The 51,347-nt window shown below is 47.5% G+C and carries 49 protein-coding genes and 1 riboswitch (1 of these 50 cut by a window edge); of the genes, 34 read left to right on the forward strand and 15 right to left on the reverse strand.

What is annotated here, in order from left to right:
- Nucleotides 1-1,226, forward strand: the 3' portion of a protein-coding gene (locus NLX74_RS14000) for a PTS transporter subunit EIIC (protein WP_069291096.1). The gene continues 208 nt to the left of window position 1, outside the view; only the last 1,226 of its 1,434 coding nucleotides appear in the window; its start codon lies off the left edge, out of view; it ends in the stop codon at nucleotides 1,224-1,226.
- Between the two features lie 194 nt (nucleotides 1,227-1,420).
- Here the strand turns inward: NLX74_RS14000 and NLX74_RS14005 are convergent, their stop codons facing one another.
- Together NLX74_RS14005 and NLX74_RS14010 are read right to left on the reverse strand one after the other, a co-directional pair.
- Entirely contained in the window at nucleotides 1,421-1,912 is a 492-nt protein-coding gene (locus NLX74_RS14005; protein ID WP_254329091.1) for a DinB family protein, read from the reverse strand.
- A gap of 134 nt (nucleotides 1,913-2,046) precedes the next feature.
- Entirely contained in the window at nucleotides 2,047-2,661 is a 615-nt protein-coding gene (locus NLX74_RS14010; RefSeq protein ID WP_023986992.1) for a superoxide dismutase, read from the reverse strand.
- A gap of 521 nt (nucleotides 2,662-3,182) precedes the next feature.
- On the opposite strand from NLX74_RS14010, the gene NLX74_RS14015 reads away from it, so the two are divergent.
- The 7 genes from NLX74_RS14015 to NLX74_RS14045 all read left to right on the forward strand — a co-directional run bounded on the left by NLX74_RS14015 (nucleotide 3,183) and on the right by NLX74_RS14045 (nucleotide 8,717).
- On the forward strand, nucleotides 3,183-3,608 hold the full coding sequence (locus NLX74_RS14015) for a GNAT family N-acetyltransferase (RefSeq protein WP_069291098.1): 426 nt from the start codon (nucleotides 3,183-3,185) through the stop codon (nucleotides 3,606-3,608).
- A gap of 131 nt (nucleotides 3,609-3,739) precedes the next feature.
- Nucleotides 3,740-4,324, forward strand: coding sequence for a signal peptidase I (gene lepB, locus NLX74_RS14020; protein WP_235307236.1), 585 nt, complete (start codon nucleotides 3,740-3,742; stop codon nucleotides 4,322-4,324).
- 93 nt (nucleotides 4,325-4,417) lie between these two features.
- The gene (gene rnhA, locus NLX74_RS14025) at nucleotides 4,418-4,855 is read left to right on the forward strand and encodes a ribonuclease HI (RefSeq protein WP_023986996.1); all 438 of its coding nucleotides are present in this window, start codon (nucleotides 4,418-4,420) and stop codon (nucleotides 4,853-4,855) included.
- Nucleotides 4,856-4,950: 95 nt separating this feature from the next.
- Nucleotides 4,951-6,699, forward strand: coding sequence for a tRNA epoxyqueuosine(34) reductase QueG (gene queG, locus NLX74_RS14030; RefSeq protein ID WP_254329092.1), 1,749 nt, complete (start codon nucleotides 4,951-4,953; stop codon nucleotides 6,697-6,699).
- Between the two features lie 105 nt (nucleotides 6,700-6,804).
- The gene (locus tag NLX74_RS14035; protein ID WP_013308742.1) at nucleotides 6,805-7,059 is read left to right on the forward strand and encodes a YneF family protein; all 255 of its coding nucleotides are present in this window, start codon (nucleotides 6,805-6,807) and stop codon (nucleotides 7,057-7,059) included.
- Between the two features lie 54 nt (nucleotides 7,060-7,113).
- On the forward strand, nucleotides 7,114-7,707 hold the full coding sequence (gene folE, locus NLX74_RS14040; protein ID WP_013308743.1) for a GTP cyclohydrolase I FolE: 594 nt from the start codon (nucleotides 7,114-7,116) through the stop codon (nucleotides 7,705-7,707).
- A 164-nt stretch (nucleotides 7,708-7,871) separates the two neighbouring features.
- A complete protein-coding gene (locus tag NLX74_RS14045) occupies nucleotides 7,872-8,717 on the forward strand; it encodes a lipoate--protein ligase family protein (protein ID WP_254329093.1) in 846 nt (281 codons plus the stop codon).
- 12 nt (nucleotides 8,718-8,729) lie between these two features.
- On the opposite strand, the gene NLX74_RS14050 is transcribed toward NLX74_RS14045, so the two are convergent.
- Both NLX74_RS14050 and NLX74_RS14055 read right to left on the reverse strand, forming a co-directional pair.
- Entirely contained in the window at nucleotides 8,730-10,109 is a 1,380-nt protein-coding gene (locus NLX74_RS14050; RefSeq protein ID WP_235307239.1) for a Fe-Mn family superoxide dismutase, read from the reverse strand.
- A 257-nt stretch (nucleotides 10,110-10,366) separates the two neighbouring features.
- Entirely contained in the window at nucleotides 10,367-11,404 is a 1,038-nt protein-coding gene (locus NLX74_RS14055; RefSeq protein WP_235307240.1) for an alpha/beta hydrolase, read from the reverse strand.
- A gap of 298 nt (nucleotides 11,405-11,702) precedes the next feature.
- Between NLX74_RS14055 and NLX74_RS14060 the strand changes: the two genes are divergently transcribed.
- Nucleotides 11,703-12,446, forward strand: coding sequence for an IclR family transcriptional regulator (locus NLX74_RS14060; protein WP_061831535.1), 744 nt, complete (start codon nucleotides 11,703-11,705; stop codon nucleotides 12,444-12,446).
- 155 nt (nucleotides 12,447-12,601) lie between these two features.
- Nucleotides 12,602-12,714: riboswitch (TPP riboswitch) on the forward strand.
- A 185-nt stretch (nucleotides 12,715-12,899) separates the two neighbouring features.
- On the forward strand, nucleotides 12,900-14,699 hold the full coding sequence (gene thiC, locus NLX74_RS14065) for a phosphomethylpyrimidine synthase ThiC (protein ID WP_254329094.1): 1,800 nt from the start codon (nucleotides 12,900-12,902) through the stop codon (nucleotides 14,697-14,699).
- A 124-nt stretch (nucleotides 14,700-14,823) separates the two neighbouring features.
- Here thiC and NLX74_RS14070 read toward each other — a convergent pair whose 3' ends face one another.
- Nucleotides 14,824-14,976 carry a hypothetical protein gene (locus tag NLX74_RS14070; protein ID WP_010348453.1) on the reverse strand — a complete coding sequence of 51 codons (153 nt, stop codon included), beginning with the start codon at nucleotides 14,974-14,976 and terminating at the stop codon, nucleotides 14,824-14,826.
- Nucleotides 14,977-15,484: 508 nt separating this feature from the next.
- On the opposite strand from NLX74_RS14070, the gene NLX74_RS14075 reads away from it, so the two are divergent.
- From NLX74_RS14075 to NLX74_RS14085, 3 genes are all read left to right on the forward strand, one after another.
- A complete protein-coding gene (locus NLX74_RS14075) occupies nucleotides 15,485-16,321 on the forward strand; it encodes a YitT family protein (RefSeq protein WP_023987004.1) in 837 nt (278 codons plus the stop codon).
- A 197-nt stretch (nucleotides 16,322-16,518) separates the two neighbouring features.
- Entirely contained in the window at nucleotides 16,519-16,719 is a 201-nt protein-coding gene (locus tag NLX74_RS14080; RefSeq protein ID WP_302058607.1) for an SdpI family protein, read from the forward strand.
- Nucleotides 16,720-16,763: 44 nt separating this feature from the next.
- Nucleotides 16,764-17,111, forward strand: coding sequence for a DUF1648 domain-containing protein (locus NLX74_RS14085; protein ID WP_302058588.1), 348 nt, complete (start codon nucleotides 16,764-16,766; stop codon nucleotides 17,109-17,111).
- A gap of 73 nt (nucleotides 17,112-17,184) precedes the next feature.
- Here the strand turns inward: NLX74_RS14085 and acnA are convergent, their stop codons facing one another.
- Nucleotides 17,185-19,896 (reverse strand): aconitate hydratase AcnA, encoded by a 2,712-nt coding sequence (acnA, locus tag NLX74_RS14090; protein WP_254329095.1) that lies wholly within the window; start codon nucleotides 19,894-19,896, stop codon nucleotides 17,185-17,187.
- A gap of 419 nt (nucleotides 19,897-20,315) precedes the next feature.
- On the opposite strand from acnA, the gene NLX74_RS14095 reads away from it, so the two are divergent.
- The 14 genes from NLX74_RS14095 (at nucleotide 20,316) to NLX74_RS14160 (ending at nucleotide 35,036) form a co-directional block, all read left to right on the forward strand.
- Nucleotides 20,316-21,311, forward strand: coding sequence for an amidase domain-containing protein (locus tag NLX74_RS14095; protein ID WP_023987006.1), 996 nt, complete (start codon nucleotides 20,316-20,318; stop codon nucleotides 21,309-21,311).
- Nucleotides 21,312-21,384: 73 nt separating this feature from the next.
- Entirely contained in the window at nucleotides 21,385-22,473 is a 1,089-nt protein-coding gene (locus NLX74_RS14100; RefSeq protein WP_039270664.1) for a D-alanine--D-alanine ligase, read from the forward strand.
- Nucleotides 22,474-22,574: 101 nt separating this feature from the next.
- Nucleotides 22,575-22,898, forward strand: a complete 324-nt coding sequence (locus NLX74_RS14105; protein WP_007428793.1) for a hypothetical protein — start codon at nucleotides 22,575-22,577, stop codon at nucleotides 22,896-22,898.
- Nucleotides 22,899-23,036: 138 nt separating this feature from the next.
- Complete coding sequence (gene uvsE / locus NLX74_RS14110) at nucleotides 23,037-24,038, forward strand: UV DNA damage repair endonuclease UvsE (protein ID WP_254329096.1); 1,002 nt, start codon at nucleotides 23,037-23,039, stop codon at nucleotides 24,036-24,038.
- Between the two features lie 174 nt (nucleotides 24,039-24,212).
- Entirely contained in the window at nucleotides 24,213-25,079 is an 867-nt protein-coding gene (locus NLX74_RS14115) for an inositol monophosphatase family protein (protein ID WP_250259425.1), read from the forward strand.
- A gap of 37 nt (nucleotides 25,080-25,116) precedes the next feature.
- Nucleotides 25,117-25,359, forward strand: coding sequence for a hypothetical protein (locus NLX74_RS14120; protein ID WP_029515768.1), 243 nt, complete (start codon nucleotides 25,117-25,119; stop codon nucleotides 25,357-25,359).
- Nucleotides 25,360-25,525: 166 nt separating this feature from the next.
- The gene (locus tag NLX74_RS14125) at nucleotides 25,526-27,256 is read left to right on the forward strand and encodes a sensor histidine kinase (protein WP_254329121.1); all 1,731 of its coding nucleotides are present in this window, start codon (nucleotides 25,526-25,528) and stop codon (nucleotides 27,254-27,256) included.
- Nucleotides 27,234-28,793, forward strand: coding sequence for a response regulator transcription factor (locus NLX74_RS14130; RefSeq protein WP_254329097.1), 1,560 nt, complete (start codon nucleotides 27,234-27,236; stop codon nucleotides 28,791-28,793). Before NLX74_RS14125 ends, NLX74_RS14130 begins: the two co-directional genes overlap by 23 nt.
- A gap of 174 nt (nucleotides 28,794-28,967) precedes the next feature.
- A complete protein-coding gene (locus NLX74_RS14135) occupies nucleotides 28,968-30,260 on the forward strand; it encodes an ABC transporter substrate-binding protein (RefSeq protein ID WP_254329098.1) in 1,293 nt (430 codons plus the stop codon).
- A 237-nt stretch (nucleotides 30,261-30,497) separates the two neighbouring features.
- Nucleotides 30,498-31,406, forward strand: a complete 909-nt coding sequence (locus tag NLX74_RS14140) for a carbohydrate ABC transporter permease (RefSeq protein ID WP_023987015.1) — start codon at nucleotides 30,498-30,500, stop codon at nucleotides 31,404-31,406.
- Between the two features lie 5 nt (nucleotides 31,407-31,411).
- Entirely contained in the window at nucleotides 31,412-32,251 is an 840-nt protein-coding gene (locus tag NLX74_RS14145) for a carbohydrate ABC transporter permease (RefSeq protein ID WP_023987016.1), read from the forward strand.
- A 113-nt stretch (nucleotides 32,252-32,364) separates the two neighbouring features.
- The gene (locus NLX74_RS14150; RefSeq protein WP_254329122.1) at nucleotides 32,365-33,477 is read left to right on the forward strand and encodes a rhamnogalacturonan acetylesterase; all 1,113 of its coding nucleotides are present in this window, start codon (nucleotides 32,365-32,367) and stop codon (nucleotides 33,475-33,477) included.
- Nucleotides 33,478-33,548: 71 nt separating this feature from the next.
- Entirely contained in the window at nucleotides 33,549-34,583 is a 1,035-nt protein-coding gene (locus NLX74_RS14155; protein ID WP_254329123.1) for a glycoside hydrolase family 88/105 protein, read from the forward strand.
- Between the two features lie 51 nt (nucleotides 34,584-34,634).
- Nucleotides 34,635-35,036 (forward strand): sensory rhodopsin transducer, encoded by a 402-nt coding sequence (locus tag NLX74_RS14160; RefSeq protein WP_029515761.1) that lies wholly within the window; start codon nucleotides 34,635-34,637, stop codon nucleotides 35,034-35,036.
- A 94-nt stretch (nucleotides 35,037-35,130) separates the two neighbouring features.
- Here NLX74_RS14160 and NLX74_RS14165 read toward each other — a convergent pair whose 3' ends face one another.
- The 3 genes from NLX74_RS14165 to NLX74_RS14175 all read right to left on the reverse strand — a co-directional run bounded on the left by NLX74_RS14165 (nucleotide 35,131) and on the right by NLX74_RS14175 (nucleotide 38,818).
- Nucleotides 35,131-36,090, reverse strand: a complete 960-nt coding sequence (locus tag NLX74_RS14165) for a DMT family transporter (protein ID WP_254329099.1) — start codon at nucleotides 36,088-36,090, stop codon at nucleotides 35,131-35,133.
- 206 nt (nucleotides 36,091-36,296) lie between these two features.
- Complete coding sequence (locus NLX74_RS14170; protein ID WP_269465967.1) at nucleotides 36,297-37,613, reverse strand: glutamate-1-semialdehyde 2,1-aminomutase; 1,317 nt, start codon at nucleotides 37,611-37,613, stop codon at nucleotides 36,297-36,299.
- A gap of 83 nt (nucleotides 37,614-37,696) precedes the next feature.
- A complete protein-coding gene (locus NLX74_RS14175) occupies nucleotides 37,697-38,818 on the reverse strand; it encodes an LCP family protein (protein ID WP_069291107.1) in 1,122 nt (373 codons plus the stop codon).
- Nucleotides 38,819-38,921: 103 nt separating this feature from the next.
- Between NLX74_RS14175 and NLX74_RS14180 the strand changes: the two genes are divergently transcribed.
- From NLX74_RS14180 to bcp, 4 genes are read left to right on the forward strand one after another with little or no spacing between them, the layout of a single operon-like run.
- Nucleotides 38,922-39,962 (forward strand): ABC transporter ATP-binding protein, encoded by a 1,041-nt coding sequence (locus NLX74_RS14180; protein ID WP_028540997.1) that lies wholly within the window; start codon nucleotides 38,922-38,924, stop codon nucleotides 39,960-39,962.
- Nucleotides 39,955-40,749: an ABC transporter permease gene (locus NLX74_RS14185; RefSeq protein ID WP_053324641.1), complete on the forward strand. Its 795-nt coding sequence runs from the start codon at nucleotides 39,955-39,957 to the stop codon at nucleotides 40,747-40,749. The genes NLX74_RS14180 and NLX74_RS14185 overlap by 8 nt, the downstream gene beginning before the upstream one ends.
- A gap of 4 nt (nucleotides 40,750-40,753) precedes the next feature.
- Nucleotides 40,754-41,542, forward strand: a complete 789-nt coding sequence (locus NLX74_RS14190; RefSeq protein WP_080710685.1) for an ABC transporter permease — start codon at nucleotides 40,754-40,756, stop codon at nucleotides 41,540-41,542.
- Between the two features lie 41 nt (nucleotides 41,543-41,583).
- On the forward strand, nucleotides 41,584-42,060 hold the full coding sequence (gene bcp / locus NLX74_RS14195) for a thioredoxin-dependent thiol peroxidase (RefSeq protein WP_254329100.1): 477 nt from the start codon (nucleotides 41,584-41,586) through the stop codon (nucleotides 42,058-42,060).
- A gap of 68 nt (nucleotides 42,061-42,128) precedes the next feature.
- Here bcp and NLX74_RS14200 read toward each other — a convergent pair whose 3' ends face one another.
- Genes NLX74_RS14200 through NLX74_RS14220 form a run of 5 tightly spaced genes read right to left on the reverse strand, consistent with a single transcriptional unit; the run spans nucleotide 42,129 to nucleotide 47,387 of the window.
- Entirely contained in the window at nucleotides 42,129-43,244 is a 1,116-nt protein-coding gene (locus tag NLX74_RS14200; RefSeq protein ID WP_235307249.1) for a GerAB/ArcD/ProY family transporter, read from the reverse strand.
- A 15-nt stretch (nucleotides 43,245-43,259) separates the two neighbouring features.
- The gene (locus NLX74_RS14205) at nucleotides 43,260-43,496 is read right to left on the reverse strand and encodes a hypothetical protein (RefSeq protein WP_254329101.1); all 237 of its coding nucleotides are present in this window, start codon (nucleotides 43,494-43,496) and stop codon (nucleotides 43,260-43,262) included.
- Between the two features lie 29 nt (nucleotides 43,497-43,525).
- Nucleotides 43,526-44,635: a GerAB/ArcD/ProY family transporter gene (locus NLX74_RS14210; protein ID WP_254329102.1), complete on the reverse strand. Its 1,110-nt coding sequence runs from the start codon at nucleotides 44,633-44,635 to the stop codon at nucleotides 43,526-43,528.
- Between the two features lie 5 nt (nucleotides 44,636-44,640).
- On the reverse strand, nucleotides 44,641-45,849 hold the full coding sequence (locus NLX74_RS14215) for a Ger(x)C family spore germination protein (protein ID WP_254329103.1): 1,209 nt from the start codon (nucleotides 45,847-45,849) through the stop codon (nucleotides 44,641-44,643).
- On the reverse strand, nucleotides 45,846-47,387 hold the full coding sequence (locus tag NLX74_RS14220) for a spore germination protein (protein ID WP_254329104.1): 1,542 nt from the start codon (nucleotides 47,385-47,387) through the stop codon (nucleotides 45,846-45,848). The genes NLX74_RS14215 and NLX74_RS14220 overlap by 4 nt, the downstream gene beginning before the upstream one ends.
- A gap of 129 nt (nucleotides 47,388-47,516) precedes the next feature.
- Here NLX74_RS14220 and NLX74_RS14225 point away from each other — a divergent pair, with 129 nt between their 5' ends.
- Nucleotides 47,517-47,867 (forward strand): MFS transporter, encoded by a 351-nt coding sequence (locus tag NLX74_RS14225; RefSeq protein ID WP_254329105.1) that lies wholly within the window; start codon nucleotides 47,517-47,519, stop codon nucleotides 47,865-47,867.
- Here the strand turns inward: NLX74_RS14225 and NLX74_RS14230 are convergent, their stop codons facing one another.
- Nucleotides 47,868-48,524, reverse strand: a complete 657-nt coding sequence (locus tag NLX74_RS14230) for a DedA family protein (protein ID WP_254329106.1) — start codon at nucleotides 48,522-48,524, stop codon at nucleotides 47,868-47,870. It lies immediately after the preceding gene.
- Between the two features lie 145 nt (nucleotides 48,525-48,669).
- Between NLX74_RS14230 and guaA the strand changes: the two genes are divergently transcribed.
- Both guaA and NLX74_RS14240 read left to right on the forward strand, forming a co-directional pair.
- Complete coding sequence (gene guaA, locus NLX74_RS14235) at nucleotides 48,670-50,208, forward strand: glutamine-hydrolyzing GMP synthase (RefSeq protein ID WP_254329107.1); 1,539 nt, start codon at nucleotides 48,670-48,672, stop codon at nucleotides 50,206-50,208.
- A gap of 400 nt (nucleotides 50,209-50,608) precedes the next feature.
- Nucleotides 50,609-51,226, forward strand: coding sequence for a peptidase E (locus NLX74_RS14240; RefSeq protein WP_254329108.1), 618 nt, complete (start codon nucleotides 50,609-50,611; stop codon nucleotides 51,224-51,226).
- Nucleotides 51,227-51,347 lie beyond the last annotated feature (121 nt).

The raw sequence follows: 51,347 nt of genomic DNA on the forward strand, positions 1-51,347 counted from the left end.
TTGGAGCAGGGCTGGTCAATAATATCTATGCCGTGTTTTCCAAACTGACCGGAACGGAAGATATGTCATTAAGTGATGTCAAAACGAAGTCCGCACAAAGGCAAAATCCTTTTCAAAAAGCCATTAAATCGCTATCAGATGTCTTCATTGAGATCATGCCAGGAATTCTTGCCGCCGCATTGTTAATGGGGATAACCGGGCTGTTAGGTCAGAAGGGATTATTTGGTCCTAAATCGATTGTGGAGATGTATCCAATTTTTCAAGGGATTAATCGCTTTGTTCAAATCGTTTCTACGGGTATTTTCACCATCCTGCCGCTGCTTGTTGTTTATTCTGCAACCAAGAGATATGGCGGTCGTCCTATTCTGGGGCTTGTGCTGGGTGCGATTATGCTTCATCCGGCCCTGGCGGATGCCTTTGAGGTAGCTAAAGGGAGTCAAAATCCGGAATCGATCAGTCTTTTCGGCCTTCCCGTACAGTTGGTTGGATTTCAGGGCGGTATTATTATTGCTCTAATGATGGGATATGTGGTAGCCAAGTTGGATCAGTTTTTTAACAAAAAGGTTCCAGACATGATTAAACTATTTTTGGCTCCTTTGCTGACGGTTTTTGTTTCTTCCCTGCTATTGTTTACGATTATCGGCCCTCTTGGGCGAGAGTTGGCCAGTCTGGTCACCGTTTCGCTGCTTTGGATGACGCAAAACCTAGGAATATTCGGTTTTATGTTTTTTGCAGGCATTCAGCAGATCATTGTTATTACAGGCTTACATCATGTTATGGGTGCGGTAGAAGCACAGCTGTTAACCGATACAGGCAGAAATTTTATCAACCCATTGGCATCAGTAGCTTTGATGGCTCAAGGGGGCGCCGTGTTGGGGTATATTCTTTTGAATCGCAAAGACACTAAGGTTAAAGAAATGGGTTACTCTGCATTCGGGTCGGTACTTTTTGGAATCTCGGAACCAGCGATCTTCGGGGTCACTTTAAAGTATAAGTTCCCCCTGGTTGCTGGATGCCTCGGAGGAATGATTGCGGGAGCATATGTATATTTAAGCAAGCTGACAGCCATAGGATTCGGAACCACGGCTCTTCCCGGCTTTGCAATTGCCGCGTCAGAGAACCATGGTCATATGAATTATCTTATCGCTCATCTTATTGCCCTGTTATGTGGAGCATTATTTACATTGGCTTACGGTGCTTTCAAGAGTAAGAGGTCAACAGTCTGAACCAAGAGAATATTGATAGGTTGAAAAAACTTAATCAGTTACAATCAAGCTTTTATGAAAACGGTTAAAGGAAGAGAATATTTATGGAATGGACAAGAGAACATAGATGAAAAAGTAAAAGGGCCATCCTCAGTCGTTATAAACGACCGAGGACGGCCTTAAGTTTACATGGGTATGCATGTACATTCGTTAAGCTAATTGATGCCACCATCGCTCTCAATCAGCCCTTTGCCGATTACATTGGCCGAAATCGGAGGCTTGCCCAGCTCCCGAGACCATATGGACAACTGCCCAATATGGTGGATTTGATGGGCAATGACATGACGCATCACCTCGCCCCACGCATCAATTACAATCCTGCCGTCCGGGAGGTGATCTTCAAACCTTTTCCGTTCCAGACCATCATGCCAAGCGAGCACGAACGGCTCGACATCGAGTCGAAACTTTGCATCCAGCTCACGGACTTTGTCGAGCGTATCATAGAGAGAGAAGTCCTCCTGAAAGTCGGGTTTGCCCTGAATCGTTTGAATCCAGCTCCACTCCACATCAACGATATGAAAGAGTGTCTTTAGAATGCCGCCGACTCCCCCGACGCGTTGTTTCAGTAATTCCTCCTGCGACACCTCTTCACACCAGCGGTACCATTGTTCCCGAATCATCCAGTTGTAACGAAAAAAAGTCTGCATCCATCAACCTCCAGAGCTGTATTTGAGAATCATCTCCACCAGTTTACCATGGAATGCCAAAAGGGCTGTCTCATTCGTAGAAAATCTACTTTTGAGACAGCCCTTTATTATAAGATAGAGATGTTGTTACTGGCTTATTTCTTTGCAGCCGCGTAACGTTTGTTTACTTCATCCCAGTTGATTACATTGTAGAATGCTGCAATGTAGTCTGGGCGTTTGTTTTGATATTTCAGGTAGTAAGCATGCTCCCAAACGTCCAGTCCAAGTACCGGAGTCAGACCTTCAGACAGCGGGCTATCCTGGTTTGGAGTGCTAGTGATCGCCAGTTTGCCGTCTTTGCCGACAACCAACCAAGCCCAGCCGCTACCAAAACGTGTTGTAGCTGCTTTAGTGAAGTCTTCTTTAAATTTGTCGTAGCCGCCCAGCTCGTTGCTGATTGCTTCAGCAATAGCACCTGTCGGTTGTCCGCCGCCGTTAGGACCGATAACTTCCCAGAACAGGCTGTGGTTGTGGTGTCCACCACCGTTGTTGCGAACCGCAGTGCGGATGCTTTCAGGAACGCTGTCCAGATTGGAGATCAGATCCTCCAGGCTTTTGCTTTGCAGTTCAGGAGCGCTCTCCAGAGCTGCGTTTAAGTTCGTTACATATGTGTTATGGTGACGATCATGGTGAATTTCTACTGTCAGTGCATCAATGTGCGGTTCCAGTGCGTCTTTTGCGTAAGGAAGTTCTGGTAATTGAAATGCCATAGTAAAATCCCTCCTGGTTATATGGTTGGGTAAGTGTTCCTATGTAATAATACCCTCGATAGTTATATTAAACCGCATTCAGCCTATTTTATCAACATTTTTGTTTGTAAAATAGCAAACTGGGCAATACGGCCTGGTAGATAGCATGTCCAAAAACCCGATTGGAATACACAATACATAGGTAATAAGAGGTAAATTGTGAACTTTAAAATGTAAACGCTTTATATACAGCGCTTACATGAGAAAAAGGGATGTATTCCGTCAAAAAGTATGGTTTAATGGTCAAGGAAGCAGAAATTTCGGCTTTTTTGTCGTCTGCTATAATCTGTCATGTCTATGACATGACGAACTTGAGGGCATATACCCTTTTCCTGTTCTTCATTTCATATATAGCAGATCGTATGCATTTTTATCATAATGCCTTGTGATTAACACCATGATAAGAAATTTAAGGATTTATGTAAAAATGACGGTGCTGTCTCAATTTTTTTATTATGCTTACGAAAAGGGAGATATTACTTATGCACGTTCGTTCCTTTCAATTAAGTGATGTGAACTCAGTAACGGAACTCATGCAAATTGCCTTGTCAGAGGAGTGCTACAAAGAGACGGTGAGTGCGTTTGCCCGTCAGCTTTCGTGGGATTCCGGTTTGATCATCGTTGCAGAAGAAGAGGGAGAGATCGTTGGTGCTTTGATCGGCACGATGGATCAGAATGATGGTTGTTACTATCGTATCGCTATTCACCCGGATCGTCGTCGGATGGGAATCGGCAAATCGCTTGTGGAGTCCATGGAGCAGCGTTTTCAGCAACGTAAGGTTAGCCGTATTTGGGTAGCAGGGGACAAGCATAACAGTGCGGCCATGCCTTTGTACGAAGCGATGGGCTATGGAGCAAGCCAGATTTTACAGGCTTTTCAGAAGCTGAGTATTTTGGCGCCTCATTAATCGGGAATCGAAATAAAGAGAATTGAATAACATTAAGTATAATATTTACATTTAGAGCATATCTGAGTAACCGTTGCAATCGGGTACGGGATATGCTTTTCTATTTATAACAGGGTTGAGGAGGTTTAATTATGGACGCTTTGGCTCCTTCGTCAGGCCCGCTTCCCTCGCCGGAAACGTCCAAACAAGCAGGCCGCTCTGGTTACATACGCGATTGGTTAGTCACTCTGCTGATCGCCATGGTCGTCTTGCTGCTTCTGAACCTGTTCGTATTTAACTTGTCCACGGTCAGAGGACATTCGATGCAGCCGACGCTAATGGAAAGCCAGCATTTGTTCGTTAACAAGCTGGTTTATAATTTTCATGATCCGGGCAGGGGGGACATTGTGATTTTAAAAGATCCCGATTCCAAGCTGTCGAGTCCAAGATTTTTAGTGAAGAGAGTTATAGGTATTCCCGGAGATGTCATCCGAGTTGAGCATAATCAATTGTATGTGAACGGTGAGCTACTAAATGAACCTTACACCAACTCTGACGTGGAGGATGGTGATTATGGTCCTTTTACAGTGGAGCCGGAGCACTTTTTTGTCATGGGGGATAATCGCCATATTGCAGCAAGCAAGGATAGCCGCTATTTTGGCAGCATTAAATCTCAAGATTTACTGGGTCGTGCAGAATTTATATTTTGGCCCATATCTGAGTGGAAATGGCTATAGAGCAACTATAGTCTGAAATCAATGCGGAACACGTCCAAACCGATCAGGACCATGACGGAGCAGGCGGTTACCGATGAGGAAAGGAAGAGGATGATGAAAGAAGTGATGGTGTATACCGACGGTGCTTGTTCGGGAAATCCGGGCCCTGGGGGCTGGGGGATCGTTTTGCTGTATGGGGAGCATCGTAAGGAGCTGTCAGGTGCCGAGAAAATGACGACAAACAACCGTATGGAGATCAAGTCCGTGATTGAAGCGCTAAAGCTGCTCAAGGAGCCTTGCCATGTGAAAGTACACAGTGACTCTGCCTATGTCGTCAATTGCTTTAAACAGGGCTGGATTAAGAATTGGCTTCGCAATGGCTGGCGCAACAGTAAAAATCAGCCAGTGGAGAACAAGGAACTATGGGAAGAACTGTGGGAATTGATGGGTAAGCATGAGGTTGAATATGTGAAGGTTAAGGGGCACAGTGACAACGAACTGAATAATCGCTGTGATTTTCTGGCGACCAGTGCTGTTAAAAATTTACGGTAGCATCTGCTGCTATTTTCTGTTGAAATTTGAGATATGGGTATTTTGCAAATCCTCATATCTGTAATGATAAAAAGTGGAAGAGAGGTGAGTATCGGATGCAACGCGGATTGACTCAGGCGGCTGCCGGAACCGCTTCGACTTGGGCTGCGCTCAAGCAGGAAATTATTGAGGCAGCTCCAGGGCTGGGTATCGACTCCATCGGGTTCGCATCCGCCGACCCCTTTCTGTCTCTGAAAGCTATATTGGAAGAGCATCGTGCGAAAGGCTATGAATCCGGCTTTGAGGAGCCAGATATTGATAAGCGGATCTACCCGGAGCTGTATGGCTCACAGCCTGCATCTCTGATTGCTATTGCGGTGGCGTACCCTTCTAAAATGAAGGACCCGCCGAAGTCGGACAAGGGGAAGTACCGTGGTATTTTGGCGCGTTCAGCCTGGGGGAAAGATTATCATCTGGTGCTACGCGAAGCGATGGAAAAGCTTGAGGCTTTTATAAGTGAGCGGGTGCCTGATGCCATATTGAAAAACATGGTGGATACCGGAGAACTGTCGGATCGAGCCGTTGCGGAACGCGCAGGGATTGGTTTTAGCGGCAAAAATACGATGATGATTTCACCGACGCTGGGATCATGGATTTATCTAGGTGAGCTGTTGACGAACATTCCTTTCCAGCCAGATGAACCGGTAACGGATGGTTGCGGCGAGTGTACCAAATGTTTGGATGCCTGTCCTACGGGTGCGCTTGTGGGTCCTGGACAGCTGAATGCCCAGCGGTGTGTATCCTTTTTGACGCAAACGAAGGGCTTTCTGGATGAGGAGTTTATGCGGAAGATAGGGAATCGGCTGTACGGATGTGATACCTGCCAAATGGTATGCCCCAAAAATCGGGGTCTCAACTGGGATCACCATCCCGAGCTTACACCCGATCCTGAAATTGTGAAGCCGTTGCTGCTGCCGTTATTAGATTTGAGCAACCGTGAATTTAAAGACCGATTCGGTCAAAGTGCGGCGGCTTGGCGGGGGAAGAAGCCCATTCAACGCAATGCGGTCATTGGACTGGGCAATTTCAAGGATATCAGTGCGGTGCCCAAATTAACGGAGGTTTTATTGGATGATCCACGTCCCGAGCTGCGAGGCACGGCGGCGTGGGCTTTGAGTCGAATAGGAGGGGAAAACGCTATGACAGCGATCAAGCAAGCATCAGAGAAGGAACAACATGAGCAAGTACGCGAAATGATCGCGCAAGCGCATTCCAAACTAGAGGAACAAGAGCAGGCAGAACAGCAAAAGGCGTCTGAATCATCAAAATCAGAAGTAATATCCGGGGATTCACAGGGCCCAACTACCATTTATTATGATGAGATGGAGACACCTGTGGGCACGTTGACGCTGTGCGCTACAGATCGGGGGCTGTGCCGAATAGACTATGGCGTTTTCCATGCGAAGGAAGCACTGCTTCAGCAATGGGCCCGAACATGGATTGGGGAATATGTCTATGTGCAGGAGTCGGAAAAGCTGCGCGAAGCCGCGGATCAACTGCGTGAATATTTTGCGGGAGAACGACGGGAATTCAGCATAGCCTATGATTTGAGAGGCACTCCTTTTCAAGAGCAGGTATGGCGTGCATTGCAAAATATTCCGTACGGACAAAGTGTGTCCTACAAAGATATTGCAGAATCGATCGGACGAGCCAAGGCGGTACGTGCTGTGGGTGGAGCCAATAACAAAAATCCGTTACCCATTCTGTTTCCATGTCACCGGGTATCGGGTGCTAACGGAAGTTTGGTCGGTTATGCTGGAGGCTTACCAGTCAAGACGAAGCTGCTGGATTTGGAGAAACAATAAGGACATATGTTTGCAAAAAGTGATTTGCTAGCTGTCCCATGTTTTGCTATGATAGGTTCGTGCAATTCAAGATGTTTCATATAAATATACAGAGGTGACGACTTCGTGGTGTGGAATATTGTCATTCCGATTATTACCCTGATTGCTGGTTTGGTTGGGGGATTTTTCATCGGTGCTTATTATCTTCGTAAACAGCTTGAAAAGATGCAAAACGACCCTGAAACGCTGCAAAAAATGGCCAAACAGATGGGTTACAACCTGAATGGGAAACAAATGCAAAAAGCCCAGCAGATGATGAAGAACCAACAGTTCTCCAAAAATCAGCCTGGTCCGCGTAAAAATCAGGGCCGTCGGAAATAATGAGCAACGTGAGCACGGATGCCGCATGAGGTTGCTGCATAGAGGAGGATTACTGTGGCTGGCGTAAAAGATTATATTAACCGCAAAGCTGCGGATAACCGGGATAAAATCGAGTACCATGTGGAGCAGATTTTACAACTGATCGGTGAGGACCCCAAGCGTGAAGGGTTGTTGGAAACACCGGCACGCGTTGCGCGCATGTATGAGGAAATATTTGCGGGTTATGAGGTTGATCCCCGGGATGCGCTGGGTGTGACATTTGACGAGAATCACGAGGAGCTTGTCATCGTGAAGGACATCGTTTATTACAGCCAGTGTGAGCACCATATGGCTCCTTTCTTCGGAAAAGTGCATATCGGCTATGTACCCAGCGGCAAAATTGTAGGACTGAGCAAGCTTGCACGCCTGGTAGAGGCAGTGACCCGCCGATTGCAGGTACAGGAGCGTATTACATCACAGATCGCTGATATTTTAAATGAAGCGGTCTCCGCTCACGGGGTTATGGTGGTCGTGGAAGGCGAGCACCTGTGCATGTGTGCAAGAGGTGTCAAAAAGCCTGGTAGCAAAACGGTAACATCTGCGGTACGCGGTACGTTTCGTGATGATGCAGCGCAGCGCGCAGAATTTCTGTCGCTGCTCAAGGATTGATCGAACATCGCAAGACGTTTATGTGATGAACAAAAAAGGGTGGTTTACGCATAGGCGTAGCCACCTTTTTTTGTTAACATCAGAAATAGAGACGACGGGATAGCCGCCTTAAAATTACGATTTGCCTATGGATAACAGTTATTTTTATAGATAGGGGATAACGTATGGAGAATGTACATAGATCAACAGAAAAAACAACAGCTTTGCCTGAGTTGCAGTGGTTTGAAGCGCCACTCGCGGCCACTCAGGAGGACGTTTTGTCTCCGCTGGCTTGGGAGGAGCTGGCCTGTCGGCAAGTAGGGAAAGGAGCTGCACCCATTTTGCATCTTTGGCGGCATCCGTCAGCGCTTGTGATCGGTCACCGGGACCGCAGGCTTCCCTACGCCCCGCAGGCGATGGAGCGAGTGCGCAGCGCGGGAACCTCGGTATGCGTACGCCCCTCGGGTGGAGCAGCCGTCATGCTGGACAGGGGGGTGCTGAACCTGTCCTTGATCCTGCCGAATCCACAGCGGGCCATCAGCCTGCATGAGGATTTCCGGCTCATGGCAGCGCTAATTGCCGATGCGCTGGTTCCGTGGTCTGGCGAGGCGCAGACCGGAGAAATCCCCGGGTCCTTCTGTCCCGGGGATTACGATGTCAGCGTCCGAGGCCGCAAGTTTTGCGGCATTGCACAGCGGCGCCAAGCCAAGGCGTATATCATCACAGCCTTCGTGATGATTGAGGGCAGTGGTGTAGAGCGTGCACAGGCGGTGCAGCAGTTCTACACAGAGGCAGCCGGGGACACGTCGGCAGGCGTGCAGCAGCAGGATTACCCCCGGGTGAATCCAGCAACGATGGGTAGCCTGGCAGAGCTGGCTGGAGTGCCGTCTGTTGAGGCGTACACGGCATCTCTGCGCCGTGTCGTTGAGAGCCGGACAGCCGTTTTACCTGTCGCTGGCTGGCTGGTACAACCGGAAGGATTGACCGAACAAATGGCAGCACTCAGAGAGCGATACGATTTGCAGGTGTAGTTTTTCTTTAGCTTAGAAGGGTTGCCATCTCAGTTTGGAGGCTTGGGTATAGCGCTCTGCAACCTCTGGCCAGTTAACGACATGCCACCAATCTTCAATGTATTTGTTGCGTTCGGCCTGATGCTTTAAGTAATATGCATGTTCCCATACATCTAGCGCCAGCAGCGGAATGGACTCCCATTGAGTCAGATTCTGGTGCTTTTCGGCCTGCAAAATTTCAAGTCGTCCCGCGCGTGGACTCCATACCAGGATAGCCCAGCCGCCACCCTCGACCTTTTCGGCTGCTGAACTGAATTGCTTTTTGAATGCCTCGTAGCTGCCAAAATCCTTTTTAATCTGTTCAGCCAGCGGGCCGCTTGGGTTTCCACCACCTTGAGGACTCATGATCGTCCAAAAAAGAGTATGCAGATAATGGCCTGCGCCGTTGAATGCCAGTTCCCGTTCCCAATGTTTTACGAGGTCAAAATCACCTGTTTTTCGGGCTTCTTCCAGTTTCTTTTCCGCTTTATTCAGGTCATTCACATAGCTCAAATGATGCTTGTTATGGTGAATACGCATTGTTTTCTCATCAATATACGGTTCAAGCGCATTATAGGGGTAAGGGAGCGGCGGTAGCCGATGTCCCCCAATAGGAACCGACCGGCCGATTGAGGTTTTTTCCGTTGCCGAAGGTTGCGCCTGGCTGGACTTGACGCCTTTAGTCGTCCATGCGCCTTCTCCCCTTATGCCTGCCTGCCGTTCTCGAAACGCTTCCTCTGGGTAATTCTCACCCTCTGTAGCTACATGATACAACCTAGCAGCCCTTGCGATGGAGCCAGGTTCCTGAAAGGGGGTTGTCGAGATCAGGAAATATTGGCTTTCATGTGCCGCGTGTAATACAACTCCGGCGGATTTTGGTTGCTGACGCAATGCATGACTGTGCTCGCTTAGCAGCCCGAGCTGTCGTACATACTCCTGTGACTGACGGTTTGCGGTTTGCAGCAAATCGTCTAATCGACGATTTAATTCTTGTGAGTCAAGCTGAGAGTTTGAGGCTGACTCTGACAATGGCATCTTTACAGATGATGATGCGTCTAATCCTCTTGACTGTTTTGAATGTTCAGTGAATTCGTGTGTATGTGCTTGTGGAGCAGCCGACATCTGTTTCCACTCCTGATGCCACGCCTGATCTGCCGGATCGAGTGCGCTCCGTTGCTCTTCAAGCAGCTCTATGGCGGTGCGTTCCGTCTGTTCGAATACAGTCCGCCAATCATCCAGCAGCCGTACATAAGTAGGCTCTAGTCCCTCGGTAGCGGATTTAATCACTTCCACATGCCAACTTTCCTGCTGCTTCCAATGCCGAATTTCCTCCAGCACACGTAAGGGCAGGAAAGACCCATAAGTACTCAGCATCGTTTTTTACCTCCCGTATCCCACTATGGCTATCCGGCCGATCTGGCAGATCTGCCCTGGACGCATACGTACCCAGTATATTCACTGTCTCATCGGAAATATGTCTATGAACTCCCTTAATCCGGTCACATCTGTTACTAAAACAATGAATACCCATGGAACACGAAAAAGAAGCCCAGCTACGGCACGGGTTAAGTGTCCATAGACAGGCTTCTTCAAGGGGAAGAATAGAATATAGTTCTTCGAAAAATAATTTTTTACTTCGTATTCGTTTGTTTGTGGGCATCAGCGGTGGTTTTCTTGTCCTCCAGCTCCTGTACACTGCTTAGAAACGTCGATACCCGTCGCAAATATTCACGAGGGTGCTCTCTGAAAATAAGCTCATGTATCCCGTTTTTAACAATCCATACACTGGAAAGCGGGTTGGTTTGATTGGCAGCGAGCTTTTCCGCAATAGGATAAGGAGCTTTTTCATCCTGTGTACCATGCACAAACATAATCGGGAACGGGTAGTTTTCCTTTTTAACCTCCTGATATGGAATCTGATGCAAGCTGGTGCCGTTCAAAATTGGAAACAGCAACTCCAGAATTTCCAAAGACGGATGTCTTGGCAGATTAATTTGATTGTGAATGTTATGGTACAGCGTATCCGGTTCCAGCAGGAAGGTGCTGTCCAAAATCATTGCGTCCACATCCTTGGTTTGCAAGCCCGCCTGAAGAGCGGTTCCTGCCCCCATGGAGAAGCCCCATACGATAATCTCCGACGAGCCGCGTTGCTTCGCAAGCTGAATTGCTCCGAGGAGCTGTTGGGATTCTGCTTTGCCTCCGGTTGCGACTGCTTTGCTGTTTTGTGACGCAAATCCATAATCGAACATGACCACATTAAAGTTCAAACTGTGGGCATAATGCGCCAGATCATACATGGGAATCCAGCTTTCTTCGCGGTTAGCCCCATAACCATGGCTGAAAATAATCGTTTTCCGCGATTGATCCGCCGGGATATACCAGCCTTGTACCATGCGGCTACCATCCTTGGCAGGGAAGCTGACTTCCTCATAAGGCATGCTTTTGGCCTGCATCGGATTAGAGTACAGTGGTGCAACGGTGGGATTCGTAAGTACCCATGCGATGTAAGCATGCAAGGCAATAAAACAAAACAACAGAAAAAAGACGACCGACAGCAGCAGAGCTATCACAACGTGCTTGAACCGCAGCAGACGGGGATTAAAGAGTGGGGTGGACGGCTCCTGAACAGCGGTCTGTAGCTGAGCGTTGCGCTGGGATGTCGAAATCATGTAAGAGCCTCCTTATATAAAATTGATCTTCGTTTCATAGAATATAGGTATAATTCCACTTGAAAATAGTAGTGTAGATCCGTATAGATACCTATTATCGTATGATGGGGATTATCCAAAGTCAACGCCTGAACCGGAAAAGTAAAAATGATGCAAAGAATTGTCGATGTTTGTTCTCGTTCTGTAATATGGTTGTCACAAAAACATCGGTTTACAGTAGCCGCGACTATTCTATATAATTTATGTAACCATGTTTCATAGTGTGAAACGAATATGGATACAAGAGGAGCGGTTCACGATGGAAGACCGTAAATTAACCGTTCGCGCTGTAGAGCGTGCACTTGATATACTGCTGTGTTTTACCGCAAATTCGGATCTTGGCCTGACGGAGATTGCCTCCAAAATTGGTCTACATAAAAGCACGGTTCATCGGCTGCTGACTACGTTGGAGGATCGGGGCTTTGTCGTTCGGAATGCCGAAACGGAAAAATATCGACTTGGCTTCCGCATTTGGGAGCTATCCACGCATTTGTCCCAAAGTGACGAGCCGGCGGTGCTGTTACAACCTGCAATGGAAGGACTACGTGACCGTCTGGGGGAGACGGTCAGCTTGTACTTACGGGACGGCAGTATGCGTATTCGCATACAAGCCGTGCAGAGCAATCAGGCGATCCGCAGGGTCGCGCCTGTAGGTGCGCGTATGCCGCTGGCTGTAGGGGCCTCCAGCAAGGTGCTGGCGGCCTTTATGCCGCCGCAGGAGCTGGAAGCCCTGCTAAGCGGGGATGAATGGCCGCCCTCAGTAGACCCGGAGGTCTATAAAGCCCAGCTGCAGGACATTCGCGAGAAGGGCTATGCGACCAGCTATGAAGAACGGGAGCCAGGGGCTGCTGCTGTGGCAGCGCCAATTGTGAACCGGAAGGGACAGGTCACTGCGGCTTTATCTGTATCCGGCCCGGTCAGTCGACTTGCACCCGAGACGCTACATGACTTTGCTCCGATTTTGATCGAAGCGGCGAAGGAAATGGGGCTTATGCTTCCGTAACAAGAATGAACACAGTTGAAGCAAGCAGAGTGATTTGATAGGGAGTGTCTTCTTGGTAAAAGGGTACCTAGAAGGGTTGCCAAAGCCATAAATTTGAAGTAGTCTGGTAAGGAAGGCGGATGTCTGTTATATCCGCCTCATGTGAATAGAAGTATCACAGTTACTGGGGGAGCCTGTAATGCCGGGCTGAGATGGAATCGTGCAAGATTCCGGACCCTTTGCACCTGATCTGGATCATACCAGCGTAGGGAAGTAATCGGCCATTGAAATGTATACGCGGCTGCTGTCTTCAGTGGCGCATTGGAATGGATATTCCATATGCGCACTGTCTGGACAGCTGCCTCGTTAGATTAGCCGGTTCCCTGGGGAACCGGCTTTTTTGCATAGATCAGCGCCACCCTGGGAATGGTTCCGGATCGGTGTGTCATTTCATCGAAACGGGAGGAATGGACAATGAAGCCGACAGAAGCAGAAGGAACAAAAAAAGTTGAGGTAGAGAAGACAAACGGGGAGCAAGCCAGTGGGGTAACGCCCTTTCCAGGAAGCCGTAAGGTATATATTCAAGGCTCGCGGCCGGACATTGCCGTGCCAGAGCGCGAAATTGCTCTTCATCCTACACATACGCCGCAGGGCACGGAGCATCATGAGCCATTGCGTGTATATGATACAAGCGGTCCCATGACCGACAAAGCCTATCAGGTCGATATCCGTCAGGGCCTGCCTCCATTACGGCGAGCTTGGGCACTGGAACGGGGCGATGTGGAGGCTTACGAGGGACGCGCCGTCAAGCCGGAGGATAATGGACTGAAACCTGGCTCCAAACGGGAGACAGTGGAATTTCCCGGCGTGACCAATCGTCCGCTTCGTGCTTCGCAAGGGCGTACAGTGACGCAAATGCATTATGCGCGGCAAGGGATCATTACGCCCGAAATGGAATTTGCGGCGATCCGCGAAGGGGTCGAGCCTGAGTTTGTACGGCAGGAATTGGCGGCTGGACGAGCCATTTTGCCTTCGAATATCAATCACCCGGAAAGTGAGCCAATGGTCATTGGGCGTCATTTTCACGTGAAGATCAATGCGAACATTGGTAATTCTGCGGTTACCTCCTCCATCGAGGAGGAAGTGGAGAAAATGACTTGGGCGGTGCGTTGGGGCTCGGATACGGTTATGGACCTGTCCACAGGCCGTAATATCCATACAACACGTGAATGGATCATTCGGAATTCTCCTGTACCGATTGGGACTGTGCCGCTGTATCAGGCACTTGAAAAGGTGAACGGTGAAGCAGAAGCGCTGACGTGGGAGTTGTATCGCGATACGCTGATTGAGCAGGCGGAGCAGGGAGTGGACTATTTTACAATTCATGCGGGTGTATTGCTGCGGTATATTCCGATGACGGCGAATAGAATGACGGGAATTGTATCCCGAGGCGGGTCAATCATGGCAGCCTGGTGCCTTGCGCACCATCAGGAGAATTTTTTGTATACACATTTTGAAGAAATTTGCGAAATTATGAAAGCCTATGATGTGGCCTTTTCTCTCGGAGATGGTCTACGTCCAGGTAGTATCTATGATGCGAATGATGAAGCACAGTTTGCAGAGCTGGAAACGTTGGGCGAGCTAACGCAAATCGCATGGAAGCATGATGTTCAGGTCATGATTGAAGGGCCGGGACATGTCCCTATGCATAAAATCAAAGAGAATGTGGATTTACAAATGGAGATTTGTAAGGAAGCTCCTTTCTATACCTTGGGACCGCTCACGACGGATATTGCCCCCGGATATGATCATATTACCTCAGCCATCGGGGCGGCGATGATCGGTTGGTTCGGGACGTCCATGCTGTGCTATGTTACGCCTAAGGAGCATTTGGGTCTGCCCAATAAGGATGATGTCCGCGAGGGTGTCATTACCTACAAAATTGCGGCACATGCTGCCGATCTGGCGAAGGGGCATCCACGAGCGCAGCAGCGGGATGATGCTTTGTCCAAGGCGCGCTTTGAGTTCCGCTGGCGGGATCAGTTCAATCTGTCGCTTGATCCCGAGCGTGCCTTGTCCTACCATGATGAAACGCTACCGGCAGAGGGCGCCAAGGAAGCACATTTTTGCTCGATGTGCGGCCCTAAATTTTGTAGTATGCGTATCACTCAGGACATTCGCGCCTATGCAGCGGATAAGGGGCTGAACACCCAAGAAGCAGTAGCTGTCGGGATGCGTGAGAAGGCAGAGCAGTATCGGGATGGCGGTCAGTAAAACGAACGTGGAGTTTAGGAACGTATGAATTAAAAAAGCCGTGGTTCTCTACAGTCAATGTAGGAAACTACGGCTTTTTAGCTTCTTATGTAAAGTGGGATCATTCAACCGGATAAACGGCGCCTTATTTTTTACCCATTTTTTCATTCAAAATGTCCTGAAAGCTGAGCTTCTTCTCCGAGCTATCTTCTTTCTTCTGCATACTCACCGCGTTGGCACGTTGGTATTGGTGGTGAAAGGGCATCAGGGTGTGGACGGTTAAGTTCATTGTATTCATGTAGGTCATTCCTCCAATTCCATATTGTCAAATTCAGATTGAGTTGCTTAGGACGTCTGTATAGGACTATTTGTATGTACTTGATGTCGTAATACCGTGTAGGTTGCTTGGTAATGTTTCAATCATTATACCCACATTTTCTCAAAGTAAAACGCTTTTGACATAAAACAGGAAGATGGTCATATGTGTCCAAAATTTGGATTAGGAGGATGGTCATTTTAGGGGAAAATGTGCCTAGGTCTAAAACAAGGGCTAGAGGCCCGTTTTCTTAGTTTAGTAGTCGGGATTGTGTTTTTTTGTCGAATAACCTTGTAAAAGGAGGATTTTGCGGAATCCTCAAGTCAGGATTGAGGCAGTCTGGTGGCGAATTAAAGTGTCAAAGTTGTATTGACTTTATGTTTGGTAGTAGATACCATGAACTGGTTGTCAGCGTATTTTGGCAACAAGAGTCAGCCAATCCATCTGGCGATTCATCCTTTGAAATGTTAGAGAGAGGATTAGAGCATATATGAAAAAAAGTATTGCAGACATCGCATTTATTATTCTGGGAGCGTTTTTTTTCGCGCTAGCTGTTAATCTGTTTGTGATCCCGAATGAATTTGGCGAGGGGGGCGTTACAGGGGTCACGATCATCCTGTACTACCTGTTTCAGTGGTCTCCCTCGATCGTCAATCTGGTGATTAATGGCTTGCTGCTGATTGTCGGATATAAATTTTTGGACAAGAGAACGACCTTGTACACTATAATTGCGGTCGCTTTTAACTCGCTGTTTTTACATTTAACGGTCAACTGGCGGATTGATTCGCATGAACCGACGATTAATGCTGTATTTGCCGGAGTTTTGGTGGGGGTCGGCATTGGCTTAATCGTACGGGTAGGTGGCACAACGGCAGGAACGGTCATTTTAGCCCGGATCGCCAACAAGTATCTGGATTGGAATATCAGCTATGGCTTGCTGTTTTTTGATTTGATTGTCGCATTCTCTTCCTATTTTATTATTGGTCCGGAAAAATTGATGCTAACTATCGTTATTTTGTACGTTGGTACAAAGGTGATGGACTTCATGATCGAAGGACTGAACCCGAAAAAAGCAGTCATGATCATTTCGGAGCACCAAGATAAAATTGCCGAGATGGTCATTACGAAAATGGATCGTGGAGTTACCGTCCTGTCAGGCCACGGCTATTACACTAAAAATCCAAAAGAAGTGCTGTATATCGTCATTAGTAAACAAGAGGTGTCAGCGCTTAAAAAGATAGTCAAAGCCATCGACACAGCAGCATTCATCACCATTCATGACGTGCGGGACGTGTTCGGAGAGGGTTTCCTGGATATTTCGAAGTAACTCGTATGCACGAAGGTAAGGTTATAGGAGAATATTGTTGGAAGTCGGTCCTGAGAGGATCGGCTTTTTGTTTTTGTGATGTTTCTTCCATTTTTGGTATTGGAAAATATGCATAATAAAGAGGAGTCACTCAATTCCTGTTATGGAGGGTTTGGCGGGATGGAGAATAAGGGTAATTATGACGTAAGTTTCCTTGGCTGCTTTCGAATGAAAGCGCTTGGAAGAAAACGCATCGTATCTCTGCTTATATTTGGATAGCCTTTGGCTTAATCGGGATCGCTATAGGATTAGGACAAGAAGTTAATGTGTATATGGTGCTCGCATCTTGTTTGCCGACGATGATTAGTTTTATTACTTCTCTCTTTCTAAGTCATAGGTATAAAAATATAGACTGCTGATATCTGTATAATGCAGATCGATTTAGCATATTAGGGGGATTTCCATGAGAAGTAAATTAAATTTTTCTAATGTATTGTCTTTTCTTATTTCTGTTTTGCCTTTAGTCATCTACTTTTTCATGTATCCGAGAATGCCTAGGAATGTAGCAATCCACTACAATTTCAATGATGTGGCTGACCGTTTTGTTGACAAATCCTCCCCTGAGGTATGGTTGTTGTGTGGAATTAGTCTCATATCTTTTATAATTATGCTAATGCTTCAACCCTATCTCAGTCGTCAGTTCAAGAGCGAAGAAGGCTCTGTAATCATGGAAAGCCTGCCTGGTCTCTTCACACTCCTTATAACCCTAGTGTTCTCAGTTCTCGGCATATGTTTCCTTTTAAAAGCTTAAAGCATATAAAAAATCCCCTCTCAATTCGCAGTTTCCACTGCATTTGGAGGGGATTTCGTTATTTATACGCTCTTTACTCTTGAATCATCTGACGCAATACGGTTTGCAGAATACCACCGTTGTGGTAGTAATCGATATCGACGGTGCTGTCTAGACGGGCAATTACCGGGAATTCGAACTTTGTGCCATCCTCGCGTTTAGCCACCACTGTAAGCTCTTGACCAGGCTTCACGTCATTGTTAATGCTGAGGATGTCGAAGGTTTCGCGGCCATTGAGACCCAAGCTGGACCAGCCATAGCCCTCCTGGAATTGCAGAGGCAGTACACCCATGCCGACCAGGTTACTGCGGTGAATCCGCTCGAAGCTTTCGGCAATGACAGCCTTAACGCCCAGCAGAAGCGTACCTTTGGCCGCCCAGTCACGAGAGCTGCCTGTGCCGTATTCCTTACCAGCAATGACGATCAGGTTCTGATCGGCTGCCTGATATTTCATGGATGCATCATAGATGGACATTTCCTCATCCGTTGGCAAGTATTTGGTCACGCCGCCCTCGGTGCCTGGAGCCACATTGTTGCGGATACGGATGTTGGCGAATGTACCGCGCATCATGATCTCGTGGTTACCGCGACGGGAGCCGTAGGAGTTGAAGTCCTTGCGTTCCACGCCATGCTCCTTCAAATACAGTCCTGCCGGGCTGGATGGGGCAATGTTGCCTGCTGGTGAGATATGGTCCGTCGTGACCGAATCATTCAACAGGGCAAGCACACGGGCATTACGGATTTCCTTGATATCTTGTACGCCATCTTGAAGTCCTTCAAAGAACGGCGGGTTTTGAATATAAGTTGAGTTTTCATCCCATTCATACAGTTCGCCTTCAGGAACCGGAATGGAGTTCCATTTTTCGTTGGCAGTAAATACATTTTCGTATTTGCGACGGAACATATCCGGGCTGAGAGACAGGCTGATGGCTTCCTTGATTTCCTCGGAAGTGGGCCAGATGTCTTTCAGGTAGACTGGTTGATTGTCCTGATCGTAACCGAGAGGATCATTCACCAAATCAATGTTCACTGTGCCTGCCAGCGCATAAGCGACAACCAGTGGCGGTGAGCCGAGATAGTTGGCTTTGACCTGCGCATGCACACGGCCTTCAAAGTTCCGGTTGCCGGAAATAACTGCGCCAACCGTCAAATCATGGTCTGTGATGGCTTGACTCACTTCGTCAGGAAGTGGGCCGGAGTTACCAATACAGGTTGCGCAGCCGTAACCGGCTACATGGAAGCCGAGGGCTTCGAGCGGTCCGATTAATCCGGCTTTTTGCAGGTATTCCGTCACGACGAGGGAGCCTGGTGTCAAGCTTGTTTTAACATAGCCTGGCTTTTTGAGCCCACGCTGTACTGCTTTTTTGGCCAGCAAGCCCGCACCGAGCATAACGCTTGGATTGGAGGTATTCGTGCAGCTTGTGATCGCCGCAATAACGACTGCTCCTGTACCCAACTCGCTGGTGGAGCCGTCCGGATGGGTCAGCGGAATTTTCTGTGCGATTTTTTCATCGCTCAGTCCATAGCCGCCTTTGTCCACCGGGGTACGGATAATGCCTTCGAACGTTTCTTTCATGCGGCTAAGCTCAACACGGTCCTGCGGACGTTTGGGTCCGGCGAGACTCGGTACTACCGAAGCCAGATCAAGCTCAATCGTATCGCTGAACACAGGGTCCGGTGTATCGGATGTGCGGAACATGCCTTGGGCTTTGTAATACTCCTCTACGAGGCTTACTTGCTCATCGGAACGTCCGGTGCTGCGCAGGTAGGCTAGCGTTTCCGCATCGACCGGGAAGAAGCCAATCGTTGCGCCGTATTCCGGTGCCATGTTGGCAACTGTCGCACGGTCAGCCAAGCTGATGTTTGCCAGACCAGGCCCGTAAAATTCCACGAATTTGCCGACTACGCCTTTTTTACGCAGCATTTGCGTAACAGTGAGCGCCAGATCGGTGGCAGTAGAGCCTTCCGACAGGCTGCCTGTCAGTTTGAAGCCGATCACATCGGGAGTGACAAAATACAGCGGCTGCCCCAGCATGCCCGCTTCTGCTTCAATCCCGCCGACACCCCAGCCTACAACACCCAGCCCGTTAATCATCGTGGTATGGGAGTCTGTTCCTACGAGGGAATCTGGAAAGACGACCGTTTCACCGTCAATGGTTTTGGTAGCGGCAACGGAGGCGAGATACTCCAGATTGACCTGATGGACGATACCGGTGGATGGCGGAACGGCGCGGAAGTTGTTGAACGCCGTTTGCGCCCAACGCAGAAAACGGTACCGCTCCTCGTTGCGTTCAAACTCTACATTAATATTGTAATCCAGCGCATCACTGGTACCAAAAGCATCGACCATGACCGAGTGATCGATAACGAGATCGACGGGAACGAGCGGATTGATTTGCTTCGGGTCCCCGCCTGCTTTTTTCACCGTATCACGCATAGCTGCCAAATCGACAACCACCGGGACACCGGTAAAATCCTGTAGCACGATGCGTGCAGGAATGAACGGAATCTCCTTGTTGGTATCCCGATCCTCAGCCCAGCCTGTCAGCTGTTGCACATGTTCTTCCGTAATGGCGCGACCGTCAAACTGTCGAACCGCGGCTTCCAGCAATACTTTAATGGAGAAAGGCAGCTTGGCGATACCACTTTTTCCTTGTTCCTCCAGTGCCTTAAGGCTGTAGTAGCGGTAAGGCTTCCCGTTAACTTCCAGACTACGGGCGATGGAGAATTGATCTTTTCCTGACATAAGTATTACCTCCTTGAAGTGGATGCTTGTGGGAAAATAGGGATGTCGTTTTTTCGACGTCTTGCACAGTTGGTTTAAATTGGTTGCGTTCTCAATTACATCTTCAGTGGTTCATAACGTGTTAGAGGTTGAGATGAATGTAATTTGTTTCATTAGATGAAACATGATTTCAAAATGATTGCTTTTGGATTAAGTATACCGTTTTCAGACGGTTCCGTAAAGTTTTTTTGGCCTAAATGATGCGTTGCAGATTGGAAAATAAAACGCCCGCTCCCTCGCGTTTCGATGTTCATACCAAGCTTTAGAGATTCATACTTATAGATAGAGAGCATTTCAGACCAGAGAGGCAAGAAAGGAAGTTATTCATCATTCCGGTTATCCCCGGAAAAGGATAGCGGGACGAATATGGAGGGATTGGGATGGGGGAGCGGGAATGGAAACAGGCCCTTTTTGCTTACGTGAATCAATACAATCGCAGTGAAGTGAATGGTGTACCGCAGCCGGATGAGTATCTGGAGGTGGGTCAGCGGATGGAACGAGCAGCACGTGCGGCCAGATTGGAGCAGTGGTACAACGAACGGGATGCTGTTCCCCTACGCAGCGAGACACGCGCCAAGCCCCTACGAATGGTGCAGGATACCCCGGATGAGGCTGTGGTAGATGTACAACTGCATGTCCGACTCTTTTATGAGAAGGGTGGGATGACTCACCGGGAGGATCGGATCGAACGGGAGCGTCTGACATTCACACGCGAGGGTGAAGCCTGGCAGGTAGCGAGAATTGAGCGCGATCCGGCAGAAAGGAAGCCAGCGGGGGGAGAGGTTCCTTTTGAACAGGCTTCGTTTAATCAAGGAGGAAATCTGCCGCTGCTGAATCGCGGTGTGCTGGGCTTTGGCTCATCAGCACGTCCCAGCCGATATCGCCGCGAAGAAGCAGCGGCCTATGCAGATCAGTGGTGGGATAGCTTCAATCCGGAGTTTGAAGGTTTTGATGTGGATTGCACCAATTATATCTCGCAATGCCTCTTTGCAGGGGGAGCACCGATCCACTATACTGGTAAAAGAGAATCGGGCTGGTGGTATAAAGGACGGGTTGCCGGACGTGAACTGTGGAGCTACAGTTGGGCAGTTTCCAACAGTCTGGAGCGGTATTTGGGCTCCAGCTCATGGGGGTTGACCGCTGAGCAGGTGAGTCGCCCAGAGCAGCTCATGTTGGGGGACGTCATTTTTTACGATTGGGATGGTGACGGAACCTTCCAGCACAGCACGGTGGTCACGGCCTTTGATGCGGGCGGCATGCCGCTAGTCAATGCACATACGGTAAGCTCCAGACATCGTTATTGGGACTATAAAAATTCGTATGCGTGGACGGACAACACGGTATATCGCTTTTATCACATCGCCGACTATTTTTAAATGAGATGATGGATAACAGGTACAGTGATGCAAATCAGTCACAATGACGAAAGCAGGAAAGCGGAGGATAGGCATGGCAAATCAAAAATTGACCGTAGGGCTAGTGTACGGTGGCAAATCGGGCGAACATGAGGTTTCGCTGCAAACGGCGTATGCGGTAATGAACGCTTTTAACTATGAGAAATACGAGATCATTCCTTTTTATATTACGAAGGCTGGCGATTGGCGTAGAGGGGCGCTATTAAGCGCTCCTCTGGCTTCTGTAGAGCAATTGAAGCTGGAACGCGCAGAGGGCGGCACCAAGGCGGCATTAGATACATTGTTCGGCAAGCTGTACGGAGAGCAGACGCTGGATGTACTGTTTCCGTTGCTGCACGGCACCTTTGGCGAGGACGGAACGATTCAGGGTCTGTTCGAAATGGCGGATATGCCTTATGTCGGTGCGGGAGTGCTGGCTTCGGCAGCAGGTATGGATAAAGGCGTCATGAAGAAGCTGTTTGAGCATGCAGGATTGCCGCAAGTGAAATACTGTTATTTTAATAGTACACAGTGGGCCCAAACCAGTCATGATCTGGTACGTAACATGGAAACCGAGCTAGGTTATCCTTGCTTTGTCAAACCGGCTAATCTGGGATCAAGTGTCGGTATTTCCAAAGCCAGTAACCGAGAAGAGCTGGAAAAGGCTGTAGATCTGGCTTTGCAATTTGACCTAAAGGTGATTGTCGAGGAGTACGTCGATGCCCGTGAGATTGAGGTCAGCGTACTTGGCAATGATGAGCCGATTGCCTCGGTACCGGGTGAAATTGTATCGTCGAGTGATTATTACGATTACGCTGCCAAATATACGGATGGCCAATCGGAAATGCTTATTCCGGCACCGTTGGATGAGGAAGTGGCAGATCGTATTCGTGAAGCCGCATTGCAAGCATTCCGTGCTCTGGAAGGCTGCGGGATTTCCCGTGCCGATTTCTTCGTCAGACGCTCGGACGGACATATCCTTATTAATGAAGTGAATACGATGCCTGGCTTTACACCGTTCAGTATGTATCCATTGCTGTGGAGAGAAACTGGCGTATCCTATGCAAGTCTGCTGGATCGCATGATTGCTCTTGCATTGGAGCGTTATGAGCGCAGGTCGGCACTGCACTACGAGAACTCATAAACGAAACAAAGGGGAGCTGATCACTCTCCTTTTTGTTCATATATATGGCATATCTTTGAGCACTACACTAAACCCTTAATGATGAAAGGTGGCGGTTACACATGGGCTTTCAAACTGAATTTAACTCCGTGTGCAAATTCAAGAGCGAGCAAGAACTTTACGAACTGCTGGAATACGGACGTGGCAAAATGGTTAAATCCGGGCTGCGCGTGTTTCCGACAGGCCAGAAGGTCATCGCTTACAGCGTGGACAACGTGGCAGTAGCCATCGTGCAGATTGTGGGCTGTATCGCCGAAATTAATTTCCAGGGCGATGAAGTGACCGAAGTTGAAATGATCCTCATTCGTAAGCTGAATGAAGAGGAATCAAGAATTCAGACCGCATTGGCGGATGAAATGTTTTTTGGAGCACAGCAGCAATCCTAGCTGTTTTCTTCTTGCAATTTGTGCGATAACACCGAATCAGCAGGTGCTTTTCCGGGTATGATCAGTAGAAAAGGGTTTTAGGTCACTGAACGAAAGCGACCTTACCATCTACTGCGACTGCTGAAAGGAAGACACCCTATGATCGTAAGGTTCGGTTATGTAGCCATGTCGGTTAACGTTCAAAATGCATCCCCCTCTAAAACAATGACATTGAGCAGCTTTAACAAGATTGGAGACCGAGAAGCTGCAATCCGCAAGCTAGAACGGATAGCAGCCGAAAATCTCCATAATACTTTGAGGCTGCTGCGCCATAATCGCGCGAGTGATATCCAGGTCTATCGTTTCTCATCCAAGCTGATTCCGCTCGCGACCCATCAGGATCTGCGAGATTGGGACCCTTTTCAGGCGCTTGCTGCTGACTTTGCAGAGGTTGGGAACTATGTCAGGGCGAATAAGATGAGGGTATCGTTTCACCCCGATCATTTTACAGTGTTAAGCACTCCCCGTCCTGAGGTGTTGCAGAGCTCCATTAATGATCTGAAGTACCACAAAGCGATGCTGGAGGCCATGGGACTCGGTGCCGAAGCCAAGAACAACATTCATATTGGTGGTGCATACGGAGATAAGGTGACCTCAGGCCAGCGTTTTGTAGAGCAGGTTAGTGCTCTGGATCTTTCGTTAAGAGAACGGTTAACGCTGGAAAATGATGATAAAACGTTCAATGCGGTGGAAACGCTGGAGGCTTGCAAATTGACGGGGTTACCGATGGTTCTCGATATTCATCATCAATGGGTGAATAATGAGGGGGAAAAGCCGTGGGAGCTATGGCCGGATATTTTGGATACCTGGACAGGGGAATTGGCCCAAGCCGGATCTTCTGTGGATCATCCATTGCCGCCCAAAATCCATGCGTCCAGCCCCAAAAGTGAAAAAGATCCTCGGGGCCATGCGGACGGTGTTCTAGTGGAGCCCTTGCTTACCTTTTTGCGCAATATTGCCGGATATACGGATCGGATTGATGTCATGCTTGAAGCCAAACTTAAGGATGAAGCGTTATTCGGGTTGATGAATGAACTGCGCCTTCAGGAAGCTAATGGGGTTAAAGTGCTGGATGGAGCTTCCGTAGAAATTATGCCTTAGAAAGTAGCATTTTGCGGATAAAGCTCCCATTTAGAGAAACTTTATGCAGATTATTGTGTATACTAGAATGTGTAAACTAGCAAACTTGTACTGAAACAGAGATGGTTAAGAGACTGTGTTGTAGAGCAGCTTCGTAAACCACGTAACAATGATATAGAAAGTAGAGTGAACACGTTGAACGAAAATGAAAACGAAAAGGTTCCCTATATCGTATCAGGAAAAAGCTATACTGCCGTGGCTATTAACGCGGCATCCAAAGCCGGGGAATGGATTAAAAGCAGGCTGGGAACTGTTGAACATTTGAATACCAAACAGTCTCCTACGGATCTAGTGACCGAGGTAGATAAAGGGGCAGAGCAGATGATTCGCAGACTGATTCTGACCCATTTTCCCGATCATGCTATTTTGGGTGAAGAGGGTGTAGAGCCGGGAGCCGAAGCTTCGGCCCGCGCATTAGAGGCTGCCCGTGAAGAGGAATATCTATGGATTATTGACCCGGTAGATGGGACTACCAATTTTGTACACAGTCTGCCGTATTACAGTGTGTCAATTGCCTTGGCCCATCGTGGAGAGGTGATTGTCGGGGTTATTTATGATCCGTCCCGTGATGAAATGTTTGTAGCGGAAAAAGGAAAAGGCGCTTATGTACATGGCAATCGCATGCAAGCATCGAGAGAAGAAACACTGGGAGATAGTCTGGTGTGCGTCGGCTTCCCGCCGGATCGTACGTATGCACAACCGCTAAATATGAAAATTACGCAGGTTCTTACACCTCAGGTACGCGGCATTCGGGCGATGGGCTCGGCAGCATTGCATCTGGCTTATGTAGCATCAGGACGGCTGTCGGCCTATTGCGAAATTGGTTTGAATGCGTGGGATGTGGCAGCGGGCGCTTTGCTGGTGCAGGAATCAGGCGGCACCATTACCGATACATTGGGCAGACCTTATGACCTGAGTGTACGGCATATTGCAGCGACGAATACAGCTATTCATTCTCAACTTATTCAAGTGCTGAAAGAAGCAGACGCAACCGGATTATAATTCTACGTAGAACATCATCATGAAGGAGGAAATCGCGATGAGCCAATCCGAAGAATTGGAACGCCAGCTCAGTGAACTGCTGACGGAAGGCGAAATTCGTGAGAATGAGGCCCAGAAGCGGGAAAGACTCAGTCCTAAATATGAGGTGCGGGTTCAGACTCATATCGATCCCATTGTTGAGGAGACACGTAAATACCGGAGTATGGCACGGGAACTTGATGACCGATACGACGAATATATGAGCAAGGCGGACAAATCGAAACCAACCGATCAACGCTAAGCAAATACAAATACCTCTTGCCGAATGACCAAGGCATGGGGTATTTTGTATGATATATAGAGTTTTCTCCATTTTGGGCTGGACCGGGCAGGATGAGCGAAGGAGGCGACATTCACTGATTACCTACTTTAAGAGCGCTTACAAAAATGCTGGAATCCATCATAAAATGGTACTGCTGATTACGGTGCTTATGCTGGTTAATTTTGCAGTTGTTGCAGTCATACTTAAGTACGTATTTCATATTTATGATAATCAAATGTACAAAAAAACATCCGAAGTACTCAATATTTCTTCAATCGGCATAGAAAATGAGCTGAAGGATGTGGAAAAAGTTACTTTCAAGGTAACAACGGACGAGCAGCTTCAACGTTATTTGCTGCAATTGGAAAAGGAAACGTCACCTTATACCAAAATGGTGCTTCGTAAAAAAATAACGAATAGGCTCGTCGCCTTTGCCGGCTCTGAGACCTATGTCTATTCTATGATAGTAATCGATAAAGAGGGACAGGTCATGAGCGCGGGCAACCGCGAAGGTATTCCCCAGGAGCTTCGATCCACCCTGTCGGAGCTGGCAGACGAACATGACGGTTCCAATGCATGGTATGTGGCAGGCCATTCCTCCTTGCTGGCCGCTCGGCAGTTCAAATCCTTTACCGATTCCAATTTTACACTGAATGGGCTCGGAACGCTTGCGATTCGTGTGCGAATTGACCGGATTGTAGCGGATCGTGTGCAGACCTCCGGCCGTGACGGACAACTGATGATTACAGATGGAAGACGGATGATTTATCCCGAAACACCACTTTTGAGTGAGAGTGATATCCAGGCGGAGCTTGGCCGAAAGCAGCCTTACGGGATTGCGACCTACTCAGGAGGAACCTTTTTCGCTGCTCAAATCAAGTCCTCTTATACGGGGTGGACGTATTTGCATATGACCCCCTTCGATGATATGTTTCGCAGTATTACGATCATTAAAGAAGTTGTAAGCGCTATTTTTGTAATTATGCTTCTTATCGCATTGGCACTGGGGGCTAGGTTGTCAGGGAGCATTACCAAACCGATTGTTCAATTAATCCAGAACATGCGTAAAATAGAAAAAGGCGATCTCGACCGTTTGGAAGAAGAAGCACTTGGCGCGGTCCCCCTTTCCACACAGGATGAGGTAGGCTTGTTACATCGGACATATAAGAAAATGATTCGCCGCATTCGTGAGCTCATTAATGAGAATGTTGCCAAGCAGCTATTACTGCGGGAAACAGAGCTAAAGGCATTACAGGCACAGATTAATCCACACTTTTTATACAACACGCTGGAATCCGTGAACTGGCTCGCCAAGGCCAATAAGCAGGATCGGATTTCAGAGATGGTGGAAGCACTTGCTTTTCTATTGCGTAGTGCCGTCAGTTTTGAAGAGCAGCTGATTCCGCTTCGAAAAGAACTGGATATTGTAAGGAGCTACGTAACGATTCAAAAAACACGTTTTGATGAACGTCTCGTCTTCCATCTGGATGTCCCGGAAGAACTGATGGATGCACAAATTCCGAAGCTAACGCTTCAGCCCTTGGTGGAGAATGCCATTCATTATGCGCTGGAGCCGCGAATTGAACCTTGTCGGATTGCTATTATTGCGATAGAAAGCGAGGGGGCTCTATTTCTGCGAGTTGAAGATGACGGACCGGGAATGACGCCGGATTTCTTGGAAAAGCTGCGGAGCGGGCAGGTCATGACTCGTGGGCAGGGCATTGGACTTACGAATATTGAGGAACGGATTAACCTGACATTTGGTACACCTTGGGGGATAGAACTGCATAGCGAGTCAGGAACAGGAACGTCGATTCATGTCTGTATTCCATATGTGAAAGGGGATCAGGGTCGTGTACAAGGTGCTACTGGTTGATGATGAGCGTATGATTTTGGAAGGCATATCACAGGTGGTTGATTGGGGGAAAGCGGGAACGAGATTGGTTGGTACGGCACGTAACGGGATTGAGGCTTATGATCAGATTCAGGCGAGCCCGCCTGATTTTGTGATTAGCGACATCTCTATGCCTGGATTGGACGGTATCGGACTGGTTGCCAAAACGACGGAGCATTTTCCAGACGTCCGTTTCATTCTGTTGTCTGGTTACAAAGATTTTGATTATGCCTGTCGGGCTATGCAATACGGGGTGAAGCACTACTTGTTGAAGCCATGCAATGAGCGGCAAATTCATGAGGCTCTAACCGAGTTGGGGCAGGAGCGGGAGGAACAGGGAGAACGCAAGCAGTTTGTAAACCGGATGAAGCTGGATTTTCAGCGTATGCTGCCTCATGTGAAGGAACACTTTTTGAAGGAGTTTATTTCCTATAAAACTTACGGTAGCCGTGATATCGCATTTTATGAGCGGTTATTCGGAATTGAATTGCAAGATAAGCAGGTTCGAATGCTGCTGCTGCGGGTGGAGGAATCCCATGAGCCGGAGCATTTGTTTGCATTGCAAAATATAGCGGCAGATTTGATGGATGATGTCTTGCTCAGTACGACCATGCAGGGGCAATTGCTCATCGTGCTGGAAAGTGAGGATGACACGTCACGGTTTATGAAACAGATTGAAGCGGTACGTGCGACATTTCATCGCTTTTACAAGCTGGAGGTAACAATCGCAGTTAGTGAGTCGGATAGTATGCAGCATTCACGGGGGATGTACCGGGAGACACTGCATTGTATGAATCACCGTTTTTACACCGGGGAGGGCAGTTTGATTACGAAGGAGGATTTAGCGGCTGAGGATACCCGGGAGATGGCAGATTTGGAGCTGGACGAGGAGAAGTTCGGTCTGCTGATCAAGGCTGGAAATACGGTGGAGGTTGCACAGGAAGTGGATCGGTTGTTCGGTATTTTGTCCCGGATGAAGCTGGAAATCTCCGTGACCCGCTCCTATGTGCTTCAGCTCTATGCCGCTATGATCCGTATATGCCCTGAAGAAGAGCGTGCGGCATTTACGAGCCGAATGGTGGTGCTGGCAGAGCAAAAAACGCTGGCATGTCTCAAATCTTTTGTACAGGAAGCTGCCGAACGAATGACCGCAATCTATTATAAAAGTAATGTGTATCGCCAATCTTCCACCGTTGATAAAATGATCACTATTATTGAGCAAAACTACAGAAAATCCGATCTGTCGCTGAACGGAGTGGCAGGTCAAATGCTGTATATGAATTCCGACTACTTAGGAAAAATTTTCAAAAAAGTGACAGGGGAAAACTTTTCACACTACGTCAATCGTTATCGGATCGAACGTGCGGCTGAGCATATTCGAGAGACAGGAGACGTGAAGGTATTTGAACTGGCGGAATGGTTCGGCTTCGGTGGGAACGCGCAATATTTTAGCCAGGTGTTCAAAAAATGGGCGGGTATGACGCCTTCCGAGTATATTAAGTCACATGAACGGGGATGAGCTGATGGCCCCCACTGTTTTTTAAACCCAGGAAACCTGATTTGTGTATTCCAATGTTTCTCTGCTTTTGGGAAAATAACAACAGGAGCTAATGTAAACGCTATCAAAATTGCGGAAATGCGTTGTCACTCGTGATTTGGCTCCTTTCTAGAACAGCGAAAAGGGGAGAGATAGGTGGGCAAAAAGGGATGGTTTCTGATCATAGCTATGCTGCTCGTTTTGACGACGGCATGTAGCGGAGCGGACGGCGGCAGCAATTCGGGCACAAGTGCAGACGGGAAAGTAAAATTACGGATCGCTTGGTGGGGATCGGATACGCGTCATGAATACACGCAGAAGGTCGTTGATTTGTATAAGCAGAAAAATCCTAATGTAACGATTGATGTGGAATATGCCTCTTTTGATGACTATTGGAAAAAGCTCGCCCCGCAGGCTGCGGCTAATCAGCTGCCAGATATCGTGCAAATGGACATTTCGTACATTAGCCAATATGCGAAAAATGGTCAATTGGAGGATCTCGCGCCTTACTTGAATCAAAAAATTCAGGTCGCTGATGTGACCGAAAATGTACTTAAAACAGGCGTAATTGCTGGTAAGCAATATGGTATCCCAACCGGTGTCAATGTTCTGGGTTTCCAGTATGACCCGGCGCTGCTCAAAAAAGCAGGCATAGACAAAATTCCTGACAACTGGACATGGGATCAATACAAAGAACTGGCTTTAAAAGCGGGTTCCAATAAAGTATACTTTGACAGCTCGATGGCGGCTGATATTTTCTTCCACTACTATTTGCGTACGCAAGGAAAGACTCTCTACAATGCGGAAGGAACAGGATTGGGGTATGACGATGATAAGCTGTTTGTTGACTTCTTCAGCGGATTGGCTGATCTGATTAAGAAGGGAGCGACCCCACCTCCTGAAATCATGAACCAGACCAAGGGGATTCTTGAGGAATCCGATATCGTAAAAGGAACAGGCATCGGTATTTGGCAGTGGTCCAATCAGTATGTGGGCTTGCAGCAGGTTGTTAACCGCCCAATGGCACTGGCTCCAATGTTTGGGCCGAATATGGAAAAAGGCGTATACATGCAGCCTACGATGTACTGGACGGTTGCTTCCCGTTCACAGGTAAAGGATGAGGCCGCAAAGTTTATTGATTTCTGGATGAATGATGTAGAAGCGAATAAATTGATTAAAGGCGAACGGGGCGTGCCAATTTCCTCCAAAATCAAGGAGGATGTTGCGCCAGAGTTAAGCGAGCCTACGAAGCAGGTGTTTGAATTTGTAGCTTCCATGGAGCCGAAGGCTTCTCCAATGAGCCCGCCGCCACCAGTCGGATCGCCGGAAGTGATTGCGACTCTGACCGATTATATTGAGCAGGTCAATTTCGGACAGATGACGGCTGAAGACGCAGCGGCCAAATTCCGGGCTGATGCGAATACTATCCTTGCGAATAACAAGCAATAATGAGCGCAATGAGACCTTTAGGATATCTGACATCGTTTTAGCATAAGAACGACAAAATCGAAGGAACGTTTCGTTAAGTTAACCGTGCGTAGTCCAAAGCATGATTGCGCACGGTTGATTCGACGAACCAACTGCATAAGCACCCTTTGCAGACGTCACAATAATATTCGTATAACAACGAATTATTAACAACGTAAAGTTTTTCTATTTCTTTAAAAGCAACAGAAGGGAGGCTTGATGAGCTTGCGAAATCATCAGAGCTTGAAAGCCAATATGACCGGATATGCGTTTATCAGCCCGTTTATTGTGGGCTTTCTGGCGTTTACGTTAATTCCAATGTTTATTTCGCTGTATCTGTCCTTTACCACCTACAACCTGTTCACCCCGCCCAAATGGATTGGTCTGGGTAACTTCGAAAAAATGTTCACAGGCGACCCGAAGTACTGGAATTCGATCAGGGTCACGTTTACGTATGTGCTGGTCGGTGTACCGTTGCGACTGATTTTCGCGCTGTTTGTGGCTATGATTTTGAATACCAAATCGCGCATGGTCGGCACCTATCGGACAATGTACTATCTGCCGTCGATTATCGGAGGTAGCGTTGCGGTATCCATTATGTGGCGGAACATTTTCAGTAATAACGGCATAGTGAACAGCCTGCTTTCGACCTTAGGGGCGACTCCGGTGAAATGGTTTGGTGATCCGGATGCTTCGCTTACGATGCTGATCACCCTGTCCGTATGGCAATTTGGCTCCTCCATGCTGATTTTTCTGGCAGGTTTGAAGAACATTCCTGTTGAATTGTACGAGGCGTCCAGTGTAGATGGCGCTAAGCCAGTACGAAAATTTTTCAGTATTACGCTACCGTTACTTAGCCCCATTATTCTATTTAATCTGATTATGCAGACGATCAGCGCTTTTATGACCTTCGTCCCGGCTTATGTTATTTCTAAGGGCGAAGGAGGCCCGATGGATGGAACGATGCTGCATTCACTGTATCTGTTCCGGCAGGCGTTTATGTTCAGCAACATGGGATATGCGGCAGCCATGGCTTGGGTCATGCTCATTATGATTGGGATACTGACAGCGATTTTATTTATAACCTCCAGATACTGGGTATTTTATGAAACGGAAAAGGGGCGCTGATACCGATGGCATGGAAAACGGTCAAATGGCCAATTTATCACATACTGGTTGCTGCACTGGCGCTCCTGATGCTGTATCCCGTGTTTTGGATGCTGTTCAGCTCGTTTAAAGAAAGTCGGACGATATTCGTCACGGCATCCTCGCTTTTCCCTACTGAATGGATCTGGCAAAACTATGTAACAGGCTGGAAAGGGACAACTGGCTACAACTTTGGCACGTACATTCTAAACTCGCTCACGATCGTGGTGATTTCAACGATTGGAGCTGTGCTTTCCTCCTCATTGATCGCATTTGGCTTCGCACGCTTGAAATTCAAAGGGCGTAACTTGTGGTTTGCTTTGATGATGGTGACGCTTATGCTACCAGGGGATGTGGTACTGGTACCGCAATATATTATTTTCACCAAGCTCGGTTGGATCAATACGATCTTACCGTTGGTGGTACCCTCCTTTTTCGGGATGCCGTTCTTCATTTTCCTGATGGTGCAGTTTATACGAACGATTCCAGCAGAGTTGGATGAAGCGGCGACGATTGACGGATGCGGCAAGTTCCGGCTGTATTTCAGAATTATTTTACCCTTACTCAAATCGTCGTTGGCTACAGCGGCAATCTTCTCTTTCTACTGGAAGTGGGAGGATTTGCTTGGTCCGGTACTGTATCTGAATTCGCCGGAGAAATATACCGTATCTATTGCACTCAAGATGTTCCTCGACAGCGAGTCGGCTTCCAACTGGGGAGGAATGTTCGCGATGTCTATCCTAAGCCTGCTTCCAGTTATCGCTGTATTCTTCGCATTCCAGAAGCAAATTGTAGAAGGAATGAGTACGAGTGGTTTGAAGGGGTAAGATCCAAAATCCATAGCGTGAGGATATGAAGCTTACGAGTGGAAATGGAAGGCATCCGGGTTTGTACGATTAAATGGACGGGATTTGAGGGCGATGGCTGAGAGGTGAGTACATTGTGGAAGTTTGATTTTGGTCCGGGAGAGCCTGCGGATGGCTACAAGGGTGTGTCCCCGGATTGCTTATATACAACTGAACAGGGCTATGGCTTCGAGACGACGGAGCATGTGTACGGTCGAAAAAGGCAGAGTGCAGCCAAGGATGCACGCACGCGGCTACGAAGCAGCTTTTGTATTCCACTGAACGCTGCATTTGTTGCAGATGTGCCAGACGGGATGTATCTCGTCACCGTACTGGTCGGCGATTCACAGGCGGAAACGCTCACGCGATTCAAGGCTGGTGAAGGCAAGCACATGCTTCCCCCAGTACACACACTGCCGGGTCAGTTCACCGAAGCCCTATTTACGGTGCCTGTCCGGGGTGGCAAACTACGCCTCACCGTATCAGGCACCACGCCACGGCTCAATGCGCTGGAGATTACGCCAGCGCCACAGACCCTCCGGCTATTCCTAGCCGGAGACTCCACGGTTACGGATCAGGACGCCTCCGGCTATCCGTATACTGGCTGGGGCCAGGCTTTGCCCGCCCTGTTCAAGCATGATGTCTGCGTGGATAATCATGCCGTATCAGGACGAAGCTCCAAAAGCTTCGTGGACGAAGGACGGCTGGATGTCATTTTGGGCGAAATAAAGGCAGGAGATTTCCTGTTCATCCAGTTCGGTCATAATGATCAGAAGCCTGATCCGGAGCGGGCTACAGAGCCTTTTACAACCTACAAGGAGCATCTTCGCCTCTACATCGACGGCGCAAGAAGCCATGGGGCAACCCCGGTACTGGTCACGCCCGTACATCGCCGCTATTTTAACGAGGATGGTACGCTATCTGACACACATGGTGACTATGTAACAGCGGTTCGTGAACTGGCGGAAGAAGCGAATGCGCCGCTAATCGATTTGTCTGCCCGCACGCAGGAGTTATATGAGCAGCTGGGTCCCGAAGAGAGTAAAGAGCTTTTTATGTGGCTGCTGCCTGGTGAATACATGAACTTTTCCAGCGGCTTAGAGGATAACACGCATTTTCATGAGAATGGCGCGGTTCGTATTGCAGACATGGTGGTGGATGCTGTGAAGGAACTGGATTTGCAACCGCTGCGCATGTATTTACGTTGAAGGACGACCTTTTCATGTCGGGCGTCAAGGAGGTAACTCACGTGAAACTTACCAAAGGGGGAGACGTGGAAATGCCTGCATTGATTTTTGATGAAGAACAAGTTAAGCAGGTGATCGACCGGGTCGTAGAACGCACCTTTCAAATGCACTACAGCTGGGATTGGCCGGGTGGAGTCGCCTTTTACGGAGTATGCGAAGCGTATGAAGCGACAGGGAATGATAAGTATTTGACCAAGCTGAAAGAATGGGTTGACGAAAATATCGAGGATGGACTTCCATCTCTCTCGGTGAACGGCGTTTCTGTCGGGCACTGTTTGTTGACGCTTTATCAGGCCACAGGTGAGCAAAAATACCTTGATATTGCCATCGAGATGGCAGAATTTTTGGCCCAAAAAGCGGAGCGGTTTGCCGACGGCATTTTCCAGCATACGGTGAACTCACTTCATGATGTATTTCCGCAGCAAGCATGGGTGGATACGATGTTTATGGCCGGTTATTATTTGCTTCGCATCGGTCATTTGTTAGACAACAAGGAGTATTGGGAGGATGGGGTTCGTCAATATCACGGGCATGAAGAATTTTTGCAGGACCCGGATACGAATCTGTATTATCACGGATGGGATCATGCGAATCAAAGCCGGATGTCAGGAATATATTGGGCGCGCGGCAATTCATGGGCAGCCCTCACGATGGCAAAAGCGCTGAAATTGGTGGAGGTGCAGCATCCATCTTATATGATCATCGATGGCTCGCTGCGTGACCAGCTCAATGCACTGGTGCGGCTGCAATCCCCAGAAGGGCTGTGGCATACGGTGCTGAACGATGATACCTCTTATCTGGAAACCTCGGGCTCGGCTGGAATTGCGACTGCCTTGCTTATGCAAGGAAGATTGTTTAACAAATACACCCAAAAGGCGATCGACGGTATTCTTTCCCGCATTAAGGACGACGGCACAGTAACGGGGGTATCCGCTGGAACTGCTGTGATGAACGATATTGACGGCTATCGTAACGTTCCGTACAAACGCCTTCAGGGCTGGGGTCAGGGATTGGCGCTTGCTTTTCTGGCTCAACTGTTGCGTACCAAGGAGAATCCGTACGGCTAGAAGAAGGGGCATAAGCGCCAAAAAGTATGATGGGTAAAGGAGGCCAATAGTATGGGAAATGCTGAACTTTCTCAGGAAAAGGTGGCTAATCAGCCGCGAGGCAGTCTATTCTGGGTCATCCCCGATGGGTATATTCCACCGGAAAGCCGGGGAGAGCTGCTCAGTCATGAGAGTATATGCGTGCTGAATTGTGGGAGCCGTGTGGCAAATCTAAGTATAGACATCTATTTTGAAGACCGCGAGCCATTGGAGGGATTGATCGAGGTGGTGGAAGGAAGACGAACCCGTCATATCCGAACAGCCTCGTTGGAGAAATCCGGCGAACGGATTCCGACAGGCATTCCTTACGCAATTACGGTCACTAGCGATGTGCCCATCATCGTACAATATAGCAGATTGGACACGACACAGCCGGAATTGGCATTAATGAGTGTCATGGCGTATCCTATTTAATCCGACGAAGACTAAGAAGTGAAAAAAGAAATCTCTCGGCTGCAATTGTGCAGCTGGGAGATTTCTTTTTTTGCAGGCAAATGAGTGTCTATTTTTAGCCCGTTTTTTGTGATTTTGCCGAAGTTGTTTTGATCGGCGTGAAGTTTTTTCGCCCTCCGAAATTGGTACCCAGCACGCCGATAATGATCATCACAGCCCCAACAATGTGATAGTAGGCGAGCTGCTCCTTCAAAATGTAAGCACCGGCAATCATGGAAATGAGGGTGGATAAATTACCGATCACACTCATTTTGGAGGCTTCGATCCACTTCAAGGCAAAGCTCGATAACAGCGAGGTGACGAGGGTAGACAGAATGCCCAGATAAATCAGTGCCATCCAATAACCAGGCTTCACCAGTGGAGCGGTATAGGCGCTCATGGAGCCGTCTATGGCATGATATCCCAGTGCCACCACGTTAAAAACGATACATCCCAAAATAGAGGTAACGTAGGTCAATTCCATGGGGCTGTACTTTTGTGTTAAGGGTCGTGCCAGCACATTATAGCCGGATAGGCATATCGCAGAAAGCACGAGCAGAAGAATACCGCCATAGCTATTGGATGCTAGCGGTGCTCCGCTTTTCATCACAAATATAAAAACCACGCCAAAGACAGAGAGCAGTAAGGAAATTTTTTGGACTACCGTTGTACGCTCTTTAATAAAATAGGAAGCTAACAGCAGCGTAAAGATGGGAACAGTTGCTTGAATAATTCCACCTTCCGATGAAGAAGTGCTCATCAGCCCGAAGGCTTGCAGTGGAAAATACACCAGAGGGGAGAGCAATGCTAGCGGTAAAATGCGCAAAATGTCACGCAACTTGATGTTGAGCTTAATCCAACCGAGCAGCACTGGAACGGTCAAAGCAATAAATGACAGCGCAAAGCGGTGGGCGATCACATCCTGCGGGCTCGCCTCTGTGACTGTCAATTTTACAAATAAAAATGAAAATCCAAGTATAGCTGCATAGCTGAGAGCTGCCAGATAGGCGGCTCCATTTCTGGAACGACTGTGCATAATAAACCTCCGTAATCATGACCTTAACCTGTTGTTCTCTCAATATACCCGGATGGCATCATCTGATACAATCCATAAAACCTGCAACTGTACGGGTACAGTTGTCAAATAAAAAAAGCCGGAACGAAGTCCCAGAGGTCGGATACCCATCCCTAAGACTACTTCCAGCTCTTATCCTATTCATATTCTATCACTTACTGCTTAGTTTACTTACCTTGTGACATCGCCCGGAACGAATCGTCCGCCGCTTCCAGCGTAGCATCCACATCTTCGTCGGTATGCGCTGTTGTGAGGAACCAGGCTTCGTACTTGGATGGCGCCAGATGAATACCGCGATCCAGCATGTGACGGAAGAAGGATGCGAACGCTTCGCTATCCGTATCCTGCGCCTGTGCGTAATTCGTGATCGGATGATCACAGAAATGCGTCGAGAACGCTCCACGAATACGGTTGATCGTCAATGGCACGCCGTAGCGTTCGGCAGAGGACTGAATACCGTCCGTCAGTCTCACGGCCAGACGTTCCATCTCTTCGTACACGCCTTCCCCTTGAAGGACTTCAAGGCAGGCGATGCCTGACGAGATGGAAGCCGGGTTGCCGGCCATCGTACCCGCCTGATAAGCCGGGCCGAGTGGGGCAACCTGCTCCATGATGTGCTTGCTGCCGCCGTAGGCACCAATCGGCAGACCCCCACCCATGATTTTGCCCAGAGCGGTCAAATCTGGCTGAATCGCATCATGGTTGTCCAAACCTGCATACGTTTGGGTGGAACCGAAGTGGAATCGGAATGCGGTAATGACCTCGTCATAAATGACGAGTGAGCCGTTCGCACGCGCCATCGAGCATAACCCTTCCAAATAACCGGGCTGCGGCATAACCATGCCGAAATTACCGACAATCGGCTCAACCATGACTGCCGCCACATCGTCGCTCCAACGCTCCAATGCTTGGCGCAACGCGTCGAGATCATTGAATGGCACGGTAATAACTTCGCTCGCAATGTTGGTCGTAATGCCTGCGCTATCCGGTATGCCCAGCGTGGAAGGGCCTGAGCCTGCGGCTACAAGTACCAGATCCGAGTGACCGTGGTAGCAGCCGGCGAATTTGATGATCTTGTTCCGCCCAGTATAGGCTCGTGCCACACGAATCGTCGTCATAACTGCTTCTGTGCCAGAATTCACAAACCGGACCTTGTCCATAGAAGGAATTGCTTCCTTCAGCATCTTCGCCAGTTTAATTTCCAATACCGTTGAGGTTCCGTATAATACGCCGTTCGCGGCCGCTTCGCTGATGGCCTTAGTAATATGGGGATGGGCATGCCCAGTAATAATAGGGCCATAAGCCGCCAAATAGTCGATATATCGATTATCATCCTCATCCCAGAAATGAGCACCTTTAGCACGTTTCATGAATACTGGAGCGCCGCCGCCCACAGCTTTAAAGGAGCGTGAAGGGCTGTTAACGCCCCCGACTATATGCTCCAGGGCTTCTTTATATAGTGCTTCGGAGTTTTCCCGTTTCATCATCAAAAACTTCCTTTCCGTTCATTAAAATAGGGTATACACACGCCAAAGGGCAGCGTTCACGGCTGCCCCTGCATACATCATTATAGCTCTTTTTGACCTGTCTTTGTTGTTGATTGTGTGGAAGCATCCTCATTACTGGTTTTACTGCCCCCTGTAAAAGAAGCTTTATCCTTCTTGGTAGACGATGCACTGTCTGGCTGTTTCGTTTCGTTCTGATCCTTGTTTTGTTCCTGTGTTTGTGTGGGTGGATTATTAAATATATCCTGCACATACGTTTTCAGTTCTTCCGGATCGCGGACCGTAAGAACTGCTGCGCCGCCCACATTCTCTTCTCCGAGCATCTTCATCGGTGGAACCTGTTCGCTGCCTGCAAAGTTGCTTTGGTACCCCACATTTGCCAGCTTCCACATATCGTTAACACTGAGATTCGTGTCGATGTACGGGTTAACCTGCTCTAAAATATTCGGCAAGTTAGCGATGGAAGTCGTGGTCTGCATTTTCTGGGCTACGGCTTCCAAGAATGCCCGTTGCCGTCCTGATCGGGAGAAGTCGGACATTGCATCGTGGCGGAACCGCACATATTGAAGCGCCGTATTGCCATCTAGATGCTGCATGCCCTTTTTCAAATCAATATCGTACTGATGTTTATCCGCATTACTTGTATAATGCATATCCTTTTCCACTTCAAAATCAATCCCGCCTACGGCATCCACCAGTTTGATAAAGCCCTGGAAATCCGTGTACACATAATATTGCACCGGGATGCCTAACAGGTCGCCAGCCGTCTTCATGGCCGTGTTGGGTCCGTGAGTAATGGCAGTGTTAATTCGATTTTTTCCATAGCCGGGAATATCCACGTACGTATCACGCAAAATAGAGAACAGGTGGATTTTTTTCTTAACGGGGTCCAGTGATACAACCATCATGCTGTCTGATCGGGGGACTTCCCCTTTCTGGATACCGCGCCCATCGACACCCATCAGTAAAATGTTAACCATATCGGTACCTTCCCACTTGGGTGGTTCTGGCGTACGAACCTGATCGACCTGCTTTACATTTTTGAAGGGGGAGTTAGCGCCCTCTTTATGCAGATTATCCAGCTGATTATAAATGGATGTAAAATAGTACACGGCAAAGCCGACAATCGCGACGATTACCACGGCTAGAACCGACCATATCGTCCTTTTGGTTCTGCTTGTCATGGATGCTCTCCCTTTCGCTTTTCAGTTCATTACATTATAATTTCTTTTTGGAGCACAATCAATTTAACTATGGATTTTACAAATCCTGATTGAGAGGTATAACATGCTGGCAATTGATGTGCAGGATCTGCGCAAAACATTTAAGGTTCAAAAAAATCGCGAGGGCTTAAAGGGTGCCTTCCTTGATTTATTCGCCCGAGAATACAACGAGGTAGCCGCGGTCAAAGATATATCTTTCCGTATTCCGCAAGGAGAAATATGCGGTTATATCGGTGAGAATGGCGCCGGAAAGTCCACCACGATTAAGATGCTGACAGGTATTCTCGTGCCGACATCGGGACATCTCAAGGTGGGCGGTTATGTCCCCTATGAGGAACGCGAGAAATTTGTAGGCAACATTGGCGTTGTGTTCGGTCAGCGCAGTCAGCTTTGGTGGGACATCGGTGTGATCGAGTCTTTTCAACTGCTGCGGAAAGTATATCAGGTTCCGGCTACGGACTTCAAACGTAGGCTGGATGAGCTGGTAGAGAGGCTGCAATTGCAGGATCTGCTAAGCCGCCCGGTACGCAAGCTTAGTCTCGGGCAAAGGATGCGCTGTGAGTTGGTAGCTGCCTTGCTGCACAATCCGTCTATTGTTTTTCTGGACGAGCCGACCATTGGGCTTGATATTATGGTGAAATCCGAAATCCGCGAGTTTCTGAAGGACATGAACCGGGATCACGGTACGACTATTTTGCTGACGACCCATGATTTGCAGGATATTGAAGCGCTGTGCTCGCGCGTCATTATGCTGGATGATGGAAATATCATTTATGATGGTGGTCTGGAGGATCTGAAGGCGCGTTGGGGGACAGGTCGAGAAGTACGGTTCCAGTTCGGCACATCGACCCAGTTGGAGCAATTACAGGCATGGACTGCTGATATGCCACTGGCTTGGACGATGGATAATGATTTGGCTGCCAAAGTATGGATTCCTCTTCATATTAATGTATCGGATGTGCTCGCTTGCGTAGTCGGTCGCACGGACATTACGGATATCAAAATCATTGAAACCAACACGGATGATATCGTCCGCAGTATCTATCAATCTGGTTCGGCTGAACGCCAGGGCAATCCGATAGTGGAGGCCAAAGTTCATGCTTAGCGTATACACCGATTTTATTCGTATCCGATTTCTCACGATGCTTGCGTATCGTGTGAACTATTATTCAGGAATCCTTATTTATTGCATGAATATTGGCGTGTATTATTTCACATACAAAGCGATATATGGCGATGCGGGTAGCATTGGAGGCTTTACCGCTGCTCAGATGACGACGTATGTAGCAGTATCGTGGATGGCGAGAGCTTTTTATTTTAACAATCTGGATCGTGAGATCTCGACGGATATACGTGATGGAAGCATTGCAATTCAGATGATCCGACCTTATAACTATGTACTTGTTAAATTTATGCAAGGACTCGGCGAGGGTATGTTCCGTTTTCTGCTGTTTATGATTCCAGGCATGGCGATTGCGATGCTGTTATTTCCGGTAAAGCTTCCCACGGATCCGGTAGCCTGGGTTGGTTTTCTGGTCATGCTGTTTTTTAGCTTTATGATCAACACTCAGATTAATATTATTACGGGATTAACGGCCTTTTTTATCGAAAATAATGAGGGCATGATGCGTATGAAGCGCGTAGTTGTAGATCTGTTTTCTGGGTTGATTTTGCCAATCAGTTTGTTTCCCGGCTGGCTGGCGACAATCGCCCAATGGATGCCGTTTCAGGCGATTACCTATTTGCCGGGTTCTGTATTTACGGGACGTGTAAAAGGCGTGGGCATCTGGAATGTACTGGGTATCCAAATCATTTGGCTGGTCGTTCTGCTCGTGCCGATGATCATCATTTGGCGACTGGCGCGCAGACGTCTGTTCGTGCAGGGAGGGTAAGCCGATGATGTACTATTTGGGTCTCATTAGCGAATATTTGAAAAATTACATGAAGTCACGGCTCACCTATCGGGCTGACTTTTGGGTAGAAGTGATTTCAGACCTGCTGTTTCAGGCCACGAATCTTATTTTTATCCTGGTTATTTTTATGCATACGGACAGTTTGGGGGGCTGGAGTGAAAATGAAGTCGTGTTCGTTTATGGATTTTTCATGGTTCCTTACGGACTATTCAGCTGTTTTGTCAACCTTTGGAACTTTAGCGAACGTTATATTGTGAAAGGTGAGCTCGATCGGGTAATGACTCGTCCTGCATATAATCTGTTCCAGATTTTCCTTGAAAATGTGGACCCGCCAGCGTTGGTGGGCTCAGTGATCGGTCTGATTATTATGGGGATCAGCGGGGCACAGATGGACTTGGCTATGGAGTGGTGGTTCGTACCAGCGCTGATCGTTTTGAGCCTAAGTGCCGTGGCAATCTATACAGGCATTTACACCATATTGACTTCTCTTTCATTCTTTTCGGATGCGCCCACTGGAATTATTCCGCTCATGTACAATATTCAGGGCTACGGACGTTATCCGGTGACCATCTATAACCGTGCCATTCAGGTTGTGCTGACTTGGATACTACCTTTTGCTTTTGTTGGTGTATATCCAGCCTCCCTATTCCTCCACCGAGAGGACATGCGCCATATGGCTCTCTTAACTCCTGTGATGGGGATTGTCTTTCTGACCTTGGGCTTACTGGCATGGAACTGGGGAATTCGCCGCTACAGAGGGGCAGGCTCATAGGTCAGATCACATAAGCCCCCCACAAGATAGGAGATGATGAGATGTCCACGATATTTACCGTTATTGGGCAAGAGGCACCGGATTTTGAATTGCCTGGGAGTGAAGGAAAGCGTGTCAAGCTGTCTGATTATCGAGGCAATAGGGTGTTGCTGTATTTCTATCCCAAGGATTTGACCTCTAGCTGCTCGACCCAGGCTTGTGATTTTCGGGATAAACATACGGAGTTTGAAGGCTTGAACACGGTGATTTTGGGGATAAGCCCAGATCCACTCAAGCAGCATGAGAAGTTTATTGCAAAGTACGGACTCCCTTTTCAGTTGTTATCTGATGAAGAGCATCAGGTCGCTGAGACGTATGGTGTATGGCAGCAAAAACAGATGTACGGCAAGCAGTACATGGGTATTGTTCGGTCTACGTTCCTTATTGATGAAAATGGCATTTTAGTTCATGAATGGCGTGGTTTAAGAGTGAAAGGGCATATTGATGCTGCGCTGGCATACATTCAGGATATGGCGTAAGTGAAGAACAAAGAAAACCTTTTGAAATCGGATTATGCTTTTTAAGCATCGGTTTCAAAAGGTTTTTGTTAATTTTTAGATGCGTTTTGTCGATGCTTCCACTTTTGCTTGCAGAGATAAACACCCCATAAAACAAGCGGAATGATCAAGCCGTTGGTATAATGCCAGGTAGACATGGGATAAACGAGAGTTCTTACATAATAAAATACATTTGGGGTTATCGAAATGGTCATGCCAAACACAAGCCCTCCTGCGGGGATGACAAAGGGACGGATATTAGAAATTCGGAATAGTTGGGTTGTTCCGAAGGTAAACGCGTAAAAGAAAATGACTCCCTTGAAAAAAGCGGCCAGTGCCCAGGTTAATGAGACAAGCGACTCAACGCGTGTAATATAATTCAGTTCATTGATTTTTGTTGTAAGTGCAGAAGAAATGTATGGACTGTAGTTGGTCACAAAGGGCCCAATGATAAGGAGGGAGAGCAGTAAAAAGAGGGTAATCAGCACTCCGCCTATGAGCGATGCCAGCAGCATATCTCTTTTAAAGTGGCCTCTTTTGTTTACAAAAGGAAATACCATGAGCATGATAGACATGCTGGCAAAAGGCATTCCCGCGCCTGGAACCATCCCTTTAGCAACAGGAGCGAGCCCGTTTTCCAAAACAGGCCGTACATTAGAAAGCTGAATTTGTGGCAGGAGTGCCAAGATCAGACCACAGAAGATGAGTACATACACAGGTAGCAAAATCTCGCTAACCCGACTAAAGGCTTCAATTCCCGCTAGCGCAGTAAGCACCAGTAGTGAAACTTCCATCGCCAGTAGAACGCTCAAAGGGGTTTCTTCAAATAATTGTGTACTCAGAAAATCTCCTACCTCTCTCGCATTAAGGGCGGTACCCATAAAAAAATAAAACAGATACCAGCAGGAAACAATAGATCCGAACACAGGTCCCAAAATTTTGCGGATGGCTTCAATAAGCGAAAGATTCGGGTAGAGCTCATGAACGCGAATAAGTACATAAATGATAACTAAGCCCAACGGGATAGATAATATAGAGCTGATCCAGGCATCCTGCTGAGCAATATGTGTAATGATAGTCGGATAGATTAAGAGCATATCCCCGATTAAACTCAGGAACATCAGGACAGTCACTTGCCGAACGCTAATACGTGCTTTTTTTAACATGTGGCTGCCTCCCTTCTAAAAGCCAAATACATGTGACACAAAAGCGTTAACAGGGTTATAGATGATTTCAATCAGAACCAGCGGGCTTGGCGTAACCTCTGATTTGGCCGCAAGGACACTAAGCCATGTGCCTAATCCGAGCATAATGATATACACGAACATATCCTTAAAGCGATGCTTTCGGTACAAGCCTGGTAAATCTTTGGCAGCAATGGCTAGACTGATACAGATAATGACAATGGTGATCAGCATGTTAAGGCTCCTTCCGTTAAGGGTGAGGGTCAACCAGGTCCCAGGCTGTGACGGCCTTTCGATCTAAACTTGTATACGACAAGCAGCAGCAAAGGAAGGACCACGGAATCAGTCAAATCCCAATAAATCCAGGCGTGAACGATCGTATCCAGATAATAAGTAATGTTGGGTGCCGACACGATAATCAGACCAAACAGGATCATAAAGCTAGGGCCCAGAAAAGTCCGTACATTGTCTAAACGCAGTAGCTGAGTCATTCCTAAGGTAAAGGCATAGAAGTGTAAAATGGTTTTAACAAAGGTAGTGATAATCCAGGCTGTGCTCATCATGGATTCAACCCTCTGTAAGAAGTTTCCTATGTTAATTTTTTTAGAAAGCGTGTAAGAGGTGTACACGCTGTTTTCGGTTACAAAAGGGCCCAGAACCATGAGAGAAACCAGAAGTAGTACGCTTAACAGAACGCTAGCAGTAAGGCCGGCTAATAAAACTGATTTTTTTAGACCCGGTTTTTTGCTCACATAGGGAAAAATCATGAGTAAAAAAGCTAATTCTCCGAATGGGTAGGAGAGCGCAAATATGCTGCCTTCCATAATCTTAGGAATACCTTGCTCCATAATAGGCTTAAGCTGCTGACTTTCACATTGGGGAAGCAAGCATAGGATTAAAAATAATGTAAAAACCAGGCACAGAGGAAATAACATTTGAGCCGTACGGGCAATAGGCTCCAGCCCCATATACATCCCCCACATCAGCACAAGGATTAAGAGTAAATTGATAACGGGAAGAGGTGTCATCACATAGGTCTGGCTGTTCATAAAATCTCCAACTTCTCTTAAATAAATCGCTGAATTCATCATTAAATGGAACAAATACCATATTGAGATGAGGGCGCCTAGCCACGGACCCAAAATTCGCTGGCAGAGCTGAATAAAGGTAAGTTCAGGGTATAGCTGGTGTACCCGCAGGAGCAGCAGCAGTACAGCTAGTCCTGCGGGGATGCTTAGAAATGAGCTGATCCAGGCATCCTGCTTGGATATACTTGTAATGAGGGAGGGGTACACCAGTACGCAGTCTCCGATAATACTCAAAAATACGAGTACGGCTATATTTGGTATGCTAATACGCCCTTTCTCCTCCACCCAGCTCACTCCTTCATTTCTTTTTGGAACGATTCAAACAAAGAACCAATTTTTTTGATCGTCGTCTTTGCCTTATATTCAATCTGTAAGTCCATAAATGGATTTTCTTTTTCTTCTTTTAGTCTTTTCCAAAGCTCTGGTTTGGACTGGTGGATCAGCTGACCAAAGCCGAAAATGTCTGACTTGAACTCACGCCGAACAGTCTCTACGGAATGCTTCAAAATTTCAACGATTTTTTCATTGCTTGCGGCCTCAATTTCTTTAATATCAGCCATACTGCTTAACTTCATATGCTTACAGTTGACCTCTCGTACTGTGCTATCGTTGGTAACGGATATGGAGATAACAGGTTCTCCATCGCGAATAAGCACTTTTTTTTGGGTGTTGCTGCTTAAGGTTAATAAGGCGATATTCCCTCCTCCCTGACAGTCGACGTGTCCTGTAGTTGATTCCACTGTATTCCAAATGTAATTGAACCCTTTGCTGTCTTGTTCATTGATCCAGCCCAGCAAGCGGTCTTTTTTTAAGACACCGATACCGGAGAACCTCAGTGTGGTTCCAGGAGATATGCTTTTGGTGTCATCTATACCTTTTTCATTGGACGACTCTATATCTCCCAAAGCTTCCAAAGCGGGCAGAGTGGACTGGATGTCAGGATTAGCCAAGTTGCTCAGCAGTTGATCCATGGTTACTTTGGTGGCAGGAGCCCATGTTTTGGTTAACGTATCCAATGAAGCAAACATTTTATTGGCCGGTAACTTTTCAAGTGGAGTGGGGATTTTTAGCATCGTGGAAGCCTTGTTATCTTTGGCTATCGCAATATAAAAGTCACTTCTAGTAAAAGGCTCTCGCATCAAGGCTTCAATCGCATCAGAAATTCCTCTTCTCGCATACTCTTCACCTAAAATCAGCATACGAATATGAGATAAATAGATGATTCGCGGGCTTGTATCCGTCATTTTTTGAATAGCCTCTTGAATTGTGGGCGCAGTGGCCTCATAAGTAACGACGGGCGAGCCTGCACTTGGTGAAGATTTGGAAGCTACTGCCGAAGGAATAACCACCTGAGCCGTCACCTGATACTGGTCACCTTCCATATCCACTCCGATCCCAATAGCGATGCCCAGCTCGTTTAATTCTTTGCGATCCCAGCATCCACCCAATAGTAAAGCAATCAGTCCCCAGACGAAGAACAAATGTATGGTCTGCTTCATGGTTGATCCCTTCTGGTTTTTGATTTATGGCCAATCCGTCTTTTTTTCGTTTTTTGGCGGATCGTATTTTGGATAGAAATGGATTGAGGCCGTGTCGTCATGCGAGGCCAAGGTAGGCGAAACAGCGTATCTTTCATATCGCTTTCCACATAGGGACCAAACGGGCTCATATAAGATACTCCAAACGATCGCAGACTGGTTAAGTGCAGTAAAAGCACGATTAAACCCATCAATATTCCAAGAAGCCCGAAGGCTGCGGCTAGCATCATTAAGGCGAAGCGTATAATACGAACCGCTATCGACAGGCCGTTTTCTGGAATAACATAGCTGGAGATGGCGGTGATTGACACGATAATGACCATAGCCGCCGAGACAACCCCCGCATCCACGGCTGCTTGCCCAATAACCAGTGTCCCTACAATAGATACAGCCTGTCCGACTGTCCTCGGAATTCTGACTCCTGCTTCACGCAAAATTTCATAAGTAATTTCCATGAGCATCGCCTCGATAAAGGCTGGAAACGGCACGCCTTCCCTTTGTGCTGCGAGACTGACCAATAAATTTGTAGGAATCATCTCTTGATGAAAGGTAGTTACCGCAATATAAACTGCTGGTGCAAGCAAAGCGATAAAAAAGGAAAAGAAACGCAGCAAACGCAGCAAAGTGCTGATGTCAGCACGCTGGTAATAGTCCTCCGCCGACTGGAAAAATTGAACGAACAATGCGGGTATCAACAGTACAAAGGGGGTCCCGTCCACCAAGATAGCGATTCGGCCCTCCAGTAGGCTGGCAGCGACCGAATCCGGGCGCTCGCTGTTATAAATGGTGGGAAACGGGGTGAAGGTTTCATCCTGAATTTCCTCCTCGATGTAACCCCCTTCCAAAATCCCGTCAATATCAATTCGGTCCAAACGTTCTCTCAGCTCCTGAATAACTCCTTCGTCAGCAATCCCTTTGACATACATCACGGCCACATTGGTATGAGTCACTTGACCGATCTGTCTTGTTTCCATCCAGAGACGCGGATCGCGGATTCGCCTACGAATTAGGGCGGTATTGGTACGTAAATTTTCGGTAAAAGCCTCCATTGGACCCCGTACGACACTTTGGGATTGGGGTTCGCTGACACTGCGATCCTCCCAACCGACCGCATCAATCCATATGCCCTTTGCGTATCCGTCCAGCAAAATGATAATACCGCCAGATAGCATCTGGTTGAATAAGGCATCCATTTCGTCCACACTACCTGAGTTACCTGCAATCAAAACTTGATCCTTTAAATAGTCGAACGGTTCCGCACCCTCCGGTACATGATGCTCGTTTACCCGCATTAATGAACGCAGAACGGAATCATGGAGCAATTGAGTGTTAATCAGACCATCGATATAAAACAAAGCTGCTGGCCATTTTTGCATCCATAATAGCTCTTTAATGATTACATCTCCGCTGTTTCCAAAGGAGCTTTCAATATGGTTTACATTATCCCTCAAGTTAGAGGACACATGAGTAAGTGGACAACTTTTATTCTGATTTGGCATACGTAAAATCCTCCGATATTGGAGTTTGTTGGCTTAGTATGCTCTGAATATATGAATTTATGCCTTGACGATTATAGAAACGAATACAGTCTGACATTCGCGATTTGCTCCGGTGAAGGGAGGACTGGTATGCCTTTGTTGGAGGGGATTTTACTTATGGGATTAAGCGGTATTTATCACGCATGGGCGGCGGTTGCTATTTACTTCTTAATTTCGTTGGCTGGCGGGGTAGGGGCCATTTTCCTGGATACATTATTAATGCGGGAGACCCCATTGTATTTACAGGGTCCATTGTTGGGCATGCTGACGGCGTGGAGCCAAGGTATCATCGGACTGTCTATGTTTGGAGCAGGGGTGGCGATTGAAATGATGGAGCCGCGTATGTTGGGTTTGGTTGGAGGCGCGGGATTTGTGGTGATATCTATCGTGATTTCGATGTATTATGCAAGGATTCGTAGCCGTAAGGCAGCAGGAGTTTGACTACTTTAAGTCATCCTTGTTGTTGGTTTTCACCGATTTTTCGGATTTGCGTAGCGAGCTAAACAGGAAACTTCTCCACCGGTAAATAATATACAGCAGGATTATGAACCCGACGACTCCCGCAATTCGCAGCGCATACTGCTCTACCAAATGGAAAATGGCATCCCATTGGGGACCAAATAGCTTGCCGATGCTTAGAAAGAGGATGACCCAGAATAAAGCGCCGCTGTAAGCATACAAGACAAATTTACGGAAAGAAAGAGCAATAATCCCGGCAAAATAACCGGTAAAATGCCTGACACCGGGGATAAAATATCCAAGGAAGATAAGCCAGTATCCATATCGTTGGAACCATTTTTGTGTTTTCTGAAGCTTGTCCGGCGATAACAAAACCCATTTACCGTATTTCTGAATAAAGGGGAGTCCAGCCCATCTTCCAACAAAGTAGGTAATAGTCATACCGAGGGTTGTGCCCAGAAAAGCTAGTAGCACCAGTTTACCGAAATCCAAGGTACCGGCATAGGAGAGATATCCCGCATAAGCCATTGTGGTTTCCCCGGGAAATGGTAAAGCAATAAACTCAAGCAGCAAGCCGAAAAAAAGGACGCCGTAGCCGTATTCTTCGAACAATTGCGCGATCCACTTCAGCACATCCATCGTTTACACTCCTACGAACAGATTGAGTATTTTAGAATCAATTCATTTTAACAATCTTTTCATGCCCACTCAACTCCGGTTGATTTCTTGACGTCTTGTTTTATCGTTGCGTATAATGAAACGAACAATTGAGGGAGGCACGGTAATGAATAAGCCTAATGAAATCGTTGTAGTTCTTGATTTTGGAGGACAATACAACCAGTTAATCGCAAGAAGAATTCGGGATCTCGGCGTATATAGCGAGCTCCTTCCATACAATACGCCTGCGGAGAAGCTGAGAGAGCTGGCGCCAAAAGGGATTGTTTTCTCAGGCGGACCTTCCAGCGTATATACAGACAATGCTCCTCAGGTGGATCGGGCAATTTATGATCTTGGCATCCCTATCTTTGGTATTTGTTATGGCATGCAGCTGATGGCTCACCAACTGGATGGTAAGGTAGAACGTGCGGGCAAGCGTGAGTATGGCAAAGCAGACGTGCAATTCAATCAGGATGCCCGCTTGGCTAAAGGATTGGATTCTCGTCAAACCGTATGGATGAGCCATGGGGATCACGTTACAGATCTGCCGACTGGCTTTACACTGGATGCAGGAACAGAGAGTGCGCCGATTGCCGCGATGAGTAACCTGGAGCGGAATCTGTATGCGGTGCAATTCCATCCAGAGGTACGTCATTCCGTTCAAGGTAACGAGATGATCAGCAACTTCCTTTATGAAGTGTGCGGTTGTGAAGGCAACTGGACCATGGAATCGTTCATTGAAGATCAGATTCGTGAGATTCGTCAACAGGTAGGCGACAAGAAAGTATTGTGTGCCTTAAGCGGTGGCGTGGATTCTTCCGTTGTAGCGATGCTCATTCACAAAGCGATCGGTGACCAACTGACGTGTATGTTCATTGACCATGGATTGCTGCGCAAAGGTGAAGCCGAAAGTGTAATGGAGACGTTCGTTGGTAAATTTGATATGAAAGTTGTCAAAATTGACGCACGTGAGCGCTTCTTGTCCAAGCTGGCAGGAGTCGATGATCCAGAACAAAAACGTAAAATCATCGGTAACGAGTTTATCTATGTGTTCGAGGAAGAATCTTCTCAATTTGACGATTTTACTTTCCTGGCACAAGGTACGCTGTATACGGATATCGTGGAGAGCGGAACAGCAACGGCACAGACCATTAAATCCCATCATAATGTGGGTGGTTTGCCGGAGAACATGAAGTTCAAGCTGATCGAGCCGTTGAATGCCCTGTTCAAGGACGAAGTGCGTAAAGTCGGCGAAGAATGTGGATTGCCAGCTGAGATTGTATGGCGTCAACCATTCCCAGGTCCGGGTCTTGCCATTCGTGTGCTGGGCGAAGTGACAGAGGACAAGCTAACGATTGTTCGTGAGTCGGATTACATTTTGCGCGAGGAGATTGCTAAAGCCGGTCTGGACCGGGAAATCTGGCAATACTTCACCGCTTTGCCGAATATGAAGAGTGTTGGCGTTATGGGCGATGCTCGTACGTATTCTTACACTGTAGGTATTCGTGCAGTAACCTCCATCGACGGTATGACCGCCGACTGGGCACGTATCCCTTGGGATGTGCTGGAGAAAATTTCGGTACGTATCGTAAACGAAGTGGATAACGTGAATCGTATCGTGTACGACGTAACGTCCAAACCACCAGCAACAATCGAGTGGGAATAAACGCGGGAACTCCCGCCCTGTAATCACAAACCTTTGGAGATTCACCAATACAACATCAGGACTCCTCCGCATCGGCCGAAATATCGCTGTGCGGCAGGAGTCTTTTTTACGGGTTCAAGGTCGAACATCTGCTCCCACTCCAAAATGAGAGCGGGGAAGAGAGTATTTTATGGGTCAAAATCAAGGAACCCCAGTTATTTTCAACGGATACGAGGTTGAAAAAGAGGAGATATTATTCAATAATAATGTCTCCTTTTTCATATGACTTTATCAGCTTCAAGCTTTTTTATGTTATCCTCCAATGGTGTCATGTTTTGATAATAATATATTTTATAATATACCTAGAATAAAGTGTTACATATCCCGTTTCATTAAACGCTGTTCTAAGGAGAATAAAGAGATGAAAAAATTATTTTTGTCGTCCTCATTTAAGGATGTTGCACCATGGTTAGTCCATTTCGTCGGTGAAAACTTGGAAGGAAAAAAAGTCACCTTCATCCCAACCGCAAGTATTCCAGAGAAAGTTAAGTTTTATGTGGAATCAGGAAAAAAAGCATTAGAGAGTTTAGGATTAGTCGTGGATGAAATCGAAATAAGCACAGCAACCTGGGATGAAATAGCGAGTAAAATTAGAGGGAATGACTATATTTATATTACCGGAGGCAACACATTTTATTTACTTCAAGAGTTAAAAAGAACTGGGGCTGACAAAATCATTGCTGAAGAAGTTAACGCAGGGAAATTGTATATAGGCGAATCTGCCGGTTCGTTGATTTTATCACCGAATATCGAATATGTTCAACTTATGGACGATGTTCAGGAGGCCCCTGCATTAGATTCCTTTGCTGCGCTAGGGGTCATTGAATTCTATCCAGTCCCCCATCATACGAACATTCCGTTTAAAAAAGCGGTGGAGAACATCATTGAGGAATATGGCAGCCAATTAAATTTATATCCAATCAGCAACGCGGAAGTTATTTTGGTTGAAGGTGACAGGATAAAAGTGGAGAACACATGACTTCATTAAAAAGGCAGCACAATATAAAGAACCTTTAACTCCACGGGACTGACCCCCGTTTGTGAGACAGGGATCAAAACACCTTTCAAGTTTAAGCAGCCAGTCGCCTGTAATCTACCGG

The sequence above is a fragment of the Paenibacillus sp. MZ03-122A genome (assembly GCF_024213325.1).
In the GTDB taxonomy this organism is placed as follows: domain Bacteria; phylum Bacillota; class Bacilli; order Paenibacillales; family Paenibacillaceae; genus Paenibacillus; species Paenibacillus polymyxa_B.

Excerpts from the sequence above, each read along its gene's own strand:
- NLX74_RS14085 (WP_302058588.1), top strand. The coding sequence starts at position 16,764 with ATGAGAAGTAAATTAAATTTTTCTAATGTATTGTCTTTTCTTATTTCT.
- NLX74_RS14200 (WP_235307249.1), bottom strand. The coding sequence starts at position 43,244 with ATGTTAAAAAAAGCACGTATTAGCGTTCGGCAAGTGACTGTCCTGATG.
- NLX74_RS14010 (WP_023986992.1), bottom strand. The coding sequence starts at position 2,661 with ATGGCATTTCAATTACCAGAACTTCCTTACGCAAAAGACGCACTGGAA.
- NLX74_RS14045 (WP_254329093.1), top strand. The coding sequence starts at position 7,872 with ATGGAGAATGTACATAGATCAACAGAAAAAACAACAGCTTTGCCTGAG.
- NLX74_RS14225 (WP_254329105.1), top strand. The coding sequence starts at position 47,517 with ATGCCTTTGTTGGAGGGGATTTTACTTATGGGATTAAGCGGTATTTAT.
- uvsE (WP_254329096.1), top strand. The coding sequence starts at position 23,037 with ATGATCGTAAGGTTCGGTTATGTAGCCATGTCGGTTAACGTTCAAAAT.
- rnhA (WP_023986996.1), top strand. The coding sequence starts at position 4,418 with ATGAAAGAAGTGATGGTGTATACCGACGGTGCTTGTTCGGGAAATCCG.
- NLX74_RS14215 (WP_254329103.1), bottom strand. The coding sequence starts at position 45,849 with ATGAAGCAGACCATACATTTGTTCTTCGTCTGGGGACTGATTGCTTTA.
- queG (WP_254329092.1), top strand. The coding sequence starts at position 4,951 with ATGCAACGCGGATTGACTCAGGCGGCTGCCGGAACCGCTTCGACTTGG.
- NLX74_RS14070 (WP_010348453.1), bottom strand. The coding sequence starts at position 14,976 with ATGAATACAATGAACTTAACCGTCCACACCCTGATGCCCTTTCACCAC.
- NLX74_RS14190 (WP_080710685.1), top strand. The coding sequence starts at position 40,754 with ATGATGTACTATTTGGGTCTCATTAGCGAATATTTGAAAAATTACATG.
- NLX74_RS14240 (WP_254329108.1), top strand. The coding sequence starts at position 50,609 with ATGAAAAAATTATTTTTGTCGTCCTCATTTAAGGATGTTGCACCATGG.
- NLX74_RS14095 (WP_023987006.1), top strand. The coding sequence starts at position 20,316 with ATGGGGGAGCGGGAATGGAAACAGGCCCTTTTTGCTTACGTGAATCAA.
- NLX74_RS14005 (WP_254329091.1), bottom strand. The coding sequence starts at position 1,912 with ATGCAGACTTTTTTTCGTTACAACTGGATGATTCGGGAACAATGGTAC.
- NLX74_RS14165 (WP_254329099.1), bottom strand. The coding sequence starts at position 36,090 with ATGCACAGTCGTTCCAGAAATGGAGCCGCCTATCTGGCAGCTCTCAGC.
- acnA (WP_254329095.1), bottom strand. The coding sequence starts at position 19,896 with ATGTCAGGAAAAGATCAATTCTCCATCGCCCGTAGTCTGGAAGTTAAC.
- NLX74_RS14050 (WP_235307239.1), bottom strand. The coding sequence starts at position 10,109 with ATGCTGAGTACTTATGGGTCTTTCCTGCCCTTACGTGTGCTGGAGGAA.
- NLX74_RS14125 (WP_254329121.1), top strand. The coding sequence starts at position 25,526 with ATGGTACTGCTGATTACGGTGCTTATGCTGGTTAATTTTGCAGTTGTT.
- NLX74_RS14060 (WP_061831535.1), top strand. The coding sequence starts at position 11,703 with ATGGAAGACCGTAAATTAACCGTTCGCGCTGTAGAGCGTGCACTTGAT.
- NLX74_RS14055 (WP_235307240.1), bottom strand. The coding sequence starts at position 11,404 with ATGATTTCGACATCCCAGCGCAACGCTCAGCTACAGACCGCTGTTCAG.
- NLX74_RS14160 (WP_029515761.1), top strand. The coding sequence starts at position 34,635 with ATGGGAAATGCTGAACTTTCTCAGGAAAAGGTGGCTAATCAGCCGCGA.
- NLX74_RS14075 (WP_023987004.1), top strand. The coding sequence starts at position 15,485 with ATGAAAAAAAGTATTGCAGACATCGCATTTATTATTCTGGGAGCGTTT.
- NLX74_RS14185 (WP_053324641.1), top strand. The coding sequence starts at position 39,955 with ATGCTTAGCGTATACACCGATTTTATTCGTATCCGATTTCTCACGATG.
- NLX74_RS14105 (WP_007428793.1), top strand. The coding sequence starts at position 22,575 with ATGGGCTTTCAAACTGAATTTAACTCCGTGTGCAAATTCAAGAGCGAG.
- NLX74_RS14155 (WP_254329123.1), top strand. The coding sequence starts at position 33,549 with ATGCCTGCATTGATTTTTGATGAAGAACAAGTTAAGCAGGTGATCGAC.
- thiC (WP_254329094.1), top strand. The coding sequence starts at position 12,900 with ATGAAGCCGACAGAAGCAGAAGGAACAAAAAAAGTTGAGGTAGAGAAG.
- NLX74_RS14015 (WP_069291098.1), top strand. The coding sequence starts at position 3,183 with ATGCACGTTCGTTCCTTTCAATTAAGTGATGTGAACTCAGTAACGGAA.
- NLX74_RS14100 (WP_039270664.1), top strand. The coding sequence starts at position 21,385 with ATGGCAAATCAAAAATTGACCGTAGGGCTAGTGTACGGTGGCAAATCG.
- lepB (WP_235307236.1), top strand. The coding sequence starts at position 3,740 with ATGGACGCTTTGGCTCCTTCGTCAGGCCCGCTTCCCTCGCCGGAAACG.
- NLX74_RS14120 (WP_029515768.1), top strand. The coding sequence starts at position 25,117 with ATGAGCCAATCCGAAGAATTGGAACGCCAGCTCAGTGAACTGCTGACG.
- NLX74_RS14170 (WP_269465967.1), bottom strand. The coding sequence starts at position 37,613 with ATGAAACGGGAAAACTCCGAAGCACTATATAAAGAAGCCCTGGAGCAT.
- NLX74_RS14145 (WP_023987016.1), top strand. The coding sequence starts at position 31,412 with ATGGCATGGAAAACGGTCAAATGGCCAATTTATCACATACTGGTTGCT.
- NLX74_RS14140 (WP_023987015.1), top strand. The coding sequence starts at position 30,498 with ATGAGCTTGCGAAATCATCAGAGCTTGAAAGCCAATATGACCGGATAT.
- NLX74_RS14205 (WP_254329101.1), bottom strand. The coding sequence starts at position 43,496 with ATGCTGATCACCATTGTCATTATCTGTATCAGTCTAGCCATTGCTGCC.
- NLX74_RS14230 (WP_254329106.1), bottom strand. The coding sequence starts at position 48,524 with ATGGATGTGCTGAAGTGGATCGCGCAATTGTTCGAAGAATACGGCTAC.
- NLX74_RS14180 (WP_028540997.1), top strand. The coding sequence starts at position 38,922 with ATGCTGGCAATTGATGTGCAGGATCTGCGCAAAACATTTAAGGTTCAA.
- guaA (WP_254329107.1), top strand. The coding sequence starts at position 48,670 with ATGAATAAGCCTAATGAAATCGTTGTAGTTCTTGATTTTGGAGGACAA.
- NLX74_RS14220 (WP_254329104.1), bottom strand. The coding sequence starts at position 47,387 with ATGCCAAATCAGAATAAAAGTTGTCCACTTACTCATGTGTCCTCTAAC.
- bcp (WP_254329100.1), top strand. The coding sequence starts at position 41,584 with ATGTCCACGATATTTACCGTTATTGGGCAAGAGGCACCGGATTTTGAA.
- NLX74_RS14175 (WP_069291107.1), bottom strand. The coding sequence starts at position 38,818 with ATGACAAGCAGAACCAAAAGGACGATATGGTCGGTTCTAGCCGTGGTA.